44 protein-coding genes are annotated in these 56,051 nt (G+C 73.3%); 26 read left to right on the plus strand and 18 right to left on the minus strand.

Annotated features, from left to right (window positions below; all coding sequences use genetic code 11):
- Positions 1-83: 83 nt before the first annotated feature.
- Complete coding sequence (locus tag AB0E83_RS20465) at positions 84-578, plus strand: type VII secretion protein EccB (protein ID WP_362113570.1); 495 nt, start codon at positions 84-86, stop codon at positions 576-578.
- A gap of 135 nt (positions 579-713) precedes the next feature.
- Here AB0E83_RS20465 and AB0E83_RS20470 read toward each other — a convergent pair whose 3' ends face one another.
- Positions 714-2,363 (minus strand): nuclear transport factor 2 family protein, encoded by a 1,650-nt coding sequence (locus AB0E83_RS20470; RefSeq protein WP_362113455.1) that lies wholly within the window; start codon positions 2,361-2,363, stop codon positions 714-716.
- Positions 2,364-3,126: 763 nt separating this feature from the next.
- On the opposite strand from AB0E83_RS20470, the gene AB0E83_RS20475 reads away from it, so the two are divergent.
- Positions 3,127-5,871, plus strand: coding sequence for a LuxR family transcriptional regulator (locus AB0E83_RS20475; protein ID WP_362113458.1), 2,745 nt, complete (start codon positions 3,127-3,129; stop codon positions 5,869-5,871).
- Here AB0E83_RS20475 and AB0E83_RS20480 read toward each other — a convergent pair.
- Positions 5,855-6,835: a helix-turn-helix transcriptional regulator gene (locus AB0E83_RS20480; RefSeq protein WP_362113461.1), complete on the minus strand. Its 981-nt coding sequence runs from the start codon at positions 6,833-6,835 to the stop codon at positions 5,855-5,857. The genes AB0E83_RS20475 and AB0E83_RS20480 overlap by 17 nt on opposite strands.
- Before the next feature lie 190 nt (positions 6,836-7,025).
- The gene (locus AB0E83_RS20485; RefSeq protein WP_362113464.1) at positions 7,026-8,039 is read right to left on the minus strand and encodes a helix-turn-helix domain-containing protein; all 1,014 of its coding nucleotides are present in this window, start codon (positions 8,037-8,039) and stop codon (positions 7,026-7,028) included.
- Positions 8,040-8,375: 336 nt separating this feature from the next.
- Here AB0E83_RS20485 and AB0E83_RS20490 point away from each other — a divergent pair, with 336 nt between their 5' ends.
- The 11 genes from AB0E83_RS20490 (at position 8,376) to AB0E83_RS20540 (ending at position 20,681) form a co-directional block, all read left to right on the plus strand.
- Positions 8,376-9,347: an alpha/beta hydrolase gene (locus tag AB0E83_RS20490; protein WP_362113467.1), complete on the plus strand. Its 972-nt coding sequence runs from the start codon at positions 8,376-8,378 to the stop codon at positions 9,345-9,347.
- Positions 9,348-9,527: 180 nt separating this feature from the next.
- The gene (locus tag AB0E83_RS20495) at positions 9,528-10,496 is read left to right on the plus strand and encodes an alpha/beta hydrolase (RefSeq protein WP_362113470.1); all 969 of its coding nucleotides are present in this window, start codon (positions 9,528-9,530) and stop codon (positions 10,494-10,496) included.
- A gap of 125 nt (positions 10,497-10,621) precedes the next feature.
- Entirely contained in the window at positions 10,622-11,329 is a 708-nt protein-coding gene (locus AB0E83_RS20500) for a GPR1/FUN34/YaaH family transporter (RefSeq protein ID WP_362113473.1), read from the plus strand.
- Positions 11,330-11,402: 73 nt separating this feature from the next.
- Positions 11,403-11,816 carry an SsgA family sporulation/cell division regulator gene (locus AB0E83_RS20505; protein WP_362113476.1) on the plus strand — a complete coding sequence of 138 codons (414 nt, stop codon included), beginning with the start codon at positions 11,403-11,405 and terminating at the stop codon, positions 11,814-11,816.
- Positions 11,817-11,899: 83 nt separating this feature from the next.
- The gene (locus AB0E83_RS20510; RefSeq protein ID WP_362113479.1) at positions 11,900-13,798 is read left to right on the plus strand and encodes an amidohydrolase; all 1,899 of its coding nucleotides are present in this window, start codon (positions 11,900-11,902) and stop codon (positions 13,796-13,798) included.
- Positions 13,799-13,998: 200 nt separating this feature from the next.
- Positions 13,999-14,661 carry a hydrolase gene (locus tag AB0E83_RS20515; protein ID WP_362113482.1) on the plus strand — a complete coding sequence of 221 codons (663 nt, stop codon included), beginning with the start codon at positions 13,999-14,001 and terminating at the stop codon, positions 14,659-14,661.
- A gap of 37 nt (positions 14,662-14,698) precedes the next feature.
- Positions 14,699-15,241 carry a DoxX family protein gene (locus AB0E83_RS20520; RefSeq protein WP_362113485.1) on the plus strand — a complete coding sequence of 181 codons (543 nt, stop codon included), beginning with the start codon at positions 14,699-14,701 and terminating at the stop codon, positions 15,239-15,241.
- Positions 15,238-15,813 (plus strand): DNA starvation/stationary phase protection protein, encoded by a 576-nt coding sequence (locus AB0E83_RS20525; protein WP_362113488.1) that lies wholly within the window; start codon positions 15,238-15,240, stop codon positions 15,811-15,813. The genes AB0E83_RS20520 and AB0E83_RS20525 overlap by 4 nt, the downstream gene beginning before the upstream one ends.
- A 65-nt stretch (positions 15,814-15,878) precedes the next feature.
- Positions 15,879-16,721: an alpha/beta hydrolase gene (locus tag AB0E83_RS20530; RefSeq protein ID WP_362113491.1), complete on the plus strand. Its 843-nt coding sequence runs from the start codon at positions 15,879-15,881 to the stop codon at positions 16,719-16,721.
- A gap of 28 nt (positions 16,722-16,749) precedes the next feature.
- On the plus strand, positions 16,750-17,631 hold the full coding sequence (locus tag AB0E83_RS20535) for an alpha/beta hydrolase (RefSeq protein WP_362113494.1): 882 nt from the start codon (positions 16,750-16,752) through the stop codon (positions 17,629-17,631).
- 275 nt (positions 17,632-17,906) lie between these two features.
- On the plus strand, positions 17,907-20,681 hold the full coding sequence (locus AB0E83_RS20540; RefSeq protein ID WP_362113497.1) for a LuxR family transcriptional regulator: 2,775 nt from the start codon (positions 17,907-17,909) through the stop codon (positions 20,679-20,681).
- 44 nt (positions 20,682-20,725) lie between these two features.
- Here AB0E83_RS20540 and AB0E83_RS20545 read toward each other — a convergent pair whose 3' ends face one another.
- The 5 genes from AB0E83_RS20545 to AB0E83_RS20565 all read right to left on the minus strand — a co-directional run bounded on the left by AB0E83_RS20545 (position 20,726) and on the right by AB0E83_RS20565 (position 28,242).
- Complete coding sequence (locus tag AB0E83_RS20545) at positions 20,726-21,772, minus strand: AraC family transcriptional regulator (RefSeq protein ID WP_362113500.1); 1,047 nt, start codon at positions 21,770-21,772, stop codon at positions 20,726-20,728.
- A gap of 63 nt (positions 21,773-21,835) precedes the next feature.
- The gene (locus AB0E83_RS20550) at positions 21,836-22,810 is read right to left on the minus strand and encodes a helix-turn-helix domain-containing protein (RefSeq protein ID WP_362113503.1); all 975 of its coding nucleotides are present in this window, start codon (positions 22,808-22,810) and stop codon (positions 21,836-21,838) included.
- Between the two features lie 221 nt (positions 22,811-23,031).
- Positions 23,032-24,105 (minus strand): glycosyltransferase, encoded by a 1,074-nt coding sequence (locus AB0E83_RS20555; RefSeq protein ID WP_362113506.1) that lies wholly within the window; start codon positions 24,103-24,105, stop codon positions 23,032-23,034.
- Positions 24,102-24,791 carry an HAD-IA family hydrolase gene (locus AB0E83_RS20560; protein WP_362113509.1) on the minus strand — a complete coding sequence of 230 codons (690 nt, stop codon included), beginning with the start codon at positions 24,789-24,791 and terminating at the stop codon, positions 24,102-24,104. Before AB0E83_RS20560 ends, AB0E83_RS20555 begins: the two co-directional genes overlap by 4 nt.
- Before the next feature lie 136 nt (positions 24,792-24,927).
- The gene (locus AB0E83_RS20565) at positions 24,928-28,242 is read right to left on the minus strand and encodes a right-handed parallel beta-helix repeat-containing protein (protein WP_362113512.1); all 3,315 of its coding nucleotides are present in this window, start codon (positions 28,240-28,242) and stop codon (positions 24,928-24,930) included.
- Between the two features lie 714 nt (positions 28,243-28,956).
- Here AB0E83_RS20565 and AB0E83_RS20570 point away from each other — a divergent pair.
- On the plus strand, positions 28,957-29,550 hold the full coding sequence (locus tag AB0E83_RS20570; RefSeq protein WP_362113515.1) for a LuxR C-terminal-related transcriptional regulator: 594 nt from the start codon (positions 28,957-28,959) through the stop codon (positions 29,548-29,550).
- 23 nt (positions 29,551-29,573) lie between these two features.
- Here the strand turns inward: AB0E83_RS20570 and AB0E83_RS20575 are convergent, their stop codons facing one another.
- The 8 genes from AB0E83_RS20575 to AB0E83_RS20610 form a co-directional block, all read right to left on the minus strand.
- Positions 29,574-30,551: a Gfo/Idh/MocA family oxidoreductase gene (locus AB0E83_RS20575; protein ID WP_362113518.1), complete on the minus strand. Its 978-nt coding sequence runs from the start codon at positions 30,549-30,551 to the stop codon at positions 29,574-29,576.
- Positions 30,548-31,702: an alcohol dehydrogenase catalytic domain-containing protein gene (locus AB0E83_RS20580; protein ID WP_362113521.1), complete on the minus strand. Its 1,155-nt coding sequence runs from the start codon at positions 31,700-31,702 to the stop codon at positions 30,548-30,550. The genes AB0E83_RS20575 and AB0E83_RS20580 overlap by 4 nt, the downstream gene beginning before the upstream one ends.
- An 86-nt stretch (positions 31,703-31,788) precedes the next feature.
- Positions 31,789-33,075 carry an MFS transporter gene (locus AB0E83_RS20585; protein ID WP_362113524.1) on the minus strand — a complete coding sequence of 429 codons (1,287 nt, stop codon included), beginning with the start codon at positions 33,073-33,075 and terminating at the stop codon, positions 31,789-31,791.
- A 158-nt stretch (positions 33,076-33,233) separates the two neighbouring features.
- Positions 33,234-34,073: a carbohydrate ABC transporter permease gene (locus AB0E83_RS20590; RefSeq protein WP_362113527.1), complete on the minus strand. Its 840-nt coding sequence runs from the start codon at positions 34,071-34,073 to the stop codon at positions 33,234-33,236.
- Complete coding sequence (locus AB0E83_RS20595) at positions 34,070-35,356, minus strand: ABC transporter permease subunit (RefSeq protein WP_362113573.1); 1,287 nt, start codon at positions 35,354-35,356, stop codon at positions 34,070-34,072. The genes AB0E83_RS20590 and AB0E83_RS20595 overlap by 4 nt, the downstream gene beginning before the upstream one ends.
- Positions 35,357-35,437: 81 nt before the next feature.
- Complete coding sequence (locus AB0E83_RS20600; protein ID WP_362113530.1) at positions 35,438-36,757, minus strand: ABC transporter substrate-binding protein; 1,320 nt, start codon at positions 36,755-36,757, stop codon at positions 35,438-35,440.
- A 23-nt stretch (positions 36,758-36,780) separates the two neighbouring features.
- The gene (locus AB0E83_RS20605) at positions 36,781-38,415 is read right to left on the minus strand and encodes a glycoside hydrolase family 13 protein (protein WP_362113533.1); all 1,635 of its coding nucleotides are present in this window, start codon (positions 38,413-38,415) and stop codon (positions 36,781-36,783) included.
- Between the two features lie 166 nt (positions 38,416-38,581).
- Positions 38,582-39,856, minus strand: coding sequence for an ABC transporter substrate-binding protein (locus AB0E83_RS20610; RefSeq protein ID WP_362113535.1), 1,275 nt, complete (start codon positions 39,854-39,856; stop codon positions 38,582-38,584).
- Between the two features lie 127 nt (positions 39,857-39,983).
- Between AB0E83_RS20610 and AB0E83_RS20615 the strand changes: the two genes are divergently transcribed.
- The 9 genes from AB0E83_RS20615 to AB0E83_RS20655 all read left to right on the plus strand — a co-directional run bounded on the left by AB0E83_RS20615 (position 39,984) and on the right by AB0E83_RS20655 (position 48,905).
- Complete coding sequence (locus tag AB0E83_RS20615; protein ID WP_362113537.1) at positions 39,984-40,499, plus strand: PadR family transcriptional regulator; 516 nt, start codon at positions 39,984-39,986, stop codon at positions 40,497-40,499.
- Complete coding sequence (locus AB0E83_RS20620) at positions 40,496-41,248, plus strand: ABC transporter ATP-binding protein (RefSeq protein WP_362113539.1); 753 nt, start codon at positions 40,496-40,498, stop codon at positions 41,246-41,248. Before AB0E83_RS20615 ends, AB0E83_RS20620 begins: the two co-directional genes overlap by 4 nt.
- Before the next feature lie 51 nt (positions 41,249-41,299).
- Complete coding sequence (locus AB0E83_RS20625; protein WP_362113541.1) at positions 41,300-43,603, plus strand: FtsX-like permease family protein; 2,304 nt, start codon at positions 41,300-41,302, stop codon at positions 43,601-43,603.
- Between the two features lie 194 nt (positions 43,604-43,797).
- Positions 43,798-44,817: an alcohol dehydrogenase catalytic domain-containing protein gene (locus AB0E83_RS20630; protein ID WP_362113576.1), complete on the plus strand. Its 1,020-nt coding sequence runs from the start codon at positions 43,798-43,800 to the stop codon at positions 44,815-44,817.
- A 387-nt stretch (positions 44,818-45,204) separates the two neighbouring features.
- Positions 45,205-45,606, plus strand: a complete 402-nt coding sequence (locus AB0E83_RS20635) for a hypothetical protein (protein WP_362113543.1) — start codon at positions 45,205-45,207, stop codon at positions 45,604-45,606.
- 445 nt (positions 45,607-46,051) lie between these two features.
- Positions 46,052-47,269, plus strand: coding sequence for an MFS transporter (locus tag AB0E83_RS20640; protein WP_362113545.1), 1,218 nt, complete (start codon positions 46,052-46,054; stop codon positions 47,267-47,269).
- Positions 47,270-47,501: 232 nt separating this feature from the next.
- Complete coding sequence (locus AB0E83_RS20645; protein WP_362113548.1) at positions 47,502-48,167, plus strand: class I SAM-dependent methyltransferase; 666 nt, start codon at positions 47,502-47,504, stop codon at positions 48,165-48,167.
- Complete coding sequence (locus AB0E83_RS20650; protein ID WP_362113551.1) at positions 48,164-48,451, plus strand: sulfurtransferase TusA family protein; 288 nt, start codon at positions 48,164-48,166, stop codon at positions 48,449-48,451. Before AB0E83_RS20645 ends, AB0E83_RS20650 begins: the two co-directional genes overlap by 4 nt.
- Positions 48,452-48,638: 187 nt before the next feature.
- Positions 48,639-48,905, plus strand: a complete 267-nt coding sequence (locus AB0E83_RS20655; protein ID WP_362113554.1) for a hypothetical protein — start codon at positions 48,639-48,641, stop codon at positions 48,903-48,905.
- An 83-nt stretch (positions 48,906-48,988) separates the two neighbouring features.
- Here AB0E83_RS20655 and AB0E83_RS20660 read toward each other — a convergent pair whose 3' ends face one another.
- Together AB0E83_RS20660 and AB0E83_RS20665 are read right to left on the minus strand one after the other, a co-directional pair.
- Positions 48,989-49,363, minus strand: a complete 375-nt coding sequence (locus AB0E83_RS20660) for a hypothetical protein (RefSeq protein ID WP_362113555.1) — start codon at positions 49,361-49,363, stop codon at positions 48,989-48,991.
- A gap of 323 nt (positions 49,364-49,686) precedes the next feature.
- Entirely contained in the window at positions 49,687-53,451 is a 3,765-nt protein-coding gene (locus AB0E83_RS20665; RefSeq protein ID WP_362113558.1) for a hypothetical protein, read from the minus strand.
- A gap of 300 nt (positions 53,452-53,751) precedes the next feature.
- Here AB0E83_RS20665 and AB0E83_RS20670 point away from each other — a divergent pair, with 300 nt between their 5' ends.
- From AB0E83_RS20670 to AB0E83_RS20680, 3 genes are all read left to right on the plus strand, one after another.
- Entirely contained in the window at positions 53,752-53,919 is a 168-nt protein-coding gene (locus tag AB0E83_RS20670) for a hypothetical protein (protein WP_362113561.1), read from the plus strand.
- 1 nt (position 53,920) lies between these two features.
- Positions 53,921-54,925 carry a peptidoglycan-binding protein gene (locus tag AB0E83_RS20675; RefSeq protein ID WP_362113564.1) on the plus strand — a complete coding sequence of 335 codons (1,005 nt, stop codon included), beginning with the start codon at positions 53,921-53,923 and terminating at the stop codon, positions 54,923-54,925.
- A 98-nt stretch (positions 54,926-55,023) separates the two neighbouring features.
- Complete coding sequence (locus AB0E83_RS20680) at positions 55,024-55,944, plus strand: DUF6528 family protein (RefSeq protein WP_362113567.1); 921 nt, start codon at positions 55,024-55,026, stop codon at positions 55,942-55,944.
- The last annotated feature ends 107 nt before the right edge of the window (positions 55,945-56,051 follow it).

The raw sequence follows: 56,051 nt of genomic DNA on the forward strand, positions 1-56,051 counted from the left end.
GGCGCCCGCCGCGCGCCCCGCCGCGCCCCCCGCCCGCCCCCCGCGGGCCCCCCCCCCCCCCGGCCACCGCGGCGGCGCTCGGGCTGCCCGAGGAGCCGCCGACGGTGATCGCGCTTCCGTCCGACGACAACGCCTGCGTCCGCGTGCGGCCGAGTGCCCGCACCGGCGCGCCGGTCACGGTCGACATCGTGCTGGTGCCCCGGGTGAGCAGGCCGGAGCGGGTCGCGGAGCCGCCGGCGGAGCACGTGAGCGGGGCGTGTCTGCCCACGGACCTCGTGGAGACCCTGCCGGGGCGCGGAGTGCTGGCCCAGGCGCTGAGCAGCGCGGGGACCCCGCTCGGTGACGCCCGCTACCTCGTCACCGACACGGGAGTCCGCTACGCGGTTCCGAGCGACGCGGCGCTGTCCTCGCTCGGCTACTCCACGGCCGACGTGCGCGGCGTTCCGGCCGCTCTGCTGCTCATGCTTCCGGCGGGCCCCGATCTCGACCCGGCCGCGGCCGCGAACGCCACGACGGATTCACCGGAGCCACCGGCGTGTTCGCTCGGCGCGCTCACCGCAGCGCGGCGAGCGGGGTGACGGGTTTCCGGGGCCGCCGCGCCGGGGGCGGCCACCGGCGCGGCGGGGCGACGGGAGGAGCCGGCGACGGCTTCCCCGTCCGTCCCGGGCCCGCGCGAGGACGCCGACGGAGTTCTCGCGCCTCCTGACCGGGGGTCAGGCGCCGTGGCCCGCCGCCGTTCGGGCGTCCTCGGGGACGTCCCAGCCGGTGCCGGGCGGACGGGCGGGGACCCCCGGCCACAGCACGGCGGACACCTCGGAGGCGTTCCACTCCGTCGTCGCCCGCAGGATCCTGCCGTCCGCGGCGAAGCGGAACTCCTCGACGCCGCGCGCGGTCGCTTCGGTTCCCCGGTAGGAGGTGGTGTCCATCGTCCACCGTGCCCGAGCCGTGCCGGGCCCGGTCACCTCGATGTCCTCGACGACGGGCAGCATCCTGGAGAAGAGGCGGAACTTCGTCTCCGCGAAGACCCGGAGGTGCGCGCGTCCGACGTACGGCTTGGTCCCGGCGAGGTCCACCATGCGTCCCCGTTCCGGGTGGAAGAGCTCCGCCCATCCCTCGCCGTCGCGGTCGGCCAGCCGGACGAAGTACTCGCCCACGGCGCGGACCATCACCGCGGAGGGGCACTCCTGGTCCGGCGGGACGTCGGACGTCCGCGGGCACCGGCCCGTGGCGAGGCCCGCGCGGCGCCGTTCGGCGAGCACCAGGGCGCCGCTCAACCTGGCGTACCGCAGGTCGGCGAACTTCGCGAAGTCGTGCAGGGCCCCGTCGAGTTCGGGCAGGACGGGCTGTGCCGCGCGCCGGGCCATGGCCTCCATGCCGTACCCCAGTGCTCCCGTGTTGTCGCTGCCCAGCACTCCGAGCGCCAGGAGGTAGTGCAGGAAGAGGAACTCCTGGCAGTTCTTGGCCAGTCGGCGCACCGATCTCAGGTAGGGCAGTTCGGCGGCGGCGCCGGACTCGCCGTGGGCGAGGACGTGCACGAGGGTCCGGCCGTCGCGCTCCACCGTCGTGAGCAGGACGTCGAAGGCGCCGCGCACCGCGGCGGGCAGGGTGCGGGCGGAGTGCGACTGGGCGCCGCTGCCGTCGCGCAGCATGACCCGGAGCGGGTGGTAGTCGGCCAGGTCCATGAGGTCCAGGAGCCGGCTCGCGCCCGTGGCCAGCCGGACGGCCCGCGCGCCCAGGGACAGCAGGCGGTCCGCCTCGCCCCATCTCCCGGCGGCCGCGGCCGCGGCTCCGGCCTCGATCCCCCGGTGGGCGACGTGCAACCAGCACTCGGTGATCTGGTGGGCGCCGCGGAAGAGATGGTCCTCCGGGCCCGCCGGACGGACTGTGCGCAGCTCGCGCAGGTGGGCCCTTTCGCCGAGGAGGGCGACGGGGGCCGTCGGGGGCGCTCCGGAGTTCCGGGCGGGGGGTACGCCGGTGCTCCGTGCGGTCAACAGCCGCACGGCGTCGGCGGCGGCGGGGTCCTCCTCGGGAGCGGGCAGCAGCTCCGTCATCTCCCGGCCGAGGCGCCGGCAGTCCGCCAGGAGCTCCTCGTGGCGATCGGCGCGTTCCCGGTGGTCGATGTACGGGCGGTCGTCCGCCGCGCAGTCCGACAGGAGGGCGGTGAGAAGGTCCAGCGCCACGACAGCGGCCGCCACGGAAGAACCGGCCGGCCAGGCCGGCGTGCTCCGCCAGGCGTCCTCCAGGGCCGACAGGCGTATGTACAGCGCGTAGGGGGTCGGTTCGGTCTCCGCCCGGGGGCGGGAGGGGCGTGCGGTGTCCGGGGCCGCGGCCCGCGGACGTACCTGCTCTGTTCGGACACTCATGTGCGCTCCCGACCGGGAATATCCGCCTGCCCCCGGCCCGGGAAGTGGCCGGCCCGGTTCGGCGGGGGAGGGAACCGGGCCGGCGCTCCGACGTTCGCACGCACCCCCGGCCCGCCCCGCGCCGCGTTCCCCACGCGCGCCCTTCGTGTCCGATGGCGCTGCACGATCGGGCACGCCCGCCGTCGACGGCGGCCGCGGTGGCGGCGCAGGACGTCCGAAAGGCCCGGCCTGCCGGTACCTCGGGGCAGTTCCCGGCGAAGAACGACGATTTCGAGCCATAGGGATCTCTGAATTCCGACACGATGGTCGCCCGCCCCCCACCCCGCCGGGGCTCGCCGTGCGCCCCGGCCGAAGTCGTCTCACGAGAGGTCCTCCGGTGATCCAGTCGCAGGGAACACGGCGGATCGCCGTCGTGGCCGACGAGTCCGGCCGGCCCCGCCGTACGGGCGGTGCGCTCCAGGGCCTTCCGCGACGCCGGGGGAGGCGACGCCGGGTGCGGCGGAGCGAGGACCGGGACCGGCCGGGTCCCGCGCCGCGATCGGCGGCGGCGTGCCCGCGGAGGGCGGGAGGGCGGGAGGGCCGGCTCCGGAGCCTCCGGGAGGCCGGGGTACCGGTGGCGGCCGTGCGCCCGGAACCGGCACGTCAGCGGCTACGGCTTCCCGGGCTGTGACATGAGCATGAGCGATATTCTCGTGGCGCCGACATGATCGGCACCGGCGGGGAACGAGGACGGGTTCACCGGCAGGCGGGCATAGGGGGCGACGTGCGGGTGTCTGAGGCGGAGGACCGTGAACTCCTCGGCCGTGAGAGGGAGAAGACCTTCCTGGACGGCATCCTGGAGGCGGCGCTCCACGACGGGAGAGGATCGGCGGTCCTCCTGCGGGGCCAGGCCGGCATCGGCAAATCGGCCCTGCTCGCCTGGGCGCGCGGCGCGGCCCGGCGGCGCGGCTTCGCCGTGCTGGAGGCCGTGAGCGCCGCGGCGGAGGCAGAGCTCGCCTTCGGCGGTTTCCACCAGGTCTTCTGGCCCCTGCTGAAGCGGTCCCGGACGCTCCCCGCACGGGACCGTGAGGTGCTGGAGTGCGCTCTGGGACTGCGGGAAGAGCCGCCGGCCGCCGCGGCCCCGCTGGGAGCCTCGGCGCTCGCGCTGCTCACCGAGGCCGCGCGCGACCGGCCCCTGCTGGTCGTGGTGGACGACGTGCAGTGGATGGACGACTCCAGCACCGCCGTGTTCGCCTTTCTGCACCGCCACGTCGCCGACCTGCCCGTGGTCCTCGTCGGCGCGGGCCGCGAGGACGGTTCGGCCACCGACCGCTGGCCCGGGGAGCCGGTACGGGTGGAAGCACTGGATCCGGCCCCCGCCGAAGAGCTGTTGCGCCGGCACCACCCGGGGCTGCCCGCGGCCGCGGCCACCCGGGTGCTGGCGGAGGCCGCGGGCAATCCGCTGGCGCTCCTGGAGCTGCCCGTCCTGCCGGACGACGAGCACGGCACCGGCCTTCCCGGTGTCCCCGGACGGATGCCGCTGACGCACCGTCTGGAGCAGCTCTTCGCCGAGCGGATCCGATCGTTGCCGGCGGACGCCGCTCACCTCCTGCTCCTGGCCGCTCTCGGTGGCCGGGTGAACGTACGGGACACGGACGCCTGGCCGGCTCCGACGGCGCCGGGGAGCCCCGCGGCGGTCGTCTCCGCCCTCGAGGCGAGCGGGCTGGCCCGCGTCGACAAGACGGGAACCCTGGCCTTCCGCCATCCCCTGGTGCGCAGCGCGGTGATCTCCCTGGCCTCGCCCGAGGACGAGCGGGCGGCCCACGGGTTCCTGGCCGGGCGGCTGGAGGCCGACGATCCCCGGCGCCTCCGCCACGAGACGCTGGCCGCGGTCCTGCCCGACGCGTCCCTCGCCGAGCGGCTGGAGGAGGCCGCGCGGCAGATCGCACGGCGCGGAGGCGACGCGGAGGGAGCGGTGCTGATGGACCGGGCGGCCGCCCTGAGCACCGACGCCGCGTCGCACACGGCGCGCCTGACCTGGGCCGCGGTCATGGCGGCACGGGGCGGGCGGCTCGCCCACACCGCGGAGCTGGTGGAGGAGCTCAAACGCCGACCGGTGCCGCCCGGCTTCGCCCCCCTCTTCGCGTACGCGGTGGTGTACGTCGACCAGAGCCACCGGATCGACTTCGAGTCGTCCTTCACCCTTCTGCCGCAGGCCCTGGACCTTCTCTCGCGGACCGGGGTGGAGCCCTTCGAGGGGCTCGCGGAGCAGATGTACTTCAAGCTGCTGCTCGCCGCCTGCTACACCGACGATCCCCGGGCCTGGCGCGCCCTGGAGAAGCACGCGGGCTCCGTCTCCCCGCTGGCCCGGCTGTGCCGGGCGGTCTGGTCCGATCCGGCCCGGACCGCGCACGGCGCGACGCGCGAACTCGCCGCGCTGAACCGCGGGATGAACGAGGAGCAGGAGGCGGGGGCCGCGTGGCTGCTGCTGTGGACCGCGTCGGCGGTCGACGCGGCCGACGAGACGCTGTGGCGCCGCTTCACCGGCCAGCACGCCTATGCCACGCAGGGCTCGGTCGCGAAGGCCCGGTTCTACCAGGACTACTTGCGGGGCCGGTGGGAGAGCGCGGCCGCGTGCCTGCGGGAGGCGAAGGCCGCGGACGACCGCGGCTACCACTGCAACGCCCTGCTGTTCCGTCACCACTACGCGCACTTCCTGGCCGGCCGGGGCGACGAGCAGGGGCTGCGGGAGGTCGAGTCGCTCATCGAGCCGACGGCTTCGGGAGCCCGGATGCGGTTCGTCACCGACCACCTCGTGCACCTGCGGGCTCTGGTCGCGCTCGCGCACGGCCGGTACGAGGAGGCGTACCTGCTCCTGGTCCGACTCATGTCCCCGGGCGTGCTGCCGCGCGGCCTGTCCTGGTTCCACCTGCCCTTCTTCGACCTCGTGGTGGCCGCCGTGCACACGGGCCGCCGGCGTGAGGCCACCGCGCACGTCGAGGCCGGACGGGCGGCGCGGATGGCCGACATCTCCGGGCACCACGCGTTCCTCCTGGCGGCCGCCGCCGCCGTCGCCGCGGCCGACGAGGACGCCGACGCCCGCTACCGGACCGCGTACGCCGTCGTGGGCGCGGAGACCTGGGTCTTCGGCATGGCCCGGTTGCGGCTGGCGCACGGCTCGTGGCTGCGCCGGCGCCGGCGCGCGGAGGCACGCGACGTGCTGCACCGGGCGCGCGACGCGTTCCGCCGGCTGGGCGCCGAGCCGTGGGCGGAGCGCTGCGAGGAGGAGTTGGCCGCCGCGGGGACCCCGATGACGGAGGCCGGCGGACGCGGGCTCCTGACGGGACAGGAACGGCGCATCGCGCAGCTCGCCGCGACGGGACTGACGAACAAGGAGATCGGCACCGCGCTGCAGGTGTCCCCCCGCACCGTCGCGGCGCACCTGTACAAGATCTTCCCCAAGTTGGGGATCTCCTCCCGGGCCGGCATCTCCCGGGCGCTGGCCGACGAGCTCACCGACCAGGACTGACGCCGGCCTCCGCGGGGCCCGCCCACCGGTGGTCACGCTGCGGGGGCAGGGTCCCCGCCATCAGCACGCCTCCGGGCGCACCGGTTCCCGCCGTGGCCTCCGTCGCGCCCTGCTCCGCCCGCTGGTCCCGCCACTCGCTCGGCGACATCCCGTACCGGGCGCGGAAGCACCTGCTGAAGTGGGCGGCGGTGGCGAACCCCCAGCGCTGGGCCACGGCCTGTACCTTCGCCGGGCTGCCGCCGCCGCGGCCCAGTTCCCGCCGGCACTCCTCCAGCCGGCGCTGCTGTATCCACCGGCCGATCGTGCCGTTCTCCCCCGCGAAGAGCTTGTGCAGCTGGCGCACGGACATGTGGTGGGCCTCCGCGATGGTGTCCGGGCGGAGGCGGGGGTCCGCGAGCCGGGAGTTGGCCCAGCGCCGGATCTCGCTCGTGGCGGGGCGGTCGCCGTCGGGGAGGCCGCTCCCGCCGGGACGGGCGCTCCGCCCGGCCTCCTCGGCCACCAGGCTGGTGACCAGGTCCGCCGCCTGGTTCCTGAGCCGTGCCGCCGTGCCTCCCCGCCACGCCTCGGTGCCCGACGGGCCTCCGGCCGTGGCCAGGGAGATCAGCAGGGGGAGCAGCAGCGAGGCGACGCCCGTGGTGGCGTCGTACGCCCGACCGGTCGTCCTCGCCAGGGCGTCGTCCGGGGAGGGCACCAGCCGGCGCGGCACGCGGAGCACCGCGAGTTCGCATCCGGCCGCCCCGCTCACCGCCACCGGCCCGGCCGAGTCGGCCAGGACCAGGCTTCCCACCGTCACGCGGCCTCCGGGTGCGAGGGGGAGGAGGAAGCCGCCCCGCAGGGGGGCGTAGACCAGGACCTCGCGCGTGTCCTGCCCGACGGCCGCCCGGGCCGGCAGGGTGCGCGCGTCGGTGAGCTCCGCTCCGGGGACGACCCCGATCCGGACGTACGGCGGCCGCTCGGGTTCCACGGCGTGGAGGACCGGACCGGTACGCGGGCGTGAGCCCGCTCCATGGGGTGGGGGCGCGGTGGACGGCACCGTGGGCTCCTTCGGGTGGGTGCGCGAACGGCCCGTGGCACGGTCCGTGCCCCCACTCTCGGCCTGCCGCGCTCCCCCTACGTAGGTCGGATGACTGACGGCGGCCGGCACCGGCGGTGCGTCAGTTCACGCCCGTGCGCCCTGCTCTCCCCGGCAGGTCCGGGCCGGGGAGGTCCTGCTCCGGGGGACGGGCGAGTTTCCACTGCCGCGGCGGCACGCCGAACACCCCTTTGAAGGCACGGCTGAAGTGGGCCGGGCTGTGGAAGCCCCAGCGGCGGGCGACCGTCGAGACCGTCGGGCTGGCACGCCCTCGGCGCGCCAGTTCCCTGGCGCACTCCTCGACCCGGCGCTGCAGGATGAGCCGCCCCACCGTCGTCCCCTCCCCTTCGAAGAGGCGATGGAGGTAGCGCACCGAGATGTAGTGGGCTTCGGCGACCCGTTCCGGCGTCAGGTCCTCGTCGCCCAGGTGCCGGTCGATGTAGTCGCGCACGCGCGGCACGAGCCGGGCGCGCGTGTTGCCCTGCGGCTCCTGGTCCCTCCCGAGCAGTTCGTCGGCGAGGAGGGCGACGAACTCGACGGCGGTTCCGGCGAGCAGGTCACCGGTGTCCGACGTCACCTGGTCCCCGAGGCGGAAGAGGCCTTCCAGGAACGGGACGAGCAGGGCGGCGACGCCGTTCCGCCCCGGCACGGCACGGCCGGTGAGGCGGAACAGGTGGTCCGCGGGGTCGCCCAGCGTCTGCCGGGGCAGGGAGACCAGCAGCATGCGGAAGGTCTCGCGCTGGTCCAGCGTGAAGGGCCGGCGCGGGTCGATGAGGACCAGCTCTCCCGGCTCCAGCGCGGTGCTCCGCCCGTCCTGGGTGAGGAGGGCCGTGCCCGCCTTCTGGAGGGCGACGGCGACCCGTTCGCCCGGGCCCCGGGCGATGTGCCGAAGGGTGCGGCTCATCTGCGCCGGCCCCGCCTCGACGAGCAGCAGGCTCAGGTAGCCGAAATGGGTGATCACCGGTGCCGGGACGTCGGCCGGAGAGGTGCGCATCACGAGTCGGACGGGAGCGATGAGGTCGTCGAAGGCGTCCTGCCACAGTCGCGGCGCCTCGTGTTCTCGTCCCGCCGTCATGTCCCGAAGAACGTGTCCCACGCATGCTCCTTGTTCTCGGACGCCGGCCGGCCGGCGAACTCTCCGCTCAGGGGGCGCCGACAGCCGTGTGCGTTCTCCTTCATGCTCGGCGGCGCGGGAAGGCCCCACATAGGTCATTTGACGTGCGGTCCCGGACACGGGCGGGGCATCCGGTGTCCGGCCGGACAAGAAGTGTGCACGGACAGGCAAGACCGTCCCGTGCGGATGGACGGCGGTGCCGGTACCGGTCCGTAGGCTTGGGGTCCGTTGCCCCGGCGGCCTCCGCGGTCAGGAGCGGACCGGGCCCGACGGATCCGTCTTCCATCTCGGGATCGCGCCCACGCGCGGGAGTGTGTCGTGGAACATGTCGCTGGACCGCCGCCGGTCCTCGAGCAATTGGCCCAGGCCTTCGTCGAGGCCCATGAATGTCCAGGTGTTCCGGGCAGAACGGAGCCCGCCCCCCGCGACGGGGAGCTCGCCGCGCTGCACGGCGAGGCGGACAGGGCGCCGGACGTCGAGGAGGAGTGGCTGGCGCTCCCCGGATGCGACGGGGACCGCATCCGCGTGCGGATCCTGCGGCCGGCCGACAGCGACGACCTCCTGCCGGTCGTGCTCTACCTGCACGGCCTGGGCTGGACCCACACGACCGCCACCACGCACCAACGACTGCTGGAGGACCTCGTCCTCGGTTCGGACGCGGCGGTCGTCGTACCCGAGTACGACCGCCCGCCGACCGCGCGCTATCCGGTGGCCGTCGAGCAGAGCTACACCGTGGCCCGCTGGATCGCGGAGAACGGTGCCGAGTGGCGTCTCGACGGCTGCCGCATCGCCGTGGTCGGCGTGTCGGCGGGCGCCAACCTCGCCGCGGCCCTGACGCTGGTCGCCAAGGAGCGCGGGGGCGTGGACTTCGTCCACCAGGTGCTGGTCTGCCCGGTCACGGACGCCGCCGGGCAGACGGCGTCCTACCGGCGCTTCGCCGAGGGGTACTTCCTCGGCAGCGCCGCCATGCGGAGCTTCTGGCAGAGTTACGTCCCCGACGCGGCGCGGCGCAGGGAGATCACCGCGTCGCCGCTGCTGGCTACCACGGACGACCTCCGCGGACTTCCGCCGGCTCTGGTCCTGACGGCGGAGGCCGATGTGGTCCGCGACGAGGGCGAGGCGTACGCGGCGAAGCTGAGGGCGGCGGGGGTCTCCGTCGTCTCCGTGCGCTACCACGGCACCATCCACGGGTTCATCCTGTTCGACATGCTCCGGGAGAGCGACGCCGGCCGGGCCGCGCGGATGCAGACGGTGGACATCCTCCACGTCGCCCTGCACCGGGGTTGGTGAGGAGCCGTACGGAGAAGGAGCCGTACGGGGACGCCGTGCCGTCCGGGCCCGTGTGCGCCCTGGGGCAAGGCCTGTGCACGTGGTGCCGCCCCCGGGCGCGTGAAGGGGACATAACGTCCCGGTGTGCCGCCTCGCGGCGGCGCGCCGAACGTACGTCGTCCTCACGAAACGGGATCAGTCATGCACGAGTTCCCTCCTGCCACCCCTGTCCTGGAGCCGGCCGCGGCGGCCTTCGCCAAGGCCACCGCCGAGCCGCCGTTCCTCTTCCAGCTCCCCGTGGCGGACGGCCGCAAGGCGGTCGACGAGGTCCAGGCCGGTCCGGTGGACAAGCCCGACGTCGACGAGGAGTGGATCACCGTCGACGTCCCCTCCGGCGGCTCCGTCAAGGCGCGCGTCGTGCGTCCCTCCGGCGCCCGGGGAGAACTGCCGGTCATCATCTACATCCACGGCGCGGGCTGGGTGTTCGGCAACGCCCACACCCACGACCGGCTGGTGCGGGAGCTGGCCGTCGGGGCCGGCGCCGCCGTCGTCTTCCCGGAGTACGACCTGTCGCCGGAGCACCGCTACCCGGTGGCCATCGAGCAGAACTGGGCCGTCGCCCGCTGGATCGTGACCGACGGAGCGGCCAAGGGCCTGGACGCCACCCGCATCGCGGTCGCCGGCGACTCGGTCGGCGGCAACATGAGCGCCGCCCTCACCCTGATGGCGAAGGAGCGGGGGGGCGTTCCCCTGCTCCAGCAGGTCCTCTTCTACCCCGTGACGGACGCGTCCTTCGACACCGCTTCCTACCACCAGTTCGCCGAGGGCTACTTCCTCCGCCGCGACGGCATGCAGTGGTTCTGGGACCAGTACACCACCGTCGAGGAACAGCGCGCCGAGATCACCGCCTCGCCGCTGCGCGCGAGCCAGGAACAGCTGACCGGGCTGCCGCCCGCCCTGGTCATCACCGCCGAGGCCGACGTCCTGCGCGACGAGGGCGAGGCGTACGCGAACAAGCTGCGCGCCGCCGGCGTGCCGGTGACCGCCGTGCGCTACCAGGGCATCATCCACGACTTCGTCATGCTCGACGCGCTGCGGGAGACCCACGCCGCCGAGTCCGCCATCGCGCTCGCCGTGGAGACGCTCCGGAGCGCCCTCGCCGAGGACTGAACCGGCACGGGCGGCGACGCCCGAGGACAGGCGCCCGCCCTCGCGGGCGCGCCGGGGTACGCGGGCCCGACGGGTGCGCGCGTACCCCGCTCTTCCCGTTCCCCCTCCGAGCAGGCAGGCAGCACATGGACACCCCTGACGGCCCGGCGCCCTTCTCCGGCGGCCGGCGCCACGAACCCGATCTGCGGAGCATGACCCGCATCAACCTCCGTCCGATCGCCTCCCCGATGCCCCTCGGCTTCTACGCCGTGGCCATCGCCTCGATCGTGGTCGGCTGTTTCCAGCTCGGCGTCTTCGAGGAGGACGCGCACAGGGCCGTGGCCTTCACCATCCTGCCCGCCTTCGTCCTCCAGCTCCTCGTGGGCGTACTGGCGTTCGGCGCCCGGGACGTTCTCGCGGCCACGCTGATGGCCTGCTTCTCGGGGACCTGGCTGGCCACCTCGCTCGTCCTGGCCTTCGACCCGCCGGGGGGCGCGGCGGTGCTGGGCGTGCTGAACCTCGCCTTCACCGTGTTCGCCGGCCTCATGGCGAGTGTGGCCAGGGCCAAGAGGGCCCTGTGGCTCGTGCTGTGCGTGGCCGTCCCCCGGTTCGCCGTGGCCGCCGCCTTCAACCTCTCCGGCGCCGCGTGGCTGGGCAGCCTCTCCGGCGCCCTCGGCCTGGTGCTGGCCCTCGCGGCGTTGTACGCGGCCTTCGCCCTGATGCTGGAGGACATGCGCGGCGAGCAGGTCCTGCCGATCGGCCGCAGCGGCCCCGCGCATCACGCCGTCGAGGGCGACCTCTCCGTCCAGCTGCGCAACCTCGAACGCGCGGCCGGTGTCCGCCGCACGCTCTGAGCCCCCGGTCGCCGTGCCGCCCGCACCGGTGGCGCCGGCGTCCCGTTCCAGGACCACGTCTCAAGGAGTGTCCGTGAAGCCCATCGAGCAACTCGTCACGGCGAAGGTGTCGTCGCCGGACCACGGCGCGGGCCGGTTGGTGGTGGGGATCCGCCACGATCCCGGCGACCCGCTGGCGGTGCGACTCGATTTCGCCCCCGTCGGTGGTCCGGACAAGGGCCGGGCGACGACCTGGGTCTTCGCCAGGAGCCTGCTGGAGGAGGGGATCGTCGCGGCCGTGGGCGACGGTGACGTCCGGGTCGGACCGGGCGGCGACGGCGAGACGGACATCGAACTGGAATCCATGTACGGCTACTGCGTCGTGCGGTTCCGCACCGACGCGCTGCGCTCCTTCCTCTCCCGCACCGAGGCCTGGTCCCCCCAGGTCTCCGCGCGGATCCGAACCGAGCTCGACCGGACGCTCGACGCCCTCCTCGGGCGCGCGTAGGAGGCGCCGCCCTCCTCCCGTGCCCCCCTTCGCGGAGCGCGTCCGCTCCCGCCCCGCCCCTCCCGAGAACGAGAGGTTCCGTCATGACGACGATGCCGGTCAGCGGTGTCACCCCCTTCCCCGACCTCGACGACGGCGACGCCGCGGACCTCGTCGTCCGCAACGCCAAGGTCCACACGGGCGATCCGGCGCGGCCGGTCGCGACGGCCCTCGCGGTACGCGACGGCAGGATCACCGCTCTCGGCGACGAGGCCGCAGTCGCCCGGCACGTGGGCGCGCGGACGCGTGTGGTCGACGCGCTGGGCCGCCGGATCGTGCCCGGCCTGAACGACTCGCACGTGCACGTGATCAGGGGCGGCCTCAACTACGTGCTCGAACTGCGATGGGACGGCGTGCCCTCGCTGCGGCAGGCACTGGCCATGCTGCGCGAGCAGGCCGGCCGCACCCCGAAGGGCCAGTGGATCCGGGTGGTCGGCGGCTGGACGGCCGAGCAGTTCGCCGAGCGGCGGATGCCGACCGTGGCGGAACTGAACGCCGCGGCTCCGGACACCCCCGTCTTCGTCCTGCACCTGTACCAGTCCGCCCTGATGAACCGTGCCGCGGTGCGCGCCGCAGGCTACACCCGCGACACTCCCGACCCCCGGGGCGGGCAGATCGTGCGGGGCCGGGACGGGGAACCGACAGGCGTCCTGCTCGCCGCGCCCGGCGCCCTGGTCCTCTACTCGACGCTGGCGGCGGCACCCACGCTGGGCGAGGAGGACAAGAAGACGTCCACCCGGCACTTCCTGCGGGAACTCAACCGGTTCGGCCTCACGTCCGCGGTCGACGCCGCCGGCGGCTTCCAGAACTTCCCGGACGACTACCGGACCGTGACCGAGCTGGCTCGGAACGGGGAGCTCACCCTGCGGATCGCCTACCACCTCTTCCCGCAGACCGCCGGACAGGAGCTGGACGACCTCAGGCGGTGGATCGAGACGGTGCGTCCGGACGAGGGCGACGAATGGCTCCGGCTGAACGGCGCCGGCGAGAACCTGACCTGGGCGGCGGCCGACTTCGAGAACTTCTCGGAGCCCAGGCCGGAGCTGGCCGCCGGTTACGAGGCGGAGTTCGAGAAGGCCGTCCGGCTGCTCATGGAGAACGGCTGGGGCTTCCGGCTGCACGCCACGTACGACGAGACCATCCGCCGGGACCTGGCGGTCTTCGAGAAGCTGGCGGCGGACGGCCTCTTCCCGTCGGGCAACCGGTGGCTCTTCGACCACGCGGAGACGGTGTCCGCGCCGAGTCTGGAGCGGATCGCGGCCCTGGGCGGCTCGGTCGGCGTGCAGAACCGCATGTCCTTCCAGGGCAAGGCCTTCGTCGACCGGTACGGCGCCGAGGCGGCCGAACGCACGCCACCGGTCACGGAGATGCTGGAGCGCGGCCTGCAGGTGGCGGCGGGCACGGACGCCACCCGGGTCTCGTCGTACAACCCGTGGGTGGCCCTGCACTGGCTGGTCACCGGGCGCACCGTGGGCGACGTGTGCCTGTATCCGCCGGACCGGCTGGTGTCGCGGGAGAAGGCCCTGGAGCTGTACACGCGGGGCGGCGCCCGGATGACCGGCGAGGGCGAGGTGAAGGGGCTGCTGAGGACCGGCTGTCTGGCGGACTTCGCGGTCCTCTCCCACGACTACTTCGCCGTGCACGAGGACGACATCCCGCACATCGAGTCGGTCCTGACCGTCGTCGGCGGCCGGCTGGTCTACGCGGCGGCGGAGTACGAGGGCCTGGACGAGGCGGCCCCGCCCATCAGTCCCTCCTGGAGCCCGGTGGCCCACTTCGGCGGCTACCAGGCGACCCTGCCGCCGGGGGTGACGGGGGCGCGGCAGGCCGACCGGCTCGCCGAGGCGGTGGCCGCCTCGGAGCAGCACCGGCAGTGGCGGGTCGCCCGTGGCTTCGCCCCCGAGAGCGCCCCGCGGGTCTTCGATCCCTGCTACGTCCTCTGAGCGGGCGAGGCCATGCAGTGTGGGAACAGTCCCGGCCACCCTGAGCAAAGTGCCCAAAGCCCCGACGCCCGTAGCGTCGGAGTGTGAAGGGGCCCGCCCGGACGGCGAGCCGACCACACGTCACGCCCTCCGGGCCGCTGCCCCTCTGCCACACCTTCCTCCTGCCTTCTCGGCTCTCCTCCCATGGAAAAGGATCTGTCATGAACGAGCTCGACTCGGTCCAGGCCGCCCCCAGCCCCGACCTGCTGACGCCCGACAACGCGATGATGCTCTTCGTGGACCACCAGCCGCAGATGTTCTTCGGCGCGGCCAGCTCGGACCGGGCCGGGGTCATCAACGCCACCGTCGGCCTCGCCAAGGCGGCCACCGTCTTCGACGTCCCGGTCGTGCTGTCCACCGTCGCCGCGGAGTCGTTCTCCGGCCCGCTGCTGCCGCAGCTGCGCGAGGTCTTCCCGAAGCACGAGATCGTGGACCGCACCACGATGAACGCCTGGGAGGACCCGGCCCTCGTCGAGGCGGTCAAGGCGACCGGCCGCACCAAGATCATCCTCTCCGGCCTGTGGACCGAGGTGTGCCTCGTCCTGCCGGCCCTGTCCGCCCTCAGCCAGGGGTACGAGGTGTACGTCGTCGCCGACGCCTCCGCCGGCGTCACGCCCGAGGCCCACGAGCACGCGATGCAGCGCATGACGGCGGCCGGCGCCGTGCCGGTCACCTGGCTCCAGGTGCTGCTGGAGCTCCAGCGCGACTGGGCCCGCGGCGAGACCTACCACCAGACCCTCGACGTGGTGAAGCAGCACGGCGGCGCCTACGGCATGGGCGTCGTCTACGCCCAGTCCATGATCGACCCGAACGCCGCCGGCTGATCACCCACCTGACGGACACGATCCCAGGAGCACGACGATGGACATCGGTCTGCTGGTCCTACGGCTTCTCGCCGGGCTTCTCGTCGCGGGGCACGGAGTGCAGAAGGTGAGCTTCCGGCTCGGCGGCAAGGGGCTGGCCGGCGGAGCGGCGGAGTTCCGGGGTGACGGCTTCCGCGGCGGGGTCCTGACGGCCCTCGCCGCGGGGGGCACCCAGATCGGCGCGGGACTGCTGCTCGCCGCCGGCGCGTTCGGCCCCCTGGCGGCGGCCGGTGTCATCGGCGTGATGACCGTGGCGCTGACCGTCAAACTGCCGCACGGACTGTGGGTGCAGAACGACGGCTACGAGTACCCCCTGGTCCTGATGGTCCTCCCCGCGGCCCTCACGCTCACCGGTCCGGGTCGCTGGTCCGTGGACGCGGTCCTGGGCCTGACGCCCTGGCCCGCCTGGTGGACCCCCGTCGCCGTGGCCGGCGGGGTGGGCAGCGGCCTGGTGGTCCGTACTCTCCTGCACCGCCCCGCGCCCACCGGCTCCGGCGCGGGGCCCCGCACTCGCCCCTCAGACATCCGGAGTGGAACATGACGGCTCCCCCGTCCCTCGACACCCCACCGCCGCACCAGAGCCGGAAGGGAGAGGAGGTGCAGGCGTTCGGCACCGTGAAGCACCTGGGCATCGGTCTCTCCCACGACGGCCGGATGTACGCCTGCCAGCGCCTCAACCTCCTGCTGGCCGACACCCAGATGCTGTACGCGCTGTACAAGAAGCACCACTGGCTCATGCGGGGGCCCACCTTCCACCAGCTGCACCTGCTGCTGGACCGGCACGCGGAGCAGCAGCTGGCGATCGTGGACCTCCTCGCCGAACGCGTCCAGAGCCTCGGCGGCGTCGCGGTGGGAGACCCCCGGCACGCCGCCGAGATGACACGCGTCCCGCGTCCGCCCGACGGCGTGGAGGAGGTGCCCGCCATGCTGTCCCGCCTCCTGGAAGCGCACGAGACGATCCTCGTCGACGCCCGCGACGCCGCGCGCCGGGTGGCGGAACTGGACGACGTCGGCAGCGAGGACCTCATCGTCTCCGAGGTCGTCCGGACCGGTGAGACCCACGTCTGGTTCCTCGGCGAGCACCTGGTCGACACCCCGCTCACCCGCGCCTGAGAGGCGCGTTCCGCCCCTGCCGAACCCCGTACAGAAAGCGCATGCACATGTCCAACGCACAGGCCGTGTCCCAGAGAGACGTCTCGCGGCGCACCGCGATCACCGCCGGCGCCGCCACGGTCGCGGCCCTCGGCCTCGGGACGGTCGCCGCGGGCCCCGCCGTCGCCGCCCAGGACCGCGCCGGCTCCGTGAAACCCAGGCCCACGATCGTCCTGGTCCACGGCGCCTTCGCCGACGCGTCCAGCTGGTCGCCCGTCATCAAGCGCCTGCAGGACCGCGGTTACCGGGTGGTCGCCCCGGCCAACCCGCTGCGCGGGCTGCACCACGACGCGGCCCAGATCACGGCCGTTCTGGAGAGCATCGAGGGGCCCGTGGTACTGGCCGGCCACTCCTACGGCGGAGCCGTGATCACCCAGGCGGCCGCGCACGCCCCCGGTGTCCAGGCCCTCGTCTACATCGCGGCGTTCATGCCGGACGCCGGCGAGGTGCTCGGAGAGCTGTCCTCCCGGTTCCCCGGCTCGCAGCTGTCCTCGGCGCTCACCCAGGTGCCCGCACCCGCGCCGGACGGCTCGCCCGGCCTCGACCTGTACATCAGGACCGACAGGTTCCACCAGGTCTTCGCCCAGGACGTGGAGCACGACGACGCGCGCACCCTGGCCGCCGTCCAGCGCCCGCTGAGCGCCACCGCCTTCGGCGACCAGGCGACCGCGGCGGCCTGGCGCACCCTGCCGTCCTGGACGCTGATCGCCACCCAGGACCGCGGCATCCCGCCGGAGCTCCAGCGCTTCCAGGCGCGGCGGGCGGGTTCGCACACGATCGAGGTCCCCAGCTCGCACCTGCCCCTCGTCAGCTTCCCCAACGCAGTGACCTCGCTGATCCGCTCGGCCGCCGGTGCCGTCCGGCGCTGATGGCGTCCCACTCCCGAAGGACGGTTCCGTGTCTCTCCCCTCCGACAACTCCTACGCCCGTGACCTGGCCCAGGTGGAACGCGCCAACGCCGACGGCCGCATCCCCGTCGTCTTCGTCCACGGCCTCTGGCTCCTGCCGACCAGCTGGGAGCGCTGGGCGAACGTGTTCGACGACGCCGGGTTCGTCCCGGTGATGCCGGGCTGGCCCGACGATCCCGAGACGGTCGAGGAAGCCAACGCCCACCCCGAGGTCTTCGCCGGCAAGAGCGTCGGCCAGGTCGCCGACCACTTCTGCGACCTCGTGGGGAAGCTCGACCGCACCCCGGTGGTGGTCGGGCACTCCTTCGGTGGCCTGATCACGCAGATCATCGCGGGGCGCGGGCTGTCCCGGGCCTCGGTCGCCATCGATCCCGCCCCGTTCCGGGGCGTGCTGCCCCTGCCGCTGTCCTCGCTGCGCGCGGCGAGCGCGGTCCTCGGCAACCCGGCCAACTACCACCGGGCCGTGCCCCTGACCTACGAGCAGTTCCGGTACTCGTTCGCCAACGCCGTCAGCGAGTCCGAGGCACGGGAGCTGTACGACACCTTCGCCGTCCCGGCTCCCGGCGAACCGCTGTTCCAGGCCGCGGTCGCGAACGTCAACCCGTGGACGGAGGTCAAGGTCGACACGCTCGCCGCCGACCGGGGTCCGCTCCTGATCATCTCGGGCGAGAAGGACCACACCGTGCCGTGGGCCATCTCCCACGCCTCGTACAAGAAGCAGGCGCGGAACAGGTCCGCGGTCACGGAGATCCTGGAGATCCCGGGCCGGGGCCACGCCCTCACCATCGACAGCGGATGGCGCGAGGTCGCCGACACCGCCCTCGCCTTCATCGGCCGTCACGTCGACCCGACGACGCGGGACGCGGCATGACCGCCTCCTGACTCCTGCTCCCGTACGAACGGCCGGTCCGGGCCCCTGTGCCCCGGACCGGCCGTTCGGCGTCTCCCCCCTCCGCCGTCGGCGCGTCCCGCCCGAAGGGCGGGCGGAGGAGGACGAAGGGGTACCTCCGTGTCCTGTGCCTGCAGAGCTTTGGCCTGTGCGTGCGCGACCGCCGATCCGGCTCCGTCCGCGTCCTAGCGTCGATCCGTGGTGGGGGCCCGTGCCCTCACCGCCGGACACGGTCACGGTTCTCGAGGAGCGACAAGATGACGTCCGACGGCACGGCGGGAGCACCACCCCGGCCCTGTACGTCGTTGGCGGGGCGGGAAGCGCCCTGGGCGACCCTGCGGAACGCCCTGCTCGCCGCTCCGGCCGGCGGGCGGGCCCTGTGGCTGCGCGGGGAGGCCGGCATCGGCAGGACTGCGCTGCTGGACCAGGCGGCCTCCTTCGCCGCGGAGCGGGGGATGCGCGTCCTGCGGGCCGCCGGGATCCCACCGGAGTCGGGCGTGGCCCTCGGCGTCCTGCGCCGACTGGTCCGGCCCTTGCTGGACCGGCACGACGTGCTGACCGCCTCGCAGCGCCTCTGCCTGGAACGTGCGCTGGACGCCGCGGTGGACACGCCGCCCACGGGTCTTGCCGTGGCCGCCGCGACCCTGGCGCTGCTGAGCGGAATCGCCGACGAACGGCCCGTGCTCCTGGCCGTCGACGACCTCCAGTGGGTCGACGCGCCCAGCGCGGGCGTTCTGGCCTTCGTCCAGCGCAGGCTCACCTCCACGCCCGTCGTCCTGGTCTGCGCCGTGCGCGCGGACGGCACGCCGGCCCCGGACAGCACCGGTGCCGAGGTCCTGAACCTCGCGCCGCTGACGTACGCCGAGTCGGCGGCGGTCCTGCGCCGTCGCCGCCCCGACCTCACGGCGAAGGCCCGGTCCCGCCTGATACGGGAAGCGGCCGGCAACCCCCTGGCCCTGGTGGGAGCGCCCGCCCGGCCGGAGCACCTCCGGCCCGCGGCGTACGCTCCGGATCCCGCCGTCCCGTCACCGGGCGGCCGGCCGGAGCACGACTTCGCCCGGCGGTTGGACGCCCTGCCTCCGGGGACCCGGTTCCTGCTCCTGCTCCACGCGCTCGCGGGACACGAGGAGCGCAGCGTCCGCCTGGCACTCGAGGCGGCCGGTGCCGCCGGAGTGCCGGCGTCGGAGAACACGCTGGTGACGGCCGAGAGGTCCGGTCTCGTCCGGCTGCACCACGCCAGGCTGACCTTCCTGCACCCTCTCGTCCGCACCTGCCTGATCCACACGGCCTCCGCCGCGGAGCTGCGTCGCGCCCACTCCGCCCTGGCCGCCGTACTGCCCCGTGACGACGAGCGGCGTGCCGCCCACCTGGCCGCGGCCGTCACGGGCACCGACGACACCGTGGCGGACCACCTCGAACGGGTGGCCCGCCACACGGTGCGGCGCGGTGGCCATCCCGAAGCCGCGACGCTCCTGGAGCGCGCCGCGCAGCTGAGCACCCGGGCGGGAACGCGCGGGGCCAGGCTCACGGCCGCCGCCAACGCCGCGGCCATCGGCGGTCAGCCGGCCGTCGCCGCCCGCCTGCTGGAGGACGCCGAGGCCGTCGGCGTACCCGGCGGGGCCCGTCCCCTGTGGGAACTGACCGATGCCTACGTGCGGTTCGAGAGCGACGGCGACCTCGGTCCGGCCGTCACCCGCCTCCCGGCGTTGCTCGCCGGTCTGCGCCACCGGTCGACGACGGCCGACGACACCCTGCGGGACACCCTCCGCTTCCTGCTCCACCTCACGGCGGCCTTCTCCGACGAGCCGGCGCTCCGGGACGCCCTGCGGACGGAACTGTCCCGTTCCGGGGCCGTCGCGCGGCTCTGCTTCGACCTCTGGAACGAGCCCGCTCGTCCGGGCCCCGGTGGAACCCGGCGCCTGCGGCGGCTGGTCGCGGCGCTGACGCCGGAGGAGGAGGTCAAGGAGGCCTGGCAGTTGCTGTGGATCGCGGCCGCCCTCGACAGCGTGGGCGAGCACGCCCAGCTCTGGCACCGCGTCGTCCAGCAGGCGCCCTACCTGACCCGGGCCCACGTGAACCTGGCCACGTGCGGGGACGATTACCTGCGGGGCCGGTGGGACCGCTGTCTGTCCGTCTCCCGCCAGGGCGCGCACACGGCCCGGGACCACGGGTGCGGGTTCCACGAACGGCTGTTCCGCCTCGCCGAGGCCGCGGTCCACTCCGCTCGCGGCCGGCGGACGGAGATGGAAGCGATCCTGGAGCGGATCGAGCCCTGGGCGAGGAAGCGCGGCCAGTCCTACGTCCTGCGCCGGGCCGTCGGCATACGCGCCGTCTGCGCGCTGGCCTCGGGAGAGGACGAGACCGCGTACGCGCTGACGGCTTCCCTCACCCCGCCGGGTACGTTTCCCGTGCAGGAGCCCCACTTCCAGCACGTGTTCCTCAACCTGGTCGAAGCGGCGGTGCGGACGGGGCGGCGCGCCGAGGCGATGCGCCACATCGCCGCCGCCCACGAGATCCGGATGGGGGACATCGCGCCCCATCACGGCTTCGTGCTGGCGGCCGCCGAGGCGATGGCCGCCGAGGGCGAGGACGTCCACACGCTCAGCGAGGCCGCCTACGCGATGCCGGGGGCGGACGCGTGGCCCTTCGAACTGGCACGCCTGCACCTGCGCCACGGCACGTGGCTGCGGCTCGCCCATCGCCCCGAGGAGTCCCGTTCCCACCTGCTGACCGCGCACGCGCATTTCACCGGGCTCAAGGCGGAACCCTGGGCGCGCAGGGCCGCGGCGGAGCTCCGGGCCAGCGGCACGGTCCTCACCCAGGCCGGGCCGACGGAGGCGGGGCAGCTGACTCCTCAGGAGCTGCGCATCGCACGGCTCGTGGCCGCGGGCCTGAGCAACGGGCAGATCGCCGAGCGCCTGAAGGTCTCGCCGCGCACGGTCGGCACCCATCTGTACAAGATCTTCCCGAAGGTCAACGTGGCCTCCCGGGCGGCCCTGGCGCACGCGGTGCGCGAGGCGTTCGACCAGTGAGCGGGGTGGGAGCGCCGGAATTCCGGGGCGCGGTGGGCCCGGAGTCAGCCGGTGGAGGGGGCGCCCGTCCCCTGCCTCCGCTGCCGCCTCCACTCGCGCGGGGACACCTCGTAGGCGGACCGGAACCTGCGGGTGAAGTGGCTCGGGCTGGAAAAGCCGCAGCGTGCCGCGACGGCTCCGATGGTGAGGCCCGCGTGATCGGGGGAGGCCAGCATCTTCCGGGCGGTGTCGAGCCGCTCGGAGATGATCCACTGTTCCAGACTCATGTCGGCGTCGCGCAGCACCTGGTAGAGGTGACGGACCGACACCCCGTGCGCGGCGGCGATGCTCTCCGCGGAGAGGCCGGGATCGGTGTGGTGCCGACGGACGTGTGCCATCACGCGGGTGAGCAGGGTCTCGTCCATCACCGACCGCACGACCGGCATGCTCGGGTCGTGCGCCGCGGATATCAGAAGGGCGCGGACCAGGTCGGTGGTGGCGCTCGCGAGGGCCATCGCGCCGGGGTCCTGGGCCAGCAGGCCCGGATCGCGCCACATGTCCCGCAGGTGGCGCAGGACGAGGCTGTGGAGCGGGCTCGCCCGCAGTTGCAGGGAGGCCCTCACCACGGTCTCCACGGGCAGACCGATCCGGTCGACGTCGAAGACCATGGCCTGGGAGCCGCCGTCGCCCGACCACCCGTAGACGCGGGGCGAGAGCTCGTGGAAGACGCAGACGTCCTCCGGTCCGAAGGTCATCTGCTGCCCGGCGACCTCCCCGCGCCCCGTTCCCCGGTGCTGGAGCGACACCGAGACGACCGGGTTGCTGCGCTGTCTTCGGATGTGCGCGGGGGTGCGATGGGCCTGGAAGCCGCTGTTGTACGTGGAGAACATCGGCAGGTCGCCCACGGTCCACAGCTCCATGCGGGCGTGGACGCCCTGGGGAGGCTCCTCGTGGACGATGTGGTTGGGCACCGACTCGTTCGTCATTCCGTGGCGGAAGGCCTCCAGCCGTTCGGCGGGCGGCAGGGTGACAGTGTCCAGCAGCAGCAACGTTCCTCCACTTGTGTTCCAGAGCTCCGGGGCGATTGTCTCCGCGCGCGTGGGAGCGCTCAAGGTTCCCGTGTGAAGACCCGGTCGACGCGGAGGGAAATCCCGGTTCGCCCCCGCGCACCGCGCTCAGTGGCCGGTGGACGGGTGGACGGGCTCCTGGTGGGCCGCCCGCCAGTCCGAAGGGGTGAGGCCGTAGGCCTCCTTGAACGCGCGGCTGAAGTGCGCCGCGCTGGCGAAGCCCCAGGTGCCCGCCACGTCGGCCACGCGCAGCCCCGGCTCGGCGACCAGCGTGCGACGGGCCTCGGCGAGGCGCCGGCTTCGGACCCACTCGCCGAAGGCGACGTCGTTGCGGCCGAGCACGTTGTAGAGCTGGCGACGGGAGATGTGGTGGGCGCGGGCCACCCGTTCGGGGGTCAGGTCGGGAGACGCGACGTGGCGTCGCATGTAGTCCATGAGGCGCAAGAAGAGCGCCCGCTCCAGGGGAGCCCTGGACGCGGCGTGCTGATGCACCGCCTCCGCCAGGGTCGCGCGCAGCATCTCCAGTCCCGCGGACTCCAGAGCGTGTCCCCCCGGCCGCTGCGCGAGGCCCGGGCTGTCCGCGAGCCGGGCGAAGAAGGCGGAGGCGAGCCCGGCGACGGTTCCGGTGCCGCCGAGAGGGCGCGCCAGCGTCTGCTCGACCAACCGGTAGGGCAGGGCGATCTCGGAGAGCGGGACACGCAGGAACCTCATGTCCACGCCCTGGTCGAAGACCAGGGTGTAGGGCTTGGTCGTGTCGTACACGCCCATCTGCCCCGGTCGCAGGACGGCGTACCTGCCGTCCTGCACCACCATGCTCTCGCCCGTCACCTGGAGGCTGACGAAGAGGTGGGGTTCCCAGTCGGCGCGGGCCAGTCGCGGCGTGCGGCGGACCGTGGCCGGATTCGCGACGACCCGGCTGAGCTGCAGGCACGCGAACTGGTGGATGGCGACGTGCGCGTGCACGTCCTCCGGAGCATCCGGCAGTTCGAGTTCCACCGGCACGAGTTGGTCGCGGACGGTTTGGCGCAAGGCATCCGCGCGGTCGCTCAGGTCGTAGCCGTCCGTACCCCATTCCGTGATCATCCTCGTCCTCCCGTCGGCGTCGAGCAGGAACGATAGCCACGTGGGACGACGGTCCGAGTCCCTCCGTACCGAGGTCTTCCTCGGCGTGCACCGTGGGACAAGAACCGTGCAGGCACAGGCCGACGGAGGGGCCGTGGTCCATCGGATTCTTGACGGAACCCGCGCGGGAAAGAGAATTCTCGGCCACCTCCGCGGGCCGACCGGGTCCTGTGCGGCGGAGGTCAGGCGCCTTCCTCGGCGCTCAGCGAGGCCGCGACGCCCAGCGAGGCCCGCTCTTCCGGGGTGCTGTGCTCGAGGAAGGTCCTCCCGTCCACCGCCCGGGCCTCGGCGAGCTGGCTCCGTCCCAGCTCCGGGCAGCCGTCCGCGGTGACGGTCCGCCCGATCCGGATGAGGTAGCGGCACAGCACCGAGCGCGCCTCCTCGGCGTCCGCGGCCCCGCGGGCGACGGCTTCCTGGAGCGCCGCCTCCAGGCCGGCCCTCTCGTTGACGCAGCGCAGCCGGTTGAACTCCCCCAGGTCTCCCGACTGTTCGCGGGACGCGCTGCCGCCGCGGCGGGGCACCCGGTAGGACGTGGTGGCGCCGTCGATCCGGTCGATCTTCGCCCCACTGCCCAGATAGCGGAACAGGGTGGCCACGTCCTCGCAGAACGGCGTCCGGGGGAACGGATGGGCCACGGCCAGGGCGGTGCGGAGGTTCATGGCCGAGGGGATGGCCAGGCAGTCGCGCTCCACGGCCTGGGCCTTCCAGTGCTCCCTGCCGCGCAGCGGGGGCAGGTTCTGCTGCCTGCTGATCCCCTGGAGGGTCGGCAGGAGTTCGTGCTCCTGCCATGCCTGCCCGTCCTCGTCGATGAACGCGATGTCGAGGTAGCCGAAGTCGAGCTCGGGATCGGCCTCGAAGGCCGCGCGAACCCGGGCCACCCGCTCGGGATGTGCGAGGTCGTCGGCGTCCAGGTAGGCGAGGAGGGGCACCCCGTCCGCGTGCGCGGCGGCGATGGCGAGGTTCCGGGCCTCACCGGCTCCTCGGTTGGCCGGGGCCCGCAGAACGGTGATCCGGCCGGGGGCGGTGGACGCCAGGTCGGCGAGCATCGCGGCGGTTCCGGGTGCGGGAGAGGCGTCGTCGGTGAGGTAGAGGTGCCAGCCGGGATCGGTCTGGGCCCGCAGGCTGTCGATCGTGTTCCGCAGTGCCGCGCGCCGGCGGGGGGAGCCGTCGTCGTAGTAGGGCATCACGAAGCCGACGGAGGCGGCGTGCGCCGGTTCGGGGCCGGACGCGGACGAGGATCCGGTGAGCGGGTTCACGAGACGGTCTCCTGGGGGACGGGCGTGGCCGTCGGGACGGCGTGCAGGGTGAGGGACAGGCCGGCACCGCCCGGCAGGACGAGGACGTCCACGGCGTCCAGGTCGGGGACGAGCGCGTCGGCGTCCGCGAGCTGTTCCGGCAGATGCGTGGTGGTGAGCCCGATCGCGGTCATGCCGGCGGCCTTGGCGGCCCGAAGCCCGGCGGGGGCGTCCTCGAAGACGACGCACCGCCGGGGGTCCACCTCCAGCAGCGCGGCCGCGCGCAGGTACGGGTCCGGGGCCGGCTTTCCGCGCCGGACGTCGTCGGCCGTCACCAGCACCGGGGCGGACGCGCCGACCCGGGCGAGCCGGGCGAGGGCGACACGGCGCGCGGCCGACGTCACCACGGCCCACCGGTGCCGGGGAAGGGCCCCGATGAGGCGCCGCGTTCCCGGAAGGAGCGTGCATGCCGGGTCGTCGGCCTCGATTTCGTCGTAGCGGCGGACGGCGGCCGGCAGCCGCTCGGACGGAAGCACCTCTGCGGCGATGCTGCCGGCGGTACGACCGAAGACGCGGTTCGTGTCGACGGTGCCCCGTCGTAGTCCTTGCTCGCGTTCCCACCGTTCCCAGCAACGCATGATCGCCGCCGTGGAATCGATGAGGGTGCCGTCGTTGTCGAACAGGACGGCCTGGACTTCGAGATGCACGGGGGATCCCTTCTCCGGGCGGCACGCTCCGCATGTGCCCGCATGCTCTCCGACTCCGGACCCCCCTCGCGCCGGAGAGCGCCTCCCCGCCCCTCCCGGCCCGGCAGAAAGAACCGAACGGGCAGGCGGGGCGGGGTCACCGCAGGACGTCGGCCATCGGCACGTCCACGGACAGCAGCTCGGTCAGGTCCTCCAGTCCCGGCGAGGCGAGCGAGCTGATGCGGCGCGCGTGCAGCGTGATCATCGCCTCCACCAGCTGGCGTGCGGTACGGGCGTTGCCGAAGGTCCGGCCACGCGGCAGGGCTTCCAGGTGGGCGCGCACGCCGTCCCGGGCCGACGGATGCAGCCGGTAGCCGGATGCCTGGGCGTGCCGGTCGACGATGGTGACCAGTTCGTCCGTCGTGTAGTCCTCGAACGGGATGTGGCGGTTGAAGCGCGAAGCCAGACCGGGGTTGGACTCCAGGAAACGGCGCATCTCGTCGGTGTAACCGGCGACGATCACGACCACTTCGTCGCGGTGGTCCTCCATCAGCTTCAGCAAGGTGTCCACCGCTTCCTGCCCGAAGTCGTTCTGGGCGCCGGCGGGCGTGAGGGTGTAGGCCTCGTCGATGAACAGCACGCCGCCCAGGGCCTTGATGAAGTGCTCCTTGGTGAGCTGGGCGGTGTGGCCGACGTAGCGCCCCACCAGGTCGGCACGGCCCACTTCGACGAGCTGGCCGCGGGACAGGACGCCGAACGACCGGAGCAGGTCCGCGTACAGCCGCGCCACCGTGGTCTTGCCGGTGCCGGGAGGGCCGGCGAACACGAGGTGGTGGCTGAGCCTGGGTGTGGGCAGGCCGGCTTCCTCGCGGACCCGTGTGGCGGCCAGCAGATCCACCAGACCGCGCACCTCGGCCTTGACGGCGCCCAGGCCGATCATCGCGTTGAGCCGCGCCAGCACGTCGGAGTCGGCGGGGGTGCTCTCCCTGCCTTCCCTCACCCGGGTGGCCGCCTCCTCTCCGACGTCCTCGGCGACCAGCAGCATGAGGTCCTCCTCGGACACCTGGTCCTGGGTGGCCAGGCGGAATGCCTGCCGGTCCACCATCTCCTCGAAGACCTTCCGTGCCGTTCGCCCGTTGCCGAAGCCGGCGTCCCGCGGCATGGCGGTGAACAGGAGCGCGAGGGCCTCCCTGGCGAGGGGGTCGAGCGCGTAGCGGTGGGTGGCGCACATGTTCTCGACGATGGTGACGAGCTCTTCGACCGTGTAGTTGACGAACTCGATGGTGCGGGTGAAGCGGGACGCCAGGCCGGGGTTGGCGGCCAGGAAGGACTGCATCTCCTTGGAGTAGCCGGCGACGATCACGACGACCTCGTCGCGGTGGTCCTCCATGAGCTTGACCAAGGTGTCGATGGCCTCCTGTCCGAAATCCGCACCGGCTCCCTTGTCGCCGAGCAGGGTGTACGCCTCGTCGATGAAGAGCACGCCGCCCAGGGCCCGGTTGAAGACCTCCGTGGTCTTGATGGCGGTGCCACCGATCACCTGGGCCACCAGGTCGGCCCGTGACACCTCCACGATGTGGCCCGAGCGCAGCGACCCGAGCCCGGCGAGGATGCTGCCGTACAGCCGGGCGACGGTCGTCTTGCCGGTGCCGGGAGGGCCGGCGAAGACCAGGTGGCGGCTCATCGGCGGGCTCGGCATGCCGAGCTGAGCTCGTTGCTGGGCCAGCCTGTTGAGATTGATCAATGTGGTGACCTGGTGTTTCACCCCGTCGAGGCCGACGAGGGCGTGGAGCTCCCCGAGCGGTGTGTCGGGTGCCGGCTCGGCCTCTCCGGCCGGCCGGTTCGTGGCGGTGGCGGGGTCTTGGGGAGGCGCCCCCTCCCAGATGTCGTGTGCCCCGTTGCCGCTGCTGATCAGGCCCTGGACCGAGAGCCGCGAGCCGGCCCGGGTGTGCCGGAGCCCCGCGCCGCGGTTGTCCCGAACGGTGCAGTCGGCCACCGTGACCTGTTCCGTGCTGTCGATCCGGATGCCGTCCCCGGCGCCTTCGGCGAAGGAGCAGGCGTTGAGGGACGCCCGGGCGCCGGCGGCGACGAGGATGCCGTGCGCGCCCGCCTTGCGGACCTCCGTGCGGGTCAGCGCGAGCTCTCCGCCGTCCTCCACGGAGACGCCTTCCGTACCGGAACCGGTGATGGAGCAGTCGCGCAGGGAGCCGCGCCCCCGGGCGCCGACCGAGATCCCGGCCTGGGCGCAGCCGCGGACGACGGTGTTGCTGATGAAGGGGTTGCCGTGGCCTTCCACGCGTACGGCCGCGACGGCGGCTTCGTCGATCTCGCAGTGTTCGAGCCGGCCGCGCCCGTCTTCGGCCACGTGCACCGCGAAGCCCCGGGGGCGGGTGATCCTCGCCCGTCGCATGAGGGGGTTGGCGCCGCTCCGGATCGAGACGGCGACGCCTCCGGCGTCCACCACGTCGAGGCGGTCGAACTCCGCGACCGATTCGTCGGCGAGCTGGACGGCGGTCCCCTCCGCGCCGCGCACGAGGGTTCCGGTCAGCACGGGGGCACTGGACTCGCCGACCCGGATGCCCGCCTGGACCGCGTCGGTGAACGAGCAGTCCTCGAAGGTGCCGCGGGAGCGGGCGGTGACGAAGAGGCCGCTGCCGCGGGTGGCCGTGGTGGTGCAGCGACGCAGGACGGGATCGGCACCGCCGGCGACCACGATGCCGTGTCCGCTGGTGTCCTCCACGGTGACGTCCTCGACGACGGGCCGGGACGTGCTGGTGACGTACACGCCGACGGTGACGCCGGTGACGGTGGTGCGCAGCACGCTCAGGGCGGTGCCGCCCTCCAGTGCGAGGGCGGGCTTGTCCGAGGAGGAGATCTCGCAGTCCTCCACGGATCCGCGGGAGTCGCCGTTGGCCAGGACGCCATTGCCTCGGGCGTCACGCAGACGGCAGCCGCGCACGGCGACCCGGCCGCCGTCCAGGACGGCGAGGGCGGTGGTCCCGAGGTGCTCGACCGTGCAGTTGTCCACCACGCTGGCGGCGGGGGACGTCACGACGATTCCCGCGCCGGAGGGGTTCGTGATGCGGCAGTCGCGTGCCGCCAGGGAGCCGTTGTCGCTGCTGAGGACGGCGGTCCAGCCGTTGCCGACGACTTCGCAGCCTTCCATGGCCAGCTCTCCGCCGATGGCGTGGACCACGGGCAGGTCGCTCTCGCCGCCGCGCAGCAGAAGGTCCGTCAGCATCACCGCGTCCGCGACGAGGGTGAGCGCTCGGTCCCGGCGGGGCGCGATCTCCACGCTGCCGCGTGGTCCCTCCGCGACGATGCTCACCCGTGCGGAGACGACGAGGTTCTCCACGTACCGTCCGGGCCGAACGCTCACCACCGCTCCGGCACGAGCGTGAGCCAGTGCCTCGGTGATGGTGGCGAAGTCACCGGAACCGTTCTGGTCGACGGTGAGTACCTGGCGTACCACGACCGGGCCTCCGAGGTGTTCCGTGCGCGGGTCCGCTGCCCGCTGTCCCGCTCAGCTTGCAAGGGGTCGCGCGCCCGGTACCAGCGCCTGTTGACTGAGATCGATCGGTACGGGCGCGAGCCGGTCGTACGCAGGGGGCGACGTAGACGTAACCGAGAGCGCGGCCCGCCGGGGCGCGTGACGCATCCGGTGGCCCTACGTCGTGACCGCGTCCGCCGCCGGCGCCTCGCGTGGCACCGGACGGCCGGGGTGGACCGCCGCCCGCGTCGCCGGCCGGACGGGCCGGGCCCGCACGGGCCGCGGCACCCGGCGTCACAGGACCGCGGCGAGGACCGGCGTCGTCCCCGTCATGGCCGGGTCGTCTCCGGCGCGCACGCGGGTGCCTGCCGCGAAGGGGATCAAGGCTCCGCGTTCCTCCTGCGGCCGGGCCGCCGTTCGGGACGGAAAGCGAGCGGGCCGGGCGGTGATGCGGGCACCGCGCTTCCTCCCCGGAACCCGCGCCGTCTGCACGCTCGGGCAAGCGCGGTGGCAAGCCGGGGCCGAACGGGGCGGTGGCCGTCGTGCGGCCAGGTCCGCCCGCCGTGGTCTACGCATACGTGTGCACGCTCACGAAGACGTATTGCACGTTCGGTCAACCATGCGCCGGGCGCCCCCGCAAAAATTCGGGTATCGAAACGCATCCCCCGTTCCTGCGTGCCCTGTCCGGGAGACATCATGGAGAGCGTTCTCACCACTCTTGTCACCGACGACCCTGTCACCGAGCACGGCATTGTCGCCGCGTTGCGTTCGGCTCGGGGCGTGAAACTCGTTCCGCTGGAAAGCGCCCATCGCGCCGAAATCATTCTCGTGGCTGCTTTCACGGTGACCGACGCCCTGCTGGCGCGCTTGCAGCCGATCGCCACCGCTGCCCTCAATCCCGGTCAGCGTGTGGTGCTCCTGGCCGATCACGTCACCGAGGTCCAGCTGAAGGGGCTGGAGGCCATGGGTCCGGTCACCCTTCTCGCCCGTACTCCCACGACGCCGGCCCGGCTCCTTCACGCCCTCGCCGAGCGCTCCTGGTCCCCACCGGAGAGACAGCCGGTGCGGGCCGCCGCGGCGGACGAACACCTCCCGGGGGGCGGGCTGCAGCCCCGCGAACTGGATGTCGTCCGGCTGCTCTCCCAGGGACTGAGCACGGAGGAAGTGGCACGGCGGCTGAACTTCTCGGAGCGGACGATCAAGGCGATCATCCACAACATGCTCCTACGGCTGGGGCTGCGCAACCGGCCGCACGCCGTCGCCTACGCGGTGCGCGCCCGCCTGCTGTAGCGCGCCGCCGGACCCACGACGCGTCAGGCCGGGCGGTGACCGGCCCGGCTCGCGACGGAGTCCATCGTCTCCGCGACGGCCAGGGACTGTTCCAGCGGTACGAGAAAGGCCGATGACGCGCCACGGGCGACGGCACGTGTCATCTCGGCCGCCATGATTCCGTACGGATCGACCGGCGGAAAGCGCACGGACTCGGTTCCCCCGGCCGTCCGTATCACCAACGCGCAGGATTCGCGGCCCGCTGTGAAGGGGCTGTCCAGTCGTATGGTTCCGTCACTTCCCGCGATTTCCAGAGTCTCGTTCCCCTCCCCGGTCAGGGAGGAGGATATGGCGGCCGTGCCGTTTCCGATCTCGAGAAACGCCTCGGTGACGCGATCCGCCGTGCCGCCGGGCCAGGTTTCGCGGCGCACGGCGGTCACCGTGGCCTTCGCCCACTCGTGTGCCGCCAAGGACGCGGCGATCGCGTAGCACCCCACGTCGAGCAGGGCGCCGCCGCCGAGGGTGGCGTCGCGGCGGTAGTCGTGCGGGGCCGGGTCCGCTCCGTCGAAGACCGCCTCGACGTGCCGGACGTCGCCGATCACCCGGCTCTCCAGCAGCCGGGCGAGTTCCCTCGTCCGTGGGTGCCAGCGGTTCCACGAGGCTTCGACGAGGAGCCGGTTCGAGGCCGCGGCGGCGTCCGCCATGGACCGCACCTCCGCCGCCGACAGACCGAGCGGCTTCTCGCACAGCACGTGCTTGCCCGCCCGGAGCGCCTCCGTCGCCCAGAAGGCGTGCGCGCTGTTGTGCAATGCGATGTAGACGACGTCGACCTGCTCGTCGGCGACGAGGGCCGCGTAGTCCGTGTGGCGGACCGACGCTCCCAGCGCTTCGGTACGCTCCGGGTCCCGCCCCGCCGCGGCACGCAGCTCGGCGCCGGGCACCCGGTGAACTGCCGGTCCTACGTTGGTCGCGGCGATGTGGCCGGCGCCCAGGAAACCCCACCGGACGCGGTCCGCCGTCACCGCTTCCGTCCGCTCGCGCGCCGTGCCCGGCCGTTCTCACGCCCGGCCTCCTTCTCTCCGGCTCGGCCCCTGGGCGGCCGCCCCACGGTGAGGGAGGGCTTCATGCCGCCTTCGGCCCCGTAGTTCTCGAAGGCCTTGCGCACGGCCGGCTCGTCGTCGAAGGCGAGCCGTGAGGTGACGACCGAGCCGGCGTCCACGGTGCCGTGGGTGATGAGGTGCAGTGCGAGGCGTGCGATGTGGGCGGAGCGCGCCATGGGGAAGGCCCGTACATCGAACGGAGCGGCTCGCAGGTGCAGTCCCTTGGCGAGGATCAGCCATGAGCTGATCGTCTGGGGAAGGCCGGTGGCGCCGTAGATGACGTAGTCGCCGCCCGGGCGCAGCAGCCCCATGGCGAGGTCGCGGGCATCCGACCCTTCCCCGCCCCGCACGTGCGGCAAGGCATCGAAGACGAAGTCCGCGTAGTGGTCCTGGTGTTCGAGGATCAGGTTCTTGACCTCGTCCGTCTGCCGGGAGAGGTCGAACGCGGCGGCGGCTCCCGCCGCGGTGGCCCGGGCCAGCCGGGCGTCGTCCAGGTCGAAGACCGTCACCGAGCGGACGCTGAAGTACCGCAGCATCACTTGGAGGGCGAGCAGCCCGCTCGGTCCGCACCCCAGGAGGACGCAGTCGTCCCCGGGCTTGGGCGGGTTGGCCAGCAGGGACCGCAGTACGGAGGTGAGCGGTTCGACGATCGTGGCGAGATGCGCGGGGACGTCCGGCGGCACGATGACGGCCGCTGCCTGGTGGGAGTCGTGGAAGTTCCGGTGGGTGTGCCAGGTGGTCTCCCGCAGGGCGTGCGGGCCCGCGATCAGGGGGCGGATGGTCCGGTAGTCGGCCATCCCGCCGAAATCGGTCTGGCCCCAGTAGCACAGGCGGTCGCCCTCGCCGACGATCCCCCGCAGGTTCGCCCCGACCTGGACCGCCCGTCCCACGTACTCGTGTCCCGGGACGATCGGCCAGACGTCGGGATGGAGGTGACCCCGGAAGTAGGAGACGTCGGTCGAACAGATCGACACGGCTTCTGTCCGCAGAGTGACCTCGTCCGGGCCGCACTGCGGATCGGGCACGGTCTCCAGGCCGATCTGGCCCGGACCTGACAGCACATAGGCATGCACGGAGCAGTTCCTTCGTTCGTTTCTTGGGGTCGGGTCCCCCGTGGCCGGCCGGGTGGGGCCTCGCCGCGGCAGGGGGCGGAACGGCCTCAGGCCGGCTTCTTCACGAGCGCGGTCCGCCGGGCCGCCCAGACGGCGAGGCCGGCCGCGCCGACGGCGGAGACGACAAAGGGCAGGCGGGCGTCGAGATCCATGGTGATTCCCGTCAGCCACACCATCACGGTGGTGAGCAGGGCCGCGCCGACGCCGAGGGAGGCGCTCAGCTGCCCGTGCCGTTCGGCCGGGGACCGGGTGAGCGCCCAGCCCTGGAACACGGGAACCAGGGGCGCCGTGCCGAAGGCGAAGACGACCGTACCCGCGTAGACCGGGAGGCCCGGACCGGCGCAGATCAGCGCGTTGCCGAGGAGGATGAGCAGGACACCGAGGAGCATGACGACCGGTTCCCTCAGGTGCGCCGCCAGGACGTCGCCGATCGCCCGGCTCGGGGTGTGGACCATCCAGAGCAGCGCCAGCAGGAAGGACGCGTCGGCGAGTGTGAAGCCGTACCGGTACTGGGCCAGTGACGTGATCCAGGAGACGACGACGGTCTCCACCGCCATCAGAGTCGCGTACACCACGATGTCCGGCAGCCAGCCCCGCAGTACCGCTCCGTTCAGCCGCGGTCGTGCGGCTTCCCGAACGTCCCGTTCCCGTGCGGCCGTCTTCCGGTCGAGCAGCACTCCCCCGGCGAGCGGCGCCACGAGTGCGCAGGCGTAGATCACGTACACGGCCTCATACCCGCCGTCGCCCGCCACCAGGGCGCCGACCATGGAGGGAGCGACGAAGCTCGCCACTCCGAACGTCGCGCTGAGCCCTGCTATCCGGTGATACCGCTGGGGGAGCCGGAAGAGATGCGTCACCGCGGCGAGCGATCCGAGCGAGAATGCCGCGCCGTGCAGAAATGCTCCGGCCAGGACTCCGAGATAATTCTTCGAGAGGATCAGAACCGCGCATCCCAGAATTCCCGCGAGGAGGGAAAGCATCATGGTCCGCACGCCACCGAGGCGGCGCAGAGAAACCGGACCGGAAAACATCGCCGCAACGAGCCCGATGTCCTTGAGGTTCTGGACGTTGGCCAGCTGGGAACCGTCCAGGCCGTAGGTCGTGCCGAAGGTGGTGATCAGGGCGGGAACGAGCCCCATGCCGAGGGACAGGGACCCGAAAACCAGGAAGATGAAGAGGACGGTCAGTCGATGCGGCGCATCGGCCCGGCCCTTCCCGGGCGAGCCGGAACGACTCGGGGGAGACACCGGGTCGCGTCGCTCCGCGCCGTCGAGGGTCCCGGCCCCTTCTGTCCGCTCCAACGGGAAATTCCTCCTTTCTCTCGCCGCGGGCATGGTGCCGCGTTCACGCTAAAGGGTGGGCGAGGAATTCTCTCCGCCCTCCCGGATCTACTGCCCTCTTTTTTATCCCCACAGGTCTTTCGGGCAGGTGAAAAAGGAAAGGAGCAGGGGGCGCCGCGGGCTCCCGGGAACCCGCGACGCCCCGCCCCGCGCTACTTCACGGACCCGGCCATCACGCCCTGTACAAAGTGCTTCTGGAAGGCGAAGAACACCACGACCGGTACCACCAGGGACAGGAACGCCCCCGGCGCGAGCACATCGATGTTGCTGCCGAACTGCCGTATCTGCGACTGCAGCGAGACGGTCAGCGGCTGGGACGAGCCGTCCGCGAACAGCAGGGCCACCAGCATGTCGTTCCACACCCACAGGAACTGGAAGATGGCGAGACTGGCGATGGCCGGCCGGCCCAGGGGCAGCACGAGCGCGCTGAAGACGCGCCATTCGCCCCCGCCGTCCATGCGGGCGGCCTCCAGCATCTCCTTCGGCATCTCGGCGAAGTAGTTGCGCAGGAGGAAGACGGCGAAGGGCAGGCCGTAGGCCACGTGGAAGAGCACCACGCCGGGGATCGTTCCGAACAGCCCCAGCCGGCCGAAGAGCTTGGCCACCGGCAGCAGTCCGATCTGCACCGGCACCACGAGGAGCGCCACCACGCCCAGGAAGGCGGCGTCCCGGCCGGGGAAGTCCAGCCAGGCGAAGGCGTATCCGGCCAGTGCCGCGATGACGACCACGAGGACGGTGGTCGGCACCGAGATGAGGACGGTGTTCCAGAAGGCCTGGGTGATCCCGGCGTTCTCCAGAAGGGCCGTGTAGTTGTCGAAGGACAGTTGGCCGGGGCTGGTGAACACCGTCCACCAGCCGCCGCGCGCGGTGTCCTCGGCGGACCTGAGGGACGACAGGAAGAGTCCGGCCAGCGGTGTCATCCACACCAGTGCGACCAGCACGAGGAAGCCCTGCACCAGGCCGTTGCCCAGAGCGCGGCGGATCGCGTTCATCGCTGGCTCCTACGGAAGCGGCGGACGTTGAAAACCATGGCCGGGACCACCAGGAGCAGGAGCAGCACCCCGAGCGCGCTGCCCAGTCCCTGGTCGTTTCCGCCGCCGAACGACACGAGCCACATCTGGGTCGCCAGCACCGTCGCGTCCTCCTGCACGGGTCCCGGAGCGATGACGTAGACGAGGTCGAAGACCTTCATCACGTTGATGACGAGGGTGACGAAGACGACGGTGAGGACGGGCGCGAGCAGCGGCACGGTGATCCGCCGGAAGATCTGCCATTCGTTCGCGCCGTCGATGCGGGCCGCCTCCAGGGCGTCCCGCGGCAGCGCCGAGAGCCCCGCGCCGATGAGGACCATCGCGAAGCCGGTCCAGATCCACAGGTACGCCCCGATGATGGCGGGCGTGACGAGCGCGGGACCGAGCCATGAGACGCCGTCGTACGGCGGGGCGAAATTGGATCCGGGCAGGCGCACCGCGTACGGGCCGTCGTCCAGTCCGGTGAAGCGGAAGGAGCCGTCGGTCCCGGTGGTCGTCGAGGCGACGGTCCGGCCGTCCCGGACCGCTTCCACCGTCATCTCCGGCAGGCCGCTCTCGTTCCTGTCCACCTTCCCCCGCTCGCCGGTGCCACCGGGGGTGAAGTCGAGGTAGACGACTCCGCGCAGCTCATCGGGGGCGGCCTCGCGCGAGGCGGCCCCGTGCGCGGGGGCGGCGCCGGCGGGCAGGTCCTCGGGGAGGACGCCGACCAGGCCGAGGGTCACGGTGTCGCCGGGCGACACGTTCTCGCTCGTGCGGTACGCGCCGTCCTCCGCGCGGGTCAGGCCCTGGCCGTCGCGCGCCCGGGCCGTCGGATAGGACGGGGCGTCCCGGAAGAGGCCGTGGACGGAGACCGCCGCGGCGTTGAGCACGCCCTTGTCGGGGTCCTCGTCGTAGGCGAGCCGGAAGGTGATGCCGGCCGCGAGGAAGGACACGGCCATCGGCATGAACAGCAGCAGCTTGAACGCGGTGGCCCAGCGGACCTTCTCCACCAGGACGGCGAGGATCAGACCGAGCCCGGTGAGGAGTGTCGGGGCGACGACCACCCAGACGGCCGTGTTGCGGACGGCCTTGAGGGTGGCCGGGTCGCGGAACACCTCGGCGTAGTTGCCGCCGCCGACGAACCGGGTGCCGGAGGCGTCGAAGAGGCTGCGCCCGACGGAGAACACCACGGGGTACACCACGAGCGCGCCCAGGAGGAGCAGCGCGGGGAGGACGAACAGGAGCGCGATGGTCCGGGCCCTCAGCCGTGACCGCCGCCGGGTGGGGCCGACGGCGGATCCGCCGTCCCGCCGGCCCGTCTCTTGTACCGAAGTCGACGTCACGGATCAGTCCTGGTAGGCCTTGGACGCGGCGGCTTCGAGCTCGGCCGCGGTGCCCTTGGGGTCGGAGGGGTCGCGCAGGAAGTCCTGGAGGATCTTCCACTCGCCCGAGCCCTTCGTTCCGCCGAAGGCGGCCGGTGCCTGGTCGGACATGTCGAAGCGGACCGAGTCTCCGGCGGCCACGAGGGACTCGGCGGTGGCGCGGGTGACGTCGTCGCCGTAGGAGGCGAGGTCGAGCTTGGTGTTCGGGGACAGGAAGCCGCCCGCCTCGGCCCACACGGCCGCCGCCTCGGGCGTGGCGAGGAACTCCAGGAGCGCCTGGGCGGCCTTCTTGTTCTTGCCGTCCTTCAGGACGACGGCCGCGTCGCCGCCGCTGACGACGGGGGCCTTGCCGTCGCCGACCGCGGGGAAGGGGAAGAAGTTCGCGTCCTTGCCGATGGCCTTTCCGAACTGGTCCTTCGCGACGCCGGCCACGAAGTCGCCCTCGTAGACCATGCCGGCTTCCGGCTGGGGGCCGAACACCTTCTCCACCGATCCCGGGAAGTCGGTGCTCAGGGCGCCCTTCCGGCCGCCCGCGACGAGCTGCTCGTCCTTGAAGAGGGTGCCGAGCGTGGTGAGGGCCCGGACGACCGAGGCGTCGGTCCACTTCAGCTCGTGGGCGGCGAGGGCGTCGTACTTCTCGGGGCCCGCCTGGGAGAGGTAGACGTTCTCGAACCAGTCGGTGAGGGTCCAGCCGTCCTGTCCGGCGATCGAGAAGGCGGCGAGGCCGGAGTCGGACACGGCCCGGCCCGCCTTCAGCATCGCGTCGTACGTCCGGGGCGCTTCGACCCCGGCCCGGGCGAGGGCCTCCGGGCTGTACCACACGGTGGACTTGTGGGCGGCCTTGAAGTACAGGCCGTAGAGCGTGCCGTCGACGCTGCCGTACTCCTTCCAGACCGGCGCGTAGTCGGCCGAGACGGCCGCGCGCGTCTTCTCGGACAGCGGTTCGAGCCAGCCCTCGGCGGCGAACTGCTGCAACACGCCGACCTGCGGAACCATCACGACGTCGGGAGCGTTGCCGCCCTCGATCTTGCTGCCGACGACGGTCGAGACGTTGTCGCCGGTGGAGAGGAACCGGGTGGCGGCACCGGTCTTCTCGGTGAAGGCGTCGAGCACCTTCTGGAAGTTCTTCTGTTCGGTGCCGGACCAGACACCGGCCACGGTGACGGTCTGGCCGCCGAACTCCTTGCCGCCGCCGCCCGCTTCGACGGGGCCGCCGCCGCAGGCGGTGGCCGCGAGGGCCAGTGCGGCACAACTCATCGGCAGGGTGACGCGTCGTCGCATCATCGTTGATCCCTTCACGAGATGACTCAGGAGGCGGGTGAGAAGTCGTCGATCCACCAGGCCGCCGTCGAGCCGGGCAGCACGCCGGCCGGACAGGGGCCGCTGGACAGCAGCGGGACGCCGGAGACCGGCGCGGGCACGGGTGCCGTGCCGAAGTTGACGGCGCAGGTCAGGCCGTCGCCGCGGACGAAGGCGAGCAGGCCCGGCGGGGTCTCCAGCCAGCGCAAGGTCCCTTCGCCCAACTGGTCCAGGGTGGCGCGCAGGTGGAGGCCCTCGCGGTACAGGTGCCAGAAGGAGCGGGTGTCGGCCAGGGCCCGTTCGGTGACGTACTCGGCGAAGTAGTCCGGCTGCGGCAGCCACGGCTTGACGCCCGCGGCACCGGAGCTGAAGCCGAACGGCGACACCTGCCCGGACCAGGGCAGCGGCACCCGGCAGCCGTCACGGATGCCGGTGCGGCTCCCGGTGCGGTGGAAGATCGGGTCGGTGAGCACGTCGTCGGGCAGGTCGACGACCTCGGGCAGGCCCAGTTCCTCGCCCTGGTAGATGTACGCCGCCCCGGGCAGCGCCAGCATCAGGAGGGCGGCGGCCCGTGCCCGGGCGGCACCCTGACCGCTGCCGCCGGTGGCGGGTTCGCCGTAGCGGGTGACCGTGCGCACCTGGTCGTGGTTGTTGAGCACCCACGTGACGGTCGAGCCGGTGCCGGCGATGTCCTCCATGGCCTCGGAGATGACCTTGCGGAAGGCGTCGTCGTCCCAGGGGGCGCTGAGCAGGTCGAAGAAGAACGCCTGGTGGAGCTCGTCGGGCCGGACGTACCGGGCGTGTTCGCGCGCCGTGGGCACCGACACCTCGCCGACCAGGAGGCGGTCGCGGCCGTCGCGGGCGGTGTACTCCTCGCAGACCGCCCGCCAGTGGCGCCACACGTCGTGGACCTCGGGCTGGTTCCAGGCGAGGGGGTTGACCGAGTCGCGGGTGCGGGCATCGGCCCCGGGGTCGTCCGAGTCCGGCAGTTCCGGGTGCTTGAAGAGGCCGGCGGCGACGTCGATGCGGAAGCCGTCCACCCCTCGGTCCAGCCAGAAGCGGAGGATCCGGTCGAACTCGGCGGCGACCCGGGGGTCACGCCAGTTCCAGTCGGGCTGTTCGGGGGTGAACATGTGCAGGTACCACTGTCCGGGCCGCCCGTCCGCGTCGGTGACGCGCGACCAGGCGGGGCCGCCGAACATGGCGTGCCAGTTGTTGGGCGGCTCGTTCCCTTCGGGGCCCCGGCCGTCGGCGAAGTGGAAGAGCGAACGGTCGCCGCTGCCGGGCGGCGAGGCCAGCGCCCGCCGGAACCAGGGGTGCTCGCTGGAGCAGTGGTTGGGGACGATGTCCAGCAGGACCTTGATGCCGAGGCGACGGGCGTCCGCGACCAGCAGGTCGAACTCGGCGAGGTCGCCGAAGAGCGGATCGACGTCGCAGTAGTCGGCCACGTCGTAACCGTGGTCGTGCTGCGGCGAGGGATAGAAGGGGCTCAGCCAGATTCCGTCGACGCCGAGCTTCTTCAGGTAGGGCAGTCCCGTCCGGACGCCGGCGAGGTCGCCGACCCCGTCGCCGGTGCTGTCCAGGAAGCTGCGTATGTAGACCTGGTAGATCACGGCGTCGCGCCACCAGTGGTGCGTTTTCACCCCATTGACCCGTCTCTCAGAGAACCGAAGTTATACATGCATGTTAGGTATCGGTATCGAGAACGTGTCAACGAGAAGTCGTGAACCACCGGCCAGTCGGCACAAAAGTGCAGAGTCACGGGGGCGGAACGGCAGAGAGGGGCCGGAGGCCCTACCTAACGCGGATTCACCTGTGCGCGAGGGCGGTCAGCTCGCGCGCCATCCTGCGCACCGCGGATCCGGGAGTCTCCCGCCCGGTCATCGCGTCGCGCACGACCGCCTGCACGACCAGGCTGACCTGGTCGTAGTGCGCGCTCCTGGGCCGGGGGACCGCGCTGAGCACGCTCGCGCGCAAGGTGGGCAGGTGCGGGAAGGCCCGCACCAGTTCCGGGTCGTCGTACAGATCGGCCCGGACCGGCGGGAGCGCGCCGCGGGTGAGGACCTGGCGCTGCGCCCGCTCGCCCGTGAGGAACGCGATCAGGCTCGCGGCCGTGTCGGGGTGCCGGGCGTGCGTGCTGACGGCCAGGTTGGAGCCGCCGAGGACACTGGTCCCCGGCCCCTCCGGACCGGGCAGCGGCACGACGCCGACGCGCCCGGCCACCTTCGACCCCTCGGCGGACGCCGCCGTGTAGGCGTACGGCCAGTTGCGCAGGAAGAGCAGGCGCCCCTCCTGGAAGGCCCGCCTGGACTCCTCCTCCTTGTACGACAGGGCCTCGTGCGGTATCCAGCCCTCGCGCACCCCGCGCGCGAGGAAGGCGACGCCCTCGCGGGCGGCCTCGGAGTCCACCGTGACCCGCCGGCCGTCGGCGTCGAGGACCGAGCCCCCGGCCGAGGAGATCGCCTCGACCGCGTTCACCGTCAGGCCCTCGTACGGCAGGAACTGGCCGGCGTACCCCCCGACTCCGTGCCGCGGTGCGATGGTCCGCGCGTACCGCTCCAGCTCGTCCCAGGTCCGCGGGGGCCGGACGCCCTCTGCGGCGAGGATGTCCTCGCGGTAGAGGAGGAGGCCGGCGTTGGTGACGTACGGAACGGCGTAGAGGCGCCCGTCGTAGGTCGCGGTCGCGACGACCGGCGGCAGGAACTCCTCCAGGGCGAACCGGTCCCGGGGCAGGGGCCGTATCCAGCCCGATGCCGCGAACTCCGGGGTCCGGTCGACGTCGATGTTCAGCACGTCGAACCGGCCGCGGTCGCCCTCGCGCAGGTCCGTGGCCATCTGCGCGTGCGCCTCGTCGGCCGCGTCGGGCAACTCGACGAGGGTGACGCGTTCTCCGGGCCGGGCCCGGTTCCATTCCTCCAGGAGGGGGCCCAGGTAACCCGTGAGGTCCCCCGCTGTCGCCAGGGTGAGGGGACCGCGGCCGTCACCGGAGGGGACCGGACGCGACGGCCCCCCGGACGTGAGGCAGCCGGCCGACAGGACGACGAGGACGAGAAGAGCCCTGCCGGCGGTCCGCATCCACCGCATGGGCCCTCCCCCCACACCTGGCCGCGGCACATCCGACCGGCCAGTGGCTATGTATACCCGTTAGACATAAGTGATACTAGGCCCCAGAGCACACGACGTTCGGGTGAGGATCAGGAGGACTGCACCGGTGCGCCTGCCTCTCCTGGCGCTTCTCGCGCGTGGAGCCGCCCACGGATACGAGCTGAAACTGGGCCTTGAGCAACTCCTGGGCTCCGCGTACCCTCAGCCCAACGTCGGCCAGATCTACGTCACCCTCGGCCGCCTCGAGAAGTCCGGCATGATCGAGTGCGAGGACGTCGAGCAGACCGGCCGTCCCAACAAGAAGGTCTACCACCTCACCGACTCCGGCCGGGAGGCCCTGCGGGACTGGTTCGAGGAGACGGAGGACGAACCGCGGGTGCGGGACGAGTTCTTCATGAAACTCGCCCTCGCCCCGCAGACCGGCCTGGCCGGCCAGATCGACCTCATCAACCGTCAGCGGCGCCAGTACCTGAACACCATGCGGCAGCTGTCCAAGCTGGCGGCCGGCGAGGACCGCGACAACCGCATCGCCCGTCTGCTGATCGAAGGGGCGATGCTGCACCTCCAGGCCGACCTCGATTGGCTGGAGCGGTGCCAGGAAGAACTGGAGGGGCAGGAATGAGCGACGCTCCCACTCCCCTGCTGCGCGCCGAGGGGCTGACGAAGACGCACCACGGCGAGGGAGCCCCCGTGCACGCCGTGCGCGGTGTCGACCTGGTCGTGCGGCGGGGCGAGTTCGTCGCGGTCACCGGTCCGTCCGGTGCCGGGAAGTCGACCCTCCTGCACCTGCTCGGTGGGCTGCAGCGGCCGGACTCCGGCAGCATCTGGCTGGACGGCGAACGCGCCGACGGGTACGGGGAGGCCCGCTGGGCCGTCGAGCGCCGCACGCGCGTCGGGATCGTCTTCCAGTTCTTCAACCTGGTGTCCGACCTGTCCGTCGCCGACAACGTCGAACTGCCCGCCCTGCTCGCCGGAGTCCCGCCCAGGCGGGCGCGCGCCGAACGGGAACGGCTGCTGGCCGAGCTGGGACTCGGCGGCAAGGAACGCGGCATGCCCGACGAGCTGTCCGGCGGAGAGCAGCAGCGGGTGGCGCTCGCACGGGCACTGGTCAACCACCCGCCCCTGCTGCTGGCCGACGAACCCGCGGGCAGCCTCGACAGCAAGGGCACCCGGGACGTGATGCGGCTGCTCTCGCGCTTCCACGAGCGCGGCCAGGCGATCCTGCTCGTCACGCACGACGCACGCCTGGCGAGCGCGGCGGACCGGGTGATCACCTTCTTCGACGGGCAGATCGTCGACGACGTGGAACTCGCCGACGAGCCGGCGGCTCCCCGGACGGGGACATCGGGCGTGCTGGAGCTGAGGGACTGACATGCGGACGTCCGGCCACGGACCCGTTCGCGGACGGAGGGACTGAGTCCTGTGCGAGCCACTCTGCGCTGGGCGTACGCGGACCTGCGCGCGCACCGGGGCGAGGCGCTGTTCCTCGTCCTGGCCACCGCGGGCATCGTCGGCTCCCTCCTCCTGGCCCTCGCACTCTTCGGCTACGCCACCAACCCCTGGCAGCGGACCTTCGCCCAGGCGCGCGGGGCGCACGTCTGGCTCCACGTCCTGCCCACCGCCGACGCCTCGGAGCTGGCCGGTCTCGACGGGGTCGAGTCGGTCGCCGGCCCCTACCCCGCCGCCGTCGTCACCGTCGCGTCCGGCCCGGGCCGCGCCACCGTGGAACTGCGCGGCAGCTCGTCCGACGTGCCGTCGACCGGCCGTCCCCTGCTGACCTCCGGCCACTGGCTGAGGGCGTCCGAGCCCGACGGGGTGGTTCTGGAGAGCTGGCTCGCCCGGGCCCTGCTCGCCGAGCCCGGAGACACGCTCACCGTTCCCGCCGGCGGCCGCGTCCTGCGGGTCGTGGGCATCGCCGACAGCCCCGAACCCCGCTACCGGCCCGGCGAACAGCCCGGCGTGGTCTGGGCCCAGCCGACGGCGGTGTCCGGCGCGGACTCCCTGGTGGTCGGGTTGCGGCTCGACGACCCGGACGACACCGGATACGCCGTCCAGCGAGCGGTGACCGCCCTGGGGGCGGGGGCGATCGGCAAGGTCTCCACCTGGCAGCAGGCCGAGGCCGAGGCGCAGGGGGACAACCGCCTGCTGGGCCAGGTGCTGGGCCTGTTCGGGCTGGGCGCGCTGATCGCCGCCGGCATCGCCGTGCACGGCGCGATCGGGACGCGGATCCGCGGTCACCTGCGGGACATCTCCGTGCTGAAGGCGATCGGCTTCACGCCCGGCCAGGTCGTCCGTCTCTTCCTCCTCCAGCACACGGCGTACGCCCTGCTCGGCGCGATCGCCGCCGCCGTGCTGACCGGAACGCTGGGCAGCTGGATCCCGGGGCGGCTCGGGGACGCGGTGGGCCTGTGGCAGAGCCTGCCGCACCACACCGCCGCCCTGATCGTCGTCCCGCTGTGCGCCGTGCTGTTCATCGGCGCGACCACCGGGCTCGCCGCCTGGCGGGCGGGGCGCGTACCACCGGTGCCCACCCGTCGGCGCTCCGGTGCGCCGACGGGCGGCCGGCTGTCGGCCCCGGCCCGCCGTGCCCTCGGGGCACGGGTCGGGGCGGCGGGGCTGCCGCCCGCGCTGGTGCTGGGCTGGCACCGGGCGTTCACCCGCCGCCCGCGGTCGTGGGGGACCGTGGCCCGGCTCGCTCTGCCCCTGCTGCTGATCGTGGTCGCGCTGAGCGCGTGGACCACCATCGAGCGGTTCCACAGCAGGCCCGCGGAAGTGGGCCTGCCCACCGCGCTCGGCGTGCGGGCGGACGCCGCGCTCGGCGAGCGGGAGGTGCGCGCCCTCCTGGAGCGGGATCCTCAGGTGGCGGCGGCGTACCCGGGCGTCGAGGTGGCCGCTCTGGTGCCCGGCCAGACGGCGACGATCACCCTGCGCGGTCTCGGCACCCGCGAGGACCCCTACCCGTACGCCCTGGCCGAGGGCCGTCCCGCGCAAGGCCCCGACGAGGCGGTGGCCGGGCAGGGGCTGCTCGACCTGCTGGACGTACGGGTCGGGGACTGGGTGCGGATGACCGTGGGCTCCCAGCCGCAGATCCTGCACATCGTCGGCCGCAGCATCGAGCCGGAGAACGCCGGGCGGACCGTCTCCACCTCCTTCGACACCCTGCGCGCCAACGACCCCCGGCTCCGTCCGACGCTCCACAGGCTGCGCCTGACCCCGGACGCCGACCCCCGGCAGGTCGCCGGCCGGCTCGCGGCCGCCGGACGGGGGCACCTGGACGTGAACACCGTGGCGAACCCGGTCGACGGCCTGTCCGCCCTGCGGGGAGTCGTCCCCGGTCTGATCGCGGTGCTCGCCCTCATCGGCCTCATCGATCTGCTGACCGCGATCGGCGGCACCGTCCGCGAGCACGAGCGGAACCTGCCCGCGCTGAAGGCGATCGGGCTGTCCCCCCGTCAGATCGCCGCCATCACCGTCACCACCACCGGCTGCACCGCTCTCGCCGCCTCCCTCCTGGGGACGGTCCTGGGGGTGCCGCTCGCGCGCCTGCTGATCGACGCCCAGGGCCGTTCGAGCGGTATGGGCGCGGGGATCGCCGAGGCCCCCTCCCCCGCCCTGCTGGCGGCGCTGGTGCTGGCGGCCGTCCTGGGGGCGGCGGTGCTCGCCGCCCTGCCGGCGGGCCGGTCGGCGCGGCGCCGCTTCTCGGAGACGCTCGGCGCGGTCGGCTGAACGGAGGGCACGGCGCGGGCGGGTGCCGTCCTGCCCGAAAGAGCACGGCTCTCGTCCATTTGGTGCACGAACCGCGGTCGGAGCGACCGCGCCGGGCCACCGGGGGTGGATCTTGTCGCCGGGTCCACTCGTCGGACGCCACCGGCAGCACGGGTCCGGGGCGCGAATGGAGGGAAGCGATGTCCCAGCTGAGAATGGCTCACGTGGCGTCTCCCGGAGGGGAGTTCGAGGTCGTCACAGGCGACCTCCCGGTGCCCGGGCCCCAGGAGGTCCGGATCCGTGTGGAAGCGGCGGGCGTGTGCCGGACCGATGCCATGTTCGTCGCCGGCGCCTTCCCCGGCGTGGGCTTCCCACTGGTGCCCGGCCACGAGATCGCCGGCCGCGTCGAGGCGCTCGGCGACGCCGTTCAGGGCCGTGCCGTGGGCGACCGCGTGGTCGTGGGCTGGTTCGGAGGGGAGTGCGGGCGCTGTCGGGCCTGCCGCTCGGGAGACCTGATGATGTGCCCCGACCTGCTGGTGCCCGGGTGGTCGATGCGAGGCGGGTACGCGAGCCATGTCGTCGTCCCGGAGCGTGCGCTGGCCCGTGTCCCCGACGGCCTCGGACTCGTGGAGGCGGCGCCGATGGGGTGTGCCGGGGTCACGGCCTTCAACGCCCTGCGTCACAGCGGTGCCCGCCCCGGGGACACCGTGGCCGTCCTCGGTCTGGGGGGCGTCGGTCACCTGGCCGCACAGTTCGCGGCCCGATCCGGCATGCGCACCGTGGTCCTGGCCCGGGGCGCCGAGAAGGGTGTCCTCGCCCGCGAGCTCGGGGCCCACTCCTACATCGACACGACCACCGGTTCGCCCGCAGAGGAGCTGGGGCGGCTCGGCGGCGCCCAGGTGATCATCGCCGCGGCCGCCAGCGCTCCCGCGGCCTCCGCCCTCCTGCGGGGCCTCGCGCCCCGGGGCCGCCTGGTCGTCGTGGGAGTCGACGCCGAACCGCTGACGGTGCCGACCGCGCCGCTCGTGGCGGCGGGACAGGTCGTCCAGGGGCACCCCGCCGGCACGGCCGCCGACGCGGAGGAGGCCATGCGCTTCGCCGTCCTGCACGGTGTGCGCCCCATGGTCGAGACCGCCGCCCTCACGGAGGTCTCCGAAGCCTTCGCCCGCATGCTGACGGGCCGCGCCCGCCTCCGCATGGTCCTGACGCCGGACGGGGACGGCGCACCGGGGTGACCCGTCCCGGCAGACGGCGGAGACCCGGCCGGCGGTCCCCGCCACGACGGTGGGTGCCGTCCGGCGGGTCGGCCACCGCGACGGACGTCCGCGCTCCGGGTCTCATGGAGCGGGTGATCGGCTGTCCTCGTCACCGCGGGCAAGGCGTCCTGGCCGGTCGAGCTGCCGCCGCCTCGGCACGTGGCGTGGCCGATGTCGCAGGCCGGCGGTCGTGGACGGCGTCGGGAGGCGCTCGGCGTGCCCGGGGCTCGATGCCGGCCAGAGGCTGTCCGGCGGATCTCGCCGGGGTCGCGGGGGCCGGCGCGCGCGTCCGCGGCGTACAGGAGGCGCCGGCCGGGTCGGCCCGGTCCTGTCCGGTCCTCCGGGCAGGCCATAGGATGGCCGCTCATGGACTCCCTCGCCGATGACCTGCCGTTGCTGGAGTTGCTGTGCGCCGCCGACGACGTGCGGGTCCCCGGCGCGCTCGAGTCGTCGGTCCCGCACGGGAAAGCTCCCGACGCGGTGGTGGACACCTACGTGGTCGACGGCGGCCGGCTGCTTCTCGCCCTGTGGCGCGGCCGGCTGCACGAGGTGATCTACCAGACCCCGGCGGAGTCCGGAGAGGACGCGGCGCGGCGCAACGACCGGCTGTTCGCGCACTACGGACAGGGCAACGGCTGGACCGAGATCCTCGACAACGGTTTCGGCAAGACCTATCGCCGTGCCGATCAGAAGCAGTACGCGTTGTGGAGCTACGCGAGGGACATCGTGACCTTCGGCACGATGGACTTCCACCAGGTCAAGTGGTAGATCCCGCACGGCGGATCACGGTCGGAGCCATGAACGGACCGCCGCCGCGGTGACGGTGCCGCGGACGACGCGGGCCCTTTCGCCGTGGCGGACGGCGACCGCCCGGGGCTTCTCGAACCGGTCGACGATCCGCTCGGCCGCGTTGCGGCGGCGGGGGCCGTACGCCTTGTCGCCGCTGACGTGACCCGCCCGGGTCCGGGCGGAAAAAGGGGGCGAACGCGGCGGTCCGAGCTCCGTGGGCCGGGGGAAGGCGATTCCGAGGTGCGGGTCCTGTCGGACGCGGACGGCCTGTCCCTCCCCGTCGGCCTCCCGGCCGCCGGCACCCGCCGCCCCGCTCCGGTTCGGGGCTCGTCGTTGATGTCGGAATCCTGCCGGAAGACGGTGCCCGTTCCTGTTGGACTAGGGGGCACATTCCCCATGTGACGCCCAGTTCAGGACAGGATTCATGTCTGCGGCCACCACCTCTTCCGTTCCCTCTCTCGCCTCGCCCGACCGCTCGCCCCTGGTTTCCTGGCTGGCCGTCATCGCGGTGACGGCGGGGATCTTCTCCATCGTCACCACCGAGATCCTCCCGATCGGTCTGCTCACCTCGATCGGGTCGAGCTTCACCGTCTCGGACGGAATGGCCGGTCTCATGATGACCATGCCCGGGTTCCTGGCCGCGGTCTCGGCCCCCCTGGTCACCGTGGCCACGGGGCGCGTCGACCGGCGGGTCATGCTGGGCGCGTTCATCCTCCTGCTGGCGCTGGCCAATTTCCTGGCCGCCGTCGCGCCGAACTATGGGGTGGTCCTGATCTCCCGCGTCATGGTGGGGATCACCATCGGCGGCTTCTGGTCCATCGGGGCCGGGCTCGCCGGCCAGCTGGTTCCCGCCAGGTCCGTGGGCCGCGCGACCTCGGTGATCTTCTCCGCGGTACCGCTCGGCTCCGTCCTCGGGGTGCCGCTGGGCACGTTCATCGGTGACATCGCGGGGTGGCGGACGGCTTTCCTCGTCATGGGCTGCTTCACGCTGGCCGTTCTCGTCCTGCTGCTCCTGGTCGTCCCGCCGCTCCCCTCCGACCGGGCGACCCGCCTCGACCTCCTCGGCGGCATGCTCCGGAGCGTCAACACCCGTTTCGCCCTGGTGATCACCTTCCTCGTCGTGCTCGCCCACTTCGGCACGTACACGTACGTCACTCCCTTCCTGGAGCAGGTGACCCACGTGAGCTCGGGGCTCATCACGGTCTATCTGCTCCTCTACGGAGCGGCCGGCATCGCCGGCAACTTCCTCGGAGGATCCGCGGTGGGACGCCACCCGCGGGCCACCTTCGCCGCGGTCGGCGCGTCGATCGCCGGTGCGACCCTGCTCCTCCCCGTCCTCGGCGGGTCGGAGGCGGGAGCGGTGGCGCTGCTGATCGTCTGGGGCGTCGCCTACGGCGCCGTCCCGGTCTGCTCGCAGACGTGGTTCGTCAAGGCCGCGCCCGGCTCCCCCGAGGCGTCCTCCGTCCTCTTCACGGCCTCTTTCCAGGCCACCATCTCCATTGGAGCCCTGGTCGGAGGGGCCGTCCTCGATCGCTCCTCGCCCTCGGCGGTCATGGTGCTGGGCGGCCTGGCGGCCGTGCTGATGGTGCTCGTGACCTGGGCCCACCGGGCAGGGCGGTTCTCGTGGCCCAAGGCTTCCTAGGCACACCGCGTCGGGGCAGTCGTCCCCCGCGGGGCGCGCGCCGCGGGGGACGTGCCCCGCGGCTCCCCCCTCTCACCCGATCACGCCCGCCCCGGATCGGGCCCCGACCCGGTCGGACGCCGACCCGGTCGGACGCCGACCCGGCGGACGGTGCCTCCGCCGCACCCCGCAGGGCACGGTCTAAGCTGGTCACGGCATCGGCTGTGAGACGGAAGCAGGAAGGCGCCTCGGCATGGGGGGCACGGAGAAGGATCTGGCGGGCGCGCAGCGCGAGCACTGGCAGGAGACCTACGCCGCCCACCCCGGCATGTACGGCGAGCTGCCCTCCGCGCCCGCGGTCCACGCCGCCGGGGTGTTCCGGGCCGCCGGCGCGCGTGACGTGCTGGAACTCGGTGCCGGACACGGCCGGGACGCCCTGTACTTCGCCCGCGAGGGCTTCACCGTGCGGGCCACCGACTTCAGCCCCGTCGGCCTGGAGCAGCTGCGGGAGGCCGCCCGCGCCCAGGACGTCGCGGGGCGGGTCACCACCGCCGTCCACGACGTCCGTGAGGCGCTGCCCCTGCCGGACGGATCCGTGGACGCCGTGTTCGCGCACATGCTGCTGTGCATGGCGCTGTCCACCCGGGAGATCCACGCGGCGGTGGGCGAGATCCGGCGCGTCCTGCGGCCCGGCGGCGTCCTCGTCTACACCGTCCGGCACACGGGCGACGCCCACTACGGCGCGGGCACCGCGCACGGCGACGACATCTACGAGCACGGCGGCTTCGCCGTCCACTTCTTCGACCGCGGCCTGGTCGACGCCCTCGCCGACGGCTGGACCCTGAGCGAGGTCCACTCCTTCGAGGAGGGCGACCTGCCCCGCCGCCTGTGGCGCGTCACCCAGACCCTGCCCCGATGAACGCGATCCCCGCACCGGACGTCACCGTCGACGGCACCGGCCTGCTCTGCGTGACGCTCCTGCTGCGCCTGCGCACCCGCATCGCCACCGCCGCGCCCGGCACGGTCGTCCACGTCCTCGCCACCGACCCGGCCGCGCCCCTCGACCTCCCGGCCTGGTGCCACATGACCGGGCACGAGTACCTCGGCCCCGTCCCCGGCGACCGGCCGGTGTACGCGCTGCGGCTCGCCCCCGACGCCCTCCCCACCCGGCCGGACGCGCCCTGGCACCGGGCCGGCTCCTGACCGCCGCACGGACCTCCCCGGGCGGCGGTCGGCCCGTCCGGCTTCGACGGCGGACGATCCGGCTCCGCCGTCACAGGACACCGGCTCTCCGGGTGTACCCGCGTGGCCGGAGAGCGGCCTCCGGACTCGAACCGAACCGAGCCGAATCGAACCGAGTCGAACCGAACCGTACCGAGGAGAAGGGTGAGTGACGGAGATGACTTTCTCGGAAGCGCTGGAGGACTGGGTCGACTGGGACCAGGCCGCGTACGAGCTGGGGTTGAGCCTCGGCGCGCTCACGGCCGACGTTCCCTTCTCGAAGAGCAAGAGGATCTTCTGGGAGGACAACCCGGCCGGACGCGCTCTCCACGCCACCCTCCTGGCGCTCGTGGAGGCCGGCTTGCTGGAGTCACGCGACGACGACGAGCAGTTCCGGTGGGCGTCCACCAAGTTCCTAAACGTGTTCGACGACTGAACTCCCGACCGGGCCGCCCGCTGGACCGGCCTCCCCGAAGGCATCGCCGTCGCCGACTCGGCCGCCGTCGGAGCGCCCCGGGCTCATCGACAAGCGGCTCCCGGTGGCGGCGGCACCGGTTCGAGGGCCACCTCCCCGAACCGCAGAAGCTGTCGGTCGAGGCGCCGTCCCAGCGCACCGGCCAGTTCGTCGAGGCCCTCGATCCCCAGTCCGCGGTAGGCGCTGACGGGCAGCGAGATCTTCCCGTCGGGTTCCTGGGAACCTTGCGCGACGGCCCGCCGCAGGGCGAAGCCCGCCCGCTCCCGCCACTGCTCGGGCGTGCCGTTCCGTTCCAGCCGGTACTGGCGCCGGGACAGCCACACGCCGTCACCGTACGGGTCCTTCGGCACGCCCTTCGGTGTGCGGCCGAACATCGGCATCCCGCCGCCCCCGGCGAGGAGCAAGGGAACGAAGGCCACGACGGCGCCTACGGGCAGATAGATCCACTGCAGGTAGAACTGGCACCGCAGCCCCCAGACCGAACGTGGCGGCAACGGCCCGTACTCGATCCGGCCTGATGTCCCCTCACGCGACCCCCCACCCACGAACAACCCCCGTTTCGCGTACCGGCGTACTGCCGCCCGGGGAAATCATGACGCGGGTGCGGCGGGCCTGTCACGGCGTCTCCCCCGCGTACCGGCCCCGCGTGCCGGCCCCGCGTGCCGGCAGCGCGCGGCCAGGACCGGCGGCGTCCGCGTCGGGCGTCGGCTCGGCTCGTCCCGTCCCGCCCCGTGGGTGCCGGTCAGCACACCCGGCGGTAGGGGACGCCGGGCAGGTACGTCCGCCACTCGGCGGGCGAGAGCGGGCCTCCGGCGCGGCGGCACACCTCGGTGACCGCCCGCGCCGGGTCGATGTCGTACGTCTGGACGGGGACGCGCGCGCCCGCCGCGTGCAGGGTGCGGCCGTCCGCGCCGAACGCGAGGGACAGGACGGTGTCCCCCGCGCCGGGCAGGGCGGTACCCAGCGGCTGCTGGGAGGCCACGTCCCACAACCGCACGGTGCCGTACGACCCGGCCGCGGCGAGGACGGAGCCGTCGGGCGAGAAGGCGACGGCGGTGGTCTGCTCCGGTACGCCCGGCATGCCCTTGGACAGGCCGCCGGACAGCAGCCCGAGCGGTGTGCGCAGCCGTCCGTCCCACAGCGTGATGCCGGCCCCCGAGTCGATCACGGCGGCGCGGTCGCCGGTGGGGCTGAAGACGGTGCGGCACGCGCAGTTCTCCAGCCCGGTGCGCTCGTGGCCGGTTCCCGCGGCGCGGACGAGGGTGCCGGCGTCGGTCAGGATCGTGCCGCCGTCGGGGGAGACGGCGGTCAGGGCTCCGTCGTCCCCGTCCGCCTCGTCGTCCTTCCCCCGGTTCAGCACCCGCAGCCTCGTGCCGTCGGCGGCGTTCCGGACCGTGATCTCGCCGCCCGAGTCGTCCGTGGTCATCAGGGTCGTGCCGTCCGGGCCGAGGGCGAGACCGGTGAACGCCACCTCCTCGGACGAGGCGGCGACGTCCACGAGGCTCCGGTTGCGGGTGGTGTCCCACACGGTGATCCGGGTCGGCCGGCCGAGGTCGTCGGCCGCGCCCCGGCCGAAGGCGAGGCGCCGGCCGTCGGCGCTCAGCGACATCAGCACGGGGGAGTCCGCCGAGGTCCCGCCCGCCGGTGCCACCGGGACCGCGGCCAGGTGCCGGCCCGTACGGCCGTCGAGGAGGGCCAGGCGGCCGGCGCGGACGACGGCGACGACCCGGCCGTCGGCGCTGTGGACGGCCTGGGTGGCCGCCCTCTCCTGCCACGACGGGCCCAGGGCCCGGCTCACGTCGAGGCTGCGGATGGTCTGGGTGCCCTGGGGGCTGCCCGTGGTGTAGCGCAGCGCGCGTGCCTCCGTGTCGATGCGCACCTCCTCGGCCCCCTCCTCGGCGACCGGGTGCCGGAAGACCGGGCCGTGGGGGCGGTCCAGTCGCCACAGGAGGATGTCGCCGGAGCCGACGCCGGCGGCGAACCTCCCGTCCGGGCTGAAGGTGAAGCTCACGGGGGCGACCTGTTCGAGCCTGGGCAGCTCCTCGCCGGTGGAGACGTCGACGCGCCGGAGGCCGTGCCCGTCCTGCATGGCCAGCGCCCGGCCGTCCGGGGTGAACCACGGGAGGCCCTCCGCCTCGCAGGACGGGCGGGCGGTCCAGGCGGTGTCCGCGCGGCGGTCGGCGCGCAGGTCCCAGAGCCGCAGTCCGTTCGAGGCGCACAGGGCGAGCAGCCGTCCGTCCGGGGAGACGTCGCCCCACAACCGGCCGCCCTCGCCCGGGAACTCGCGGGCGAACTGCCGTGCGCCGCTGCGGACGTCCCACACCTCCACGCGGTCGTCCACCCCCACCAGCAGGGAGTTCCCGCTGTGGCTGAACCCCATGGCGTAGCTCGACCCCTCGGGGTCCGCCGTCCCCGCGACGGAGTCGGAGCCGGGGGGCGCCGCGTCGCGGACGAGGGACGGGCCGTGCCAGCGCCCGGCCCGTACGTCCCACAGCCGCAGCCGCGAGCCCCCGTCGGTCCAGCCGGTCAGGAACCGTCCGTCGGGCGAGATCTGGTGCCCCATGGCGGAGGCGTCCTCGCCGAGCCGGGGGCGGTAGGTGGCCGAGACCCGCCGGGTGCGCAGGTCCCACAGGGTGACCTCGTTCGCCTCCGTGGTGATCAGTGTGCGGCCGTCGGCGCTCAGGACCGACGACTCCGGCGGACCGCCCGGCGGGGTGAACGGCGGCAGCTCCGGCTGCGCCAGCGCGCCCAGCAGGGCCGAGCGGGTCTCCGGCGCACGGCTGAGCTGCCAGGCGGCCACGCTCAGGCGCAGCGCGGTGCGCGGGTCGGAGGGGCGCAGTCCCTCGGCCGCCGTGGCGGCGCGGCGGGCCGCGGACGCGAGGCGCTCCTGCTCACCGGCCTGGTTCTGCTGCCACGCGACCGCGCCGACGACCAGGGCGAGGACGAGCAGCAGGACGGCGGAGCCGACCAGGGCGCGGTGCCGCCGGCGCTCCCGGGTGCGGGCGGCCCGGCCGGCGTCGAGGAACTCCCGCTCCAGCGGGGTCAGGTCGCCGTCGCGGCCGGTGCCGGCGAAGCACTCCTCGGCCTCGGCGAGCCGTACGCCGCGGTACAGCGCTCCCGCGTCCCGGCCCAGGTCCCGCCAGGCGACGGCGGCCTGGGTGAGACGCCGCAGGACGCGCAGCCGGTTGCGGTCGTCCTCGATCCAGGCCGTGAGCCGGGGCCAGCCGGTGATCAGCGCCTCGTGGGCGAGGTGGACGGTGGTGCCGTCCAGGGTGATCAGACGGGCGCGGGCCAGGCGGTCCAGCACGGCGTCGACCTCCCCGGCCCGTTCGGGGTCGCCCGTCTCCAGTTCCGCGCGGTCCACCGGGCGGCGGGTGTCGGCGGTGCCGTCGCCGGGGGCGATGAGCCGCAGCAGGACGCGCCGGGCGAGGGCGGCCCGCTCCCGGTCGAGCCCGGCGTACAGCTCTTCCGCCGTCTGCGCGATGGCGCCCCGTACCCCGCCGGCCGCCTCGTACGCCCGGAGGGTGAGGGTGCGGCCGGAGCGCCGGCGCCAGGTCTCCAGCAGCGCGTGCGAGAGCAGCGGCAGACCGCCCGGCTCCCCGGCGACCTCCTCCACGAGCTGGGCGGTCAGGGCGCGCTCGACGATGAGGCCGCGCGCGGCGGCGGGCTTGACGATGACCTCCCGGAGCTCCTCGGGACGCATCGGGCCCACGGGCACGCCGGCGTCGCGCAACACGTCCACCAGGCCCGGGTGTTCGAGGCACCGCCCGAAGAAGTCCGCGCGGATGCCGAGGACCACGCGCAGCCGGCGGTCCGGCTCCCGCGCGGCCAGCAGCATGGCGATGAACTCGGCGCGTTCGGCGGGGTCGGGGCAGAGGGTGAAGACCTCCTCGAACTGGTCCACCAGGATGTGGGTGTCCCCCTCGCCGGGGGCCGGTTCCAGCACGGCGCCGTGGGTGCGCACGGGGTGCTCGCCGGGGGTGAGGATGCGGATCGCGGCGGGCCGGGGCCCCGGTTCCGTCCCCTGTCGCAGCCGGGGGACGAGGCCGGCGCGCAGCAGGGAGGACTTCCCGCTGCCGGACGGGCCGACGGCCGCGGCGCACCGGTGCGTGCGGGTGAGTTCGAGGAGGCTGTCCACCAGGGGGGCGCGTCCGAAGAACACCTCGGCGTCGCCGGGTTCGAACCGGGCCAGCCCCCGGTACGGCGACTCCTCGCCGCCCCCGTTCTCCCGCGGGACCGCGGCGACCTCCTCCGCCACGGCGTGCCACCGCTCCTCCCACTCCGCCGCGTCGCCGCCGCACGCCGCCACGTAGGCGAGGGTCACCGCCAGCGTCGGCAGCCGCTCCCCCGACGCGGCCTGGGACAGCGCGGGCGCGGAGTACGCCGACCGCCGCGCCATCGTCCGGTAGGTGGGGCCGCCCGCCCCGGCGCGCAGCGTGCGTAACTCCACCGCGAACCGTTCGACCGGTCCCGCTTCGGGATCGAGCGGATTCTCACGACGACCCATGTCCAGCCCCCCGTGGCCCTGGTACGTACCGCAGTTGTGTCGCCGTCACGCTAGGACGCCTGTTCGCGGCGGCCAAGTCGGCGCGCGCCGGGGCGGCCGAGTCGGCCCACGCAGGGGCGGCGGAGTCGGTGCGCGCCGGGGCGGCCGGGTCGGCCCGCGCAGGGGCGGCGGATTGATTACCAGCACGAACAGGGGCTGCCCATCAACGCTCCGGCGGCTGGACTCGTCGTCGAGCGGCCCCCGCCGGGGTGCCGCGCTCCGGTGTTCCGCCACGCGGCGGACGAGCGAGAGGAACGGTTCGTGACCGAGCCCGTGAACGCGGCGGCCGAGACCGCCGAGAACGTGCCCTACCCGGTCGGCGGGGCGGGGATCTTCGACGTCGACCCGGACCAGGCCGGCGTCAGCCAGAACCCCGACGACGAGGTGACCGGGGACGTCGAGGCCCTTCCGGAAGACGTGGAGTTCTGACATGGGGAACGTACAGGGGATGCTGCGCGCCGCCCGCAAGCTGCTGGGCACCAAGGAGGAGCCGCCCGGCTCCAACCGCAACCACATCACGCGCTGGTACGGGTTCACCGGCCCGTGGTGCGACATGGCGGTCAGCTACGCGGCCGCCCACTCCGACAACCTGCCGGCCGTCATGGGCAAGTTCGCGCTGACGACCGCGCACGCCAGGGCCTTCCAGAAGAAGGGCCGCTTCCACTACGGCATAGGCGGCATCCGGCCGGGCGACATCGTGTTCTTCGACTGGTCCGGTTCGCGCTCCATCAGCCGGATCGACCACGTCGGCATCGTGGAGGCGGTCCACAAGAACCGCACCCTCATCACCCTGGAGGGCAACACCTCCAACGCCTTCCTCCGGCGGCGCCGCAACGCGGCCTGCATCGTGGGGTACGGGCGGCCCGCCTACAAGGACGGCGGCGCGCCGATGCCGGGCAACGACGGCATCCTGCGCCGGGGTTCCAAGGGGCAGGCGGTCAAGACGCTCCAGAAGAACCTGAACACGGTGCAGAACGCCAAACTGGCCGTGGACGGCGACTTCGGACCGGCCACCGAGAAGGCGCTGAGGGCCTTCCAGACGAAGCACAAGCTGCCCGTGGACGGAGCGTACGGGCCGAGCACGGCGGCGATGATGAAGGCGGTCCTCGCCGGCCGGAACAAGCCGGTCCGGCCCGTGGCCGTGGTGGCCGGGAGCGGCGCCCTCGTCGTCGACGGACAGTTCGGCCCGGCCACCTGCGCCGCGCTCCAGCGGGCGCTGAACGACAAGGCGAAGGCGGGGCTGGAGGTGGACGGCGCCTTCGGGCCGCTGACCGTCACGGCGCTCCAGCGGTACGTGAAGGCGAAGGCGGACGGCGTCGTCGGGCCGGAGACCGTCACCGCCCTCCGGCGCCACCTCGGTTCCGCACCGGGCGGCGCCTGGGACGCGGAGACCACCCGCCTGCTCCAGAAGGCCCTGAACGCGGGCACCTTCTGACGCGGGACCCCACCGGAACGGCCGGGGGCCGGGCGTCGCACGAGGGACGCCCGGCCCCCGGCCCCACCAGCGCGAGCACTCACCCGAGAGGACGACAGATGGACGCAACCCAGGCCCAAGCCCAAGCCCAGGCCCAAACCACGGCCACGGCCACGGCCACGGCGGGCGCGTACAAGGTGGCCATCACCGAACAGAAGAAGGGCCAGGTCCTCCTGTTCGACCGGACCGCCGGGTTCACCGACGCCAACGTGCTGTGGAGCTTCAGCACGGGCAACGCTCCCGGCTGGGACCACCCGTTCGAGGTCCGCTTCCGGGAGACCCAGCGGTACGGAACCATCGCCCTGATGACGTTCGGCAAGCCGGGCGAGGGCCGGGCCGGAATCGTCGACGTGACCTCCAAGCCCCACCTCACCCGTGCCGACCTGATGTGGTCGGCACGGATCACCAGCTACCCGCACAGCATCGAGCGGGTCCCCCGCGCGGGAACGGTCGTGGTGGCCGGCTCGCGCGACCGGCTGCACGTCTTCGCCCCCTCCGGCAGCGACCCCGCCACGCTCAAGGAGGTGCAGACGCTCGCCTTCACCAAGGCGCACGCGGTGCTGTGGGACGACCAGAACGAGCTGCTGTGGGTCACCGGGGGCACCCTCGTCCGCACCTACCGCGTCAAGGGCACGCTGCGCGCGGCCCGGCTGGAGAAGCACGGCCGGGACATCACCATCGCCGGGAACGGCCACGACATCCAGCCCGACTACGCCCGGCCGGGCACCCTGCTGGTCACCGACAGCCACCGGGTGTACTCGGTCGACAAGACGGCCCGGACGGCCACCGTCATCGCCAGGATGTCGTACGTGAAGTCCTACGTGCGGCACGCCGGCGGCCAGGCCATGTGGACGGCCGACCCCGACGTCGAGGACTCGGTCTGGGGCGGTTCGACCGTCCGCTTCTCGACCGGCGGCGACCGCACCCGGCCGGGCGCCCAGATCTACAAGGCGCGGCTCTACACCACCCGGTTCCACTGACCTCCCGGGCGCGCGGGCGGAGGACCTCGCCCGGCGCCGGAGGGGGCGGGCGGGGCGGCGGAGCGGCGGGCCGACGGCGGCACGGGGCGGCGGGGCGGCGGGGCGGC

This window comes from Streptomyces sp. NPDC035033 (assembly GCF_040636735.1).
Classification (GTDB): domain Bacteria; phylum Actinomycetota; class Actinomycetes; order Streptomycetales; family Streptomycetaceae; genus Streptomyces.

Bases quoted from the DNA above. Each gene is read 5' to 3' on its own strand.
- AB0E83_RS20470 (WP_362113455.1), bottom strand. From the start codon at position 2,363: ATGAGTGTCCGAACAGAGCAGGTACGTCCGCGGGCCGCGGCCCCGGAC.
- AB0E83_RS20495 (WP_362113470.1), top strand. From the start codon at position 9,528: ATGCACGAGTTCCCTCCTGCCACCCCTGTCCTGGAGCCGGCCGCGGCG.
- AB0E83_RS20500 (WP_362113473.1), top strand. From the start codon at position 10,622: ATGGACACCCCTGACGGCCCGGCGCCCTTCTCCGGCGGCCGGCGCCAC.
- AB0E83_RS20510 (WP_362113479.1), top strand. From the start codon at position 11,900: ATGACGACGATGCCGGTCAGCGGTGTCACCCCCTTCCCCGACCTCGAC.
- AB0E83_RS20515 (WP_362113482.1), top strand. From the start codon at position 13,999: ATGAACGAGCTCGACTCGGTCCAGGCCGCCCCCAGCCCCGACCTGCTG.
- AB0E83_RS20520 (WP_362113485.1), top strand. From the start codon at position 14,699: ATGGACATCGGTCTGCTGGTCCTACGGCTTCTCGCCGGGCTTCTCGTC.
- AB0E83_RS20525 (WP_362113488.1), top strand. From the start codon at position 15,238: ATGACGGCTCCCCCGTCCCTCGACACCCCACCGCCGCACCAGAGCCGG.
- AB0E83_RS20540 (WP_362113497.1), top strand. From the start codon at position 17,907: ATGACGTCCGACGGCACGGCGGGAGCACCACCCCGGCCCTGTACGTCG.
- AB0E83_RS20550 (WP_362113503.1), bottom strand. From the start codon at position 22,810: ATGATCACGGAATGGGGTACGGACGGCTACGACCTGAGCGACCGCGCG.
- AB0E83_RS20570 (WP_362113515.1), top strand. From the start codon at position 28,957: ATGGAGAGCGTTCTCACCACTCTTGTCACCGACGACCCTGTCACCGAG.
- AB0E83_RS20585 (WP_362113524.1), bottom strand. From the start codon at position 33,075: ATGCCCGCGGCGAGAGAAAGGAGGAATTTCCCGTTGGAGCGGACAGAA.
- AB0E83_RS20590 (WP_362113527.1), bottom strand. From the start codon at position 34,073: ATGAACGCGATCCGCCGCGCTCTGGGCAACGGCCTGGTGCAGGGCTTC.
- AB0E83_RS20600 (WP_362113530.1), bottom strand. From the start codon at position 36,757: ATGATGCGACGACGCGTCACCCTGCCGATGAGTTGTGCCGCACTGGCC.
- AB0E83_RS20610 (WP_362113535.1), bottom strand. From the start codon at position 39,856: ATGCGGTGGATGCGGACCGCCGGCAGGGCTCTTCTCGTCCTCGTCGTC.
- AB0E83_RS20620 (WP_362113539.1), top strand. From the start codon at position 40,496: ATGAGCGACGCTCCCACTCCCCTGCTGCGCGCCGAGGGGCTGACGAAG.
- AB0E83_RS20630 (WP_362113576.1), top strand. From the start codon at position 43,798: ATGGCTCACGTGGCGTCTCCCGGAGGGGAGTTCGAGGTCGTCACAGGC.
- AB0E83_RS20635 (WP_362113543.1), top strand. From the start codon at position 45,205: ATGGACTCCCTCGCCGATGACCTGCCGTTGCTGGAGTTGCTGTGCGCC.
- AB0E83_RS20640 (WP_362113545.1), top strand. From the start codon at position 46,052: ATGTCTGCGGCCACCACCTCTTCCGTTCCCTCTCTCGCCTCGCCCGAC.
- AB0E83_RS20645 (WP_362113548.1), top strand. From the start codon at position 47,502: ATGGGGGGCACGGAGAAGGATCTGGCGGGCGCGCAGCGCGAGCACTGG.
- AB0E83_RS20650 (WP_362113551.1), top strand. From the start codon at position 48,164: ATGAACGCGATCCCCGCACCGGACGTCACCGTCGACGGCACCGGCCTG.
- AB0E83_RS20665 (WP_362113558.1), bottom strand. From the start codon at position 53,451: ATGGGTCGTCGTGAGAATCCGCTCGATCCCGAAGCGGGACCGGTCGAA.
- AB0E83_RS20675 (WP_362113564.1), top strand. From the start codon at position 53,921: ATGGGGAACGTACAGGGGATGCTGCGCGCCGCCCGCAAGCTGCTGGGC.
- AB0E83_RS20680 (WP_362113567.1), top strand. From the start codon at position 55,024: ATGGACGCAACCCAGGCCCAAGCCCAAGCCCAGGCCCAAACCACGGCC.